Source organism: Pseudoalteromonas sp. XI10 (assembly GCF_001469895.1).
Lineage (GTDB): Bacteria > Pseudomonadota > Gammaproteobacteria > Enterobacterales > Alteromonadaceae > Pseudoalteromonas.
In genome coordinates, this window is the sequence record NZ_LOPY01000061.1 from 57,672 (window position 1) to 115,342 (window position 57,671).

Sequence of the window (57,671 nt, forward strand, 5' to 3'; positions counted from 1 at the left end):
AACCAACGACTTCAGCATCAACAAAGCCGTTAATGGTTTCAATTTTACATTGACTGCCAACAGGTGCTCTAAGCCCTTTTGCTTCTAGCGTTAAACCAACGACACGCGTCAGAATACCAGCAACAGCTGGTTTTGGGGCCTTGATATTTTTTTCATAGCGCTGTAAACGTTCGCTTAGAGTCATTGATTGAGCACTCATAATGAGCCTAAAAAGTATTAGATACCACTGCTATGCAAAAAGTTTTCCAACGTTTCTTTGACGCGGGTTTTTATTGTCATGTCGAGGGATGATTGCGGGGTTTTAATTTCGCAGCCACCACGTTCTAAAGTCGGCTCTGCAACTAACTGCCAATGGTTATCTGCGATAGTTTGTTCGCCATAACTTTCGGTAATTAAAGTAATATCATCAGGGTGTAAGTGAATACGTACTTTCGCTTGCTCTTCACCTAACGCATCAATAGCTTGCTTCAAAGCATGCAAAATGACTTCAGGTGAGGTTTTAATTTCTTGGTAAACTAAAACTTCAGTTAACATCACAGCTAACTGCACTAACTGCTTTTCGGCACTTTCATCGACTTTAGATAATGGTTGAGAAAGGCTATCAAGTAGGCCTCTTAACTTGGTCAGCTGCTCTTCTAAAATTGGCTTTATTTCTTCTTGGCCTTGCTCCTTACCAAGCTCAACACCTTCTTTAAAGCCAGCTTCTTTTCCCTCATGTGCGCCTTTTTCAAAACCATCTATATAGCCTTGCTCATGACCTTGCTTTAGCCCTTCTTCATAGGCATCTTGACGGATCTTTTCAAGCTCAGCCATGGTCAATGACGGAATTTCAGGCTCTTCTGGCTGCTCTTCGGCCTGCTGCTTTTGCTGCTCTTTGCGATATAAGTCAGCTAAAGGCGTGCCATACGCCGTTGAACGTCCGGCAAGTTTTGTTGTATCTTGCGTCACTTCAGGAATTGGCCAGTTTTCCAATAATTCATCGGCAGCTTCACTGGCATGCACTGGATGTCCTGTATGAAATGAAGACTTACTCATGGCTTACAGGAACTCCTCACCACCACCGCCACCAAGCATAATTTCGCCTGAGTCAGCTAAACGACGTGCCGTAGAAAGAATTTCTTTCTGCGCTGCTTCTACTTCACTAATACGAACAGGGCCCATTGCCTCAAGATCATCAGCGAGTAATTCAGCAGCACGTTTTGACATATTGCCCAAAATCTTCTCTTTTAATGCTTCGTCAGTACCTTTAATTGCTTTCATTAATACATCTTGCTGTACTTCACGAAGGATCGCTTGAATACCACGGTCTTCAACATCCATTAAGTTCTCAAAGACAAACATAAGGTCTTGGATTTGCTGTGACATCTCTTCATCGTGTTCACGGATTGAATCCATTAACTGACCTTCAACATTGGTATCTAGGTAGTTCATGATATCAGCAGCCGCTTTCAAGCCACCCATTTTCGCAGCTTGCGCACCGGCTTGACCTGCGAACTGTTTCTCCATGATTTCATTCAACTCTTGCAATGCTGCTGGTTGAACTTCTTCAAGGTTAGCAATACGCATGGTTAAATCTAAGCGCACTTTTTCTGGGAATTGCGACAAAATTTCCGCTGATTGCTCTGGTTCTAAATACGATAAAACAATGGTTTGAATTTGCGGGTGCTCGTTGCGAATGATATTCGCCACTTGCTTTGAATCCATCCACTTCAATGAATCAAGACCTTTCGCCCCTGAGCCCATAACAATTTGGTCAATAAGGCTGGCTGCCTTGTCTTCACCAAGCGCTGCTGTAAGGGCTTTTTTGATAAAGTCTTCAGACTGGAAGCCAATGGTACTGAAGCTTTGAATTTGCTCAATAAACAAATTATGGACTGCGCTAATTTTCGCTTGCGATAAATCATCTAGCGCAGCCATTGCCATACCCACTTTTTGCACTTGCTTTGGCTCTAAGTGCTTAAGGATTTGCGCAGCATCTTCTTCTGATAAGCTCAGCAATAAGATTGCCGCCTTATCCACACCGTCTAGTTTATCAACATCAAACGCCGGTGGTAGTTGTTTTTGTTCTTGATCAGTCATCTTCTGTTAACCACGCTTTCACTACTTGAGAAGACAGTTCTGGTTCATTTGCAACCAATGCACGAACTGCTTTGAGTAAATCTTCATCGCCATGTAAGTCTGGCAGCTGTAGTGTACCATCACTTGAGAATCCTACAGCAGCAGAGTCAAAGTCTTTATTTAGCATATCTAGCGTGCTATCACCAATATCTACACCTGCACTTAATGCATCTTCATCATATTCTTCTAGTGTATCGTCTGGGTAAATTAGACGTTTCAGCATAGGTCTTACTACAAAGACAATCAGTACGATGATAACCAGTGCACCTAATGCTAAGCGTAGCATCTTCATGAACCAATCTTGCTCCCAAAGCGGAACTTCAATCGCTTCACCAGCATCTTCTCGAACAAATGGCACTGTAACAACTTCAAGTGCATCACCACGCTGCATATCAAAACCAACACCACCTTGTAATAAGCGACGAATATTTGACAATGCTTCTACAGAGCGAGGAACCATGGTTGTTTCACCGTTTTCACCCACTTGTGGTACATAATCAACGGCAACTGAAACACTGATACGACGAATAACACCGGTTTGCTGACGCTTATGCGAAATTGTTGTATCAAGCTCGTAGTTACGTGTTGCTTCTTTATGCGAACGACTTGGGTTCGTTGCTGAACCTGCTCCACCTTGGCCTGCAATTTCTGGAATATTAGAGTTAACTGGCGGCTGATTCGTTAGCGCACCAGGGATGCCCACTGCAAGACCACCGATGTTGCTTTCTTCGAACGTGGTTTCACTGCGCACAGCGGGTAAGTCTGGGTTATAACGTTTTTGTGTTTCTTCGACTGCACTAAAATCCATGTTTAAATCGACTTGCGCGGTATAGTTACCTAAGCCTACAACTGGAATAAGGATGCTATCGATTTTATTTAAGTACTCTTCTTCACGCTTACGTTCAATCTCATACTCTTTACGAGAGCGAGCAGCAAGTGAGTTTTGTGAACCTGAATTAAGTAAGCGACCATTTTGATCGGTAACAGTAACACGCTCTGGCGATAAACCTTGGACTGCTGAGGCAACAATATCAACTACTGAGTCAACTTCTTCACCGTCAAGTGTACGACCGCGTTTTAAGGTAAGCACTACCGTCGCTGAAGGTTGTTTTTCACGACGAGCAAATACGTTTTCTTTTGGAATAGCTAAAAGTACTTTGGCGCGAGTAACATTTTTTAGCTCTTCGATGGTACGTGCAAGCTGTTGCTCACGACCATGTTTTAAACGTTCACGTTCAAGGCGTTGGCTAACACCAAACCCCATGTCTTGCATGATGATGTCAGTACCTGAGCTTGGCGCTTGCTCTAGGCCTTCACGAGCCATCAATAATTTAATGTTTTGGTATTCACCTTCTTCAACAGAGATGACGTTACCATCAAGTTCGTAATCAATCTTTTGAGCGTCTAAAAAGTCCAGCGTTTGAATAAGCTCTTCCGTTGGCATTTTGCCAAGCGGACGCATATCTGGTTGACGAGCCCAAATAATAATAAAAATTGCGATAGCCAAACAGATTGCCAAAGCGATCACTAAAGTAACCTGGCGTAAAACATCTACACCGTTTAAGGCACTTAGGTAGCCTGACTTTTGCTCTTGTTGATCATCAGTATCGGTTGAGTCGATACCGCCGCCTGCTAAGGCTAGATCAGTTGATTGATTAGATTGCGCCACAATAATTCTCCACTACCTAGTTACACAGGCATGTTCATGATTTCTTTATAAGCTTCAACAAGTTTATTTCGAACTTGCACCGTAGCTTCAAAAGCGACTGATGATTTTTGCGAAGCAATCATTACGTCAGCTAAAGAAACACTGCGGTCGCCCATTTCCATTGCTGTTACTTTTTGCTTAGCGTCTTGTTGTAAGCCATTCACTGTATCAAGTGCATTGGTAAGTAAATCACCAAACTGTGCCGACGATGTTGGCTGAGTTTGTGTTGGTAAATTATTAATTGAGTTACTACGGCCTACTTCTGAAGCCATAGCTTGCATTTCTTGAAATAATGCGCTGTTTTGAACTTTCATAATACTCTCTGACAATGCAGTTTACTTATGCACTGATAAAGCACAAACCGTGCCACAAAATAAAACAAACAAATTCAACAACTTGAACTATTTATTTGGCATGTCAGAGTTTTGACAGCAAACAAGCTCACAAAAATGTGAGCTTGTTTGAGTAACTTTTTGGAAGGAGTTTATGCAGGTAAGGCGATACCCAAGTCTCGCATTTGCGCCAGTTTATAACGTAACGTGCGCGGACTAATACCTAAGGTTTCTGCAACCTCTTTGCGCTTACCATTACAGCGCGCTAAGGTTTCTAAAATAATACGATGCTCTTTGTCTTTCAGCTCGTCTTTGTAATTACCTTGCTCACTCACTTGTGGCACGGTATCTAAATTAACTTCAACAGGCTGTTCTTGATATACCGGTGCGTTGTGTGGCGGCGTAGCGACTGGCTTTATATCAACCGTAAGCAACTCTTCAATAAAGACATCATCTTGATGAATACTATTACCATCGCATAATATCAACGCCCGTTGAATAACGTTATCAAGCTCTCGTACGTTACCTGGCCAAGCATGAGATAGTAGCTTTTGTTTCGCACCCTCACTTAGTTGAGCGATAGGCTCTTTACTTTTCAGGCAATGACGCTCTATTAAATGCTCAGCCAATACAATAATGTCGCCAGGACGCTCGGCTAATGGTTTCCACATTAGCGGGAATACATTTAAGCGATAATATAAATCTTCTCTAAATAGATTTTCGCTCACTGCTTCTTTTAAATCTCGGTTACTTGTAGCAAGCACGCGAACATCAAGCTCTATGGTTTTACGACCGCCTAAGCGCTCTACTTCGCGCTCTTGAAGTACACGCAGTAATTTAGCTTGCAAGCCTAAATCCATCTCAGTAATTTCATCAAGTAAGATGGTACCACCTTGAGCTTGCTCAAATTTACCCGGACAGGCTTGAATAGCGCCGGTAAACGCCCCTTTTTCGTAACCGAATAAGGTTGCTTCAAGCATGTTTTCAGGAATAGCAGCGCAGTTAATAGCCACAAAGGGGGCATCGCTACGATTTGATTTATCGTGGATAAAACGAGCCAAGACTTCTTTACCCGAGCCACTTGGGCCGAGTACCATGACACTGGCATCTGAACGGGCTACTTTGCTCGCGAGCTCCAATAGCTTAATACTTGATGGATCGGCAACGATTGGGCCATCGGTTTCTTTTTCCTTTTCAGGCAAATAACGACTCACCATATTAAGGAGTACTTCTGGAGCAAACGGTTTTGCCATATAATCAATCGCGCCTAAACGCATTGCTTCTACAGCATCATCAATGGTGGCATAGGCTGTCATCATTAATACCGGCAGCTCAGGATAATTAAGTTTAATGCTACGTAATAGGTCAAGGCCACTCATGGCGCCCATTTGCACATCACTAACAACCAATGAATAGCTATTTTGCTTAAGCAAGATCATCGCTTGTTCAGCGCTATCTGCAGCAACGCAATCAATACCCGACATTTCAAGGGTATCAATCAGTGCTTCTCGTAAGCCTGCGTCGTCTTCAACGACTAAAATAGAGTTAGTATTCATATTGCCTCCGCTGACATTGGTTCTGCACTAATTGGCAAGATCAAACTAAAACATGCTCCCCCATGAGCATTATTAGTCACTTCAACCCGTCCTTGGTGCGCATTGGCGACTGAACTTACAACTGCAAGTCCAAGCCCCGTGCCTTGGCTTTTGGTAGTGTAAAAAGGTTCGAATAATTTGTTGGCATGACGTAAATCAACACCTGGGCCATTATCACTGACACTGATACGAACACAGTTTTCGCTAGTTTCGTCACGTTCGGCACTCAGGGTTACCACAGCCTCAGAGCCAATAATTTGAATACTATTGTGGATCAGGTTTTGAATAGCACTCGCCAGAGCAGTTTTATTACCCATAATTTCAATATCTGGCTCAGGCAAGTTCACGCTAAGTTCACTGTTATTTTGTGCAACCATAGCATCAGCACCGGCTTTTACTTCATTAAGTAACTGTTGCATTGAAACGCTTTCGACCACTTGTTGCTCACCACTTTTGGCAAATAACAGCATATCGTTCACTTGGGTTTCTAAATCTTTTAAACGCGACATTAGCTTCGTATGAAAGTTGCCACGCGAGCTTTCTGGCAATCGCTTTGAGCCTAAATTGGCAGCATAAAGCATGGCCGCTGATAACGGTGTTCTGACCTGATGAGCAAGCGAAGCGACCATTTTGCCAAGCGCACTTAAGCGCTGCATATGTGCTACTCGCTTTTGTAAGCGCCTGGTTTCAGTTAAATCTGTCATTAAAATTAACTGCCCTGGCTCTGGAGCAAGCGCAGTAATATCAAGCTTTATTAAACGGCCATCCTTAAGTGATACTTCATGTCCATCGTCTTGCTGTGGTCGAAATGAGCGTTGAATTACGCTAAACCACTTTTCACCTTCAAGGGGTTCACCTAGCATATCAATGGCAATTTGATTGGCTTTTGCGATCATGCCTCGGCCATCTAAAACCACCACACCCGCAGGCATGGTATCAACCAAATGACCTAACCAACTGGCTTGTTGGCGCAACTCGCTCAACTCACCCACATACTCTTCTTGTTGTAAGCATGGGTTATATTGTTTGGCTGTGATAAATTGTGGTTTTAGGACATTTGCTAAGGCCATAATTAATACTCAAAAAATCGTGTCTACCTAGCTAAATGCACAATCCGTACCAAATTTATTTTTGTTTTATTTCAATAAATTAAAGACCAAATAACACTGACAAAAAAATGACAATCGCGAGGGAATAATGCAAAAAGAACACCATTGTCGTTGCCCATGGCTCGATACTAGCAAAGAAGATTATGTGGCTTATCATGACCAAGAATGGGGGGTGCCATTGTATGATGATCACCGCTTATTTGAGTTTATAACCTTAGAGTCAGCACAAGCGGGACTGAGTTGGTATACCATTCTTAAAAAGCGTGATGGCTATCGCAGTGCCTTCAAAAACTTTGTTGTCGAAGAGGTTGCCAAAATGACCGAAGACGACGTCGAACGATTAATGCAGTTTGAAGGTATTATTCGTAATCGCGCTAAAATCAGTGCCACTATCAATAATGCGCAACGTTTTATTGAGATTCAAAAAGAGTTTGGCAGTTTCTCAAATTACCAATGGCAGTTTGTTGGTGGCAAGCCATTGGTAAACAATCTTGATAAATTAGAGGATTACCCTGCTATTACTGAAGCCTCTACAGCATTCGCCAAAGATTTAAAAAAGCGCGGTTTTAAGTTTTTAGGCCCGACTACAGTGTATGCCCACATGCAGGCCTGTGGCATGGTAAATGACCATAGCAATGATTGCTTTAGAAAAGCTGAGATAATTAGTGAATATTAAATAGATAAAACCGAGGAAGACACCTAACGCGGCTTAGTCGCGCGTTAGGTTATATTTTTTCATTTTTTCGACCAGTGTGGTGCGGCGAACACCTAAAATTTCTGCTGCACGTGCAACAACGTAATCATAGCGCTCTAATGCTTGGCTGATTAAGCTGATTTCTAGCTCAGCAAGATACTCTTTGAGCTCAATGCCTTCATCTGGTAGTAAGCCTGAGTCAACCGTTGTTGCTGGTACATCAGGTTCTTCATCATCATAATCACTAAAGCCAGTACTGAAAATATCGTTGAAAGCATCTCGCTCCATCAACTCTTCTGGGTACTCAGGCTCATAAGCCTCAACTTCAATATAACGATATTTAGCTGGCAGGTCTGGCACATCAACCACTTTATCAGGAAACATGATTACCATGCGCTCAACTAAGTTAGCAAGCTCACGAATATTCCCCGGCCACGCATGCTCTTTTAAGCTTTGAATCGCACGCTCAGTAAATTTGGCCGTTGTGCCACTTTGCTCGTTCACACGACGCATTAGCTCTTTTAAAAGTAGAGGAATGTCCTCGGCACGTTCACTAAGCGAAGGATTTTCAATTGGAAACACGTTTAAACGATAAAAAAGGTCTTCACGGAAGTCACCCTGTTCAATCATCTCTTCAAGGTTACGATGAGTCGCAGCAATAATGCGTACATCCGCTTGAATAGGCTTAGTACCCCCTACTCGCTCATAGCTACGCTCTTGCAACACACGCAGTAGTTTAACCTGCATTTGCAAAGGCATATCACCAATTTCATCTAGAAACAGCGTGCCGCCTTGCGCTAGTTCAAAACGCCCTTTTCGTGCAGAAATAGCGCCCGTAAAAGCACCCTTTTCATGGCCAAATAGCTCACTTTCAAGAAGCTCGCCTGGGATAGCACCACAGTTTACCGGCACAAATGGCCCGGTATTGCGTTTAGAGAGTAAATGAACGTTGCGTGCAACAACTTCTTTACCTGTGCCTGACTCACCTAAGATCAACACATTTGCATCGGTTTTTGCTACTTGCTCAATTAAAAAGCGCACATCTTTTACGGCTTCGGTTTCACCGACTAAACCATCAAACGATTTGTTAGATTTAGCTTGTTTATGGTCACCCGGTAGCATGCGCTGATATTGCTGACAATCATGCAATAGCTGAGTAGTAACATCATGGTTAAAAGGCTCACAAATTAAACCAACTACATTAGCAATGCTTAGTAACGGTTTGAGTGTTTCACCAATTAATAAAAACGGAATGGCAGGAAACTGTTTGATCACAGCCTCGTGATTTAGCTGCTGTAAAGCACCAAGAATGACCATGCATTCTTGCTGTTGATGTTTTTCACAAAAAGACTGTAATGAAGTCTCATCAACTAATTGTGCAGTTTCACCTATGAAGGTAAGTGCTGCATGTAAACCTATCGCACGATTATTATTATTGTCTAAAATTAAGATCATTATTGGCGAACCACAGTTACCACGAGGTTAGTTAATTTCTAAATTGTAAGCGAGTTTAGGAGGGATGCAAGCGCTAAGCGGCAATTTATTGACATCAACGCCAAAAAATAGTCACTTAGCACTAAAATTTAATACTAAAGAATTAAAGTAAACCTAATATAGATTCGGCAGAACGATTTGCCTGACCACGTAAGGCAATCGATGCTTGCGATATAATATCATTAGCTACTTGATCAGACACAGCTTTTGCATAGTCAGTATCTTCTATTCGGCTTTGGCTTGCAGCAAGATTCTCTCGCTGGTTGCCTAAACCTTTTATCGTACTCGTTAAGGTGTTTTGAAAAGCGCCTAGCTCAGCTCTTTGGGTGTTAATTTCTTCAGCTGCTTGGTCGCTAATATCAATCGCAGCTTGAGCTCCTGCTTGGGTTGAAATATCGATTCCTGCAATAACTGAAGCAATACTGCCATCAGATAGCGTCACTGATTGTGTGGTGTTGGCATCAGGACCAACTTGAAACGACACTTGCTCACCATCAAATAAAGGTTTACCACCGAATGTGGCATTTTCGAATGTTTCTGAAATTTGCGTTTGCAATTGCGACACTTCTTCTTGAAGTGCTGCTCTATCACTGTCTGTGAGCGCACCATTACCCGCTTGAATAGACAGCTCTCGAATGCGAGAAACGGCATCATTTACACCAGATAGATTTGACTCTGTAACTTGCGAGTAAGAAATGCCGTCGTAAGCATTGTTAATTGCTTGACTGTAGCCATCTTGCTGCGATGTTAATCGATCAATAATTTGCAGTGCAGCGGCATCATCTGCCGCTGAGTTTACTTTTTTACCTGATGCTAGTTGCTCAGTAAGCTTATTACCCGTTTGCTGAGTTTGGTTTAAAAACCCGGTATTGGGTGATTGAATTTTCATGGCGGCCTCCGACAAACAGATTGCTTAAATTATAGCTTAATTTGCCAAATTTTGTACTTTGTACCATGGTTTAGATAAATTAACTTGGCATCTGACTTGCTAGTGTATTAGTTAATAGTTAAATTACTGAGAATTGTGTCAAAATTCTCACTTTGCGTATCAAACGCCAATGAAAAATAACTCGGGTAACACTATGTTCGACAATAAAACAATTTTAATTACCGGTGGTACCGGTTCATTCGGTAAAAAATACGTCAAAACGCTTCTAGAACGCTATAAGCCAAAAAAGATCATTATCTTTTCGCGTGACGAACTCAAACAGTTTGAAATGCAGCAAGAGTTTGACCAACCGTGTATGAGGTATTTTATTGGTGATGTACGCGATAAAGAAAGGCTTCGCCGTGCTATGCGCGGCGTGAACTATGTGATTCACGCAGCAGCATTAAAACAAGTTCCAGCCGCTGAATACAACCCAATGGAGTGCATCAAAACTAATATCAATGGCGCAGAGAATGTAATTGACGCCGCCCTTGATAATAACGTAGAAAAAGTCATTGCACTGTCGACTGATAAAGCCGCGAATCCAATCAACTTATATGGTGCGACAAAACTTGCATCAGACAAGTTATTTGTTGCTGCTAATAATATTGCTGGCGGCCATAAAACAACTTTTTCAGTAGTAAGATACGGTAACGTAGTGTGTTCGCGTGGCTCTGTTGTGCCTATTTTCCAAAAGTTTATCGACCAAGGCCGCGACCATATACCAATTACTCATGAAGAAATGACTCGCTTTTGGATTAGCCTGCAACAAGGTGTTGATTTTGTTTTAACTAACTTTGAGCGTATGTTAGGCGGCGAAATTTTCGTTCCGAAGATCCCTTCAATTCGTATTACTGACCTTGCTAAAGCAATGGCACCTGACTTACCAATTAAGGTTATAGGTATTCGCCCAGGTGAAAAGTTACATGAGGTCATGTGCCCGGCCGACTTATGCTTTGAAACGTACGAATATAGCGACCACTTTGTTATCGCTCCGGGTATAAAATTCAGTAGTCGTAGCAATGATTTTACTGTGAATGCTATTGGTGAAAAAGGCAAAAAAGTTACCCAAGGTTTCGAGTATAACTCGCTTGATAACCCTGAATATATGAGTATTGAAGAAATTAAAAACTTCAATGTTCAAGCATTATTGTAAAATTTATTATGACGAATAAGGTAATTCCTTACGGCAAACAAAGTATTTCGCAAGAAGACATCAATGCCGTAATTGATGTATTAAAGTCTGACTGGTTAACACAGGGCCCTGCTGTTCCAGCATTTGAAAGTGCCATTGCAGAATATTGTGATGCTCACTATGCCTGTGCCACTAACAGTGCGACTTCAGCGTTACATATTGCTTGCCTTGCTTTAGGCGTAGGTAAAGGTGACATTGTATGGACGTCGCCAATCTCCTTTGTCGCATCGAGTAACTGCGCCCTGTATTGTGGCGCAGACATCGATTTTGTTGATATCGACCTTGAAACAGGCAATATGTCTGTTGCAGCGCTTCAAGAAAAGCTAACGTTAGCCAAACAAAGCCAGCAACTTCCTAAAGTCGTGATCCCTGTTCATTTAGCTGGTCAGTCATGCGATATGTCAGCAATCAATGCACTTGCCAAAGAGTATGGTTTTAAGGTTATTGAAGATGCCTCGCATGCTATTGGCGCGAAGTACAAAGATAAGCCTGTTGGCAGCTGTATTTATTCAGATATTACTGTGTTTAGCTTTCATCCAGTCAAGATAATTACATCTGCTGAAGGGGGGATGGCGGTTACCAACTGTGCTGAGCTCAACAAAAAAATGAGCCGCTTGCGAAGCCATGGTATTACTAATATTCCTGAAGAAATGACCGAGCTAAGTCACGGCCCTTGGTATTATCAACAGTTAGAGCTTGGTTTTAATTATAGAATGACTGATATGCAAGCCGCTTTAGGACTGAGTCAGTTAAAGCAGCTAGACAACTTTGTATCAGTGAGAAACGACATTGCAACAACATATAACCATGCGTTTGCAAATTCAGCGCTAGCTCATTTAACACTATCGGATGATTGTTACTCTAGCTACCATTTATATATTGTTCGTTTAACCCAATGTAACGTAGAAAAACACAAGTCAGTCATTACAGGTATGCGCGAGCAAGGAGTTATTGCTCACTTGCATTATATACCGATCCATTTACAGCCTTATTATCAAGCTTTAGGCTTTTCGGAAGGTGATTATCCAAATGCAGAAACTTACTACAAACAGGCTGTTACTATTCCTCTGCACCCAACTATGACAGCAGATGAGCAGCAATTCGTTATCGATACATTGATTGGTTTAGTATGAAGCTTGCTCTAGGTACAGTGCAATTTGGCTTGAATTACGGTGTGAGTAACCGTTCAGGGAAAACTAAGACCGATGAAGTTAAGCGGATCTTAAAGCTAGCAAAAAGTGCTTCGTTAAATACGATTGATACTGCTGCAGCCTACGGTGATGCTGAAGCTGTTTTAGGCAATTGCGCTATTGATGATTTCAACATCGTGAGTAAAGTAAAACCTTTACCTAATTCATGTAATGAAGAAGAGTGGGTTCACTCTTGCCTTGAGCATACACTTACCGACTTACATTTAAACGCTATTTATGGGCTACTTTTACATAACGCTGACGATTTAAAGAAATACCCAAGCCTTTTAAATGTTTTATACAATCTTAAAGCTGACAATAAAGTAGCCAAAGTAGGCTTATCGGTTTACTCACCTAACCAGATTAGCGAACCTATTTTAGAGCAAATTGATTTAATCCAGCTACCTGCAAATATATTTGATCAACGTTTTTTAACAGCAGATTTATTGAAAAAGTTTAAAAAAAATAAAGTTGAAGTTCACACTCGTTCAGCTTTTTTGCAAGGCTTACTATTGATGTCTGAAGGTGAGTGGCCTGAATATTTTAACCCAATAAAACAGTCCCTTGAGATTTTTCATCATATGGCTAAGCGTTTAAACATGACACCTTTAGCACTGGCTATTAACTACGTTGTTGGTATTGAATCAATTGATAAAGTTGTCATAGGTGTTAACAGCGAAGCCCAGCTGGAAGAGATTTTACAAGCGTTAGACAGCAAGTTAGAACCAAATGTATTTTTTAACGAACTTGCTATCGAAGACGAAAGTTTTATAAATCCTGCCAAATGGCAGCTCAGTTAGTAAAAATCACTGTAGTGAAGCGCTTGCTTTGTAGAGTTTTTGATTAGCTCTGCAGTCTTATTTGGGCCGACATTAAACAAACTATCAATCGCGCTTAAATGCGACTCAAAACTACCATTTCTTTGAATGTATTCAGGGTGCTCAAAGTTTTGATAGTAAACATCTATATTATTTTTTACCAGTTGCCCACCAGGCGTAAATTCTTCAATATAATTTTTTGCTCCCATCGGCGACAAGTAAACGTTACAGTCTAATATGTTACATAAGGAAACTAACCGGCTATCTTTTACGCCTTCAACATTAGATATTTTTGAAGATATGTAAGTTGGCGTGCTAATACCGATATAATCCATTAGAGCCTTAATAAGAGCTATATTAAACTGAGCTACAGTATTTAAGTTATCTTTTTCAAACACCGATGAAAGGATTGGGAATAGCTCTTCAAAATAGTCAGTTTTATTATAGTTTTCATAAATACTTTTTAAGTGCTTTTTCTTCCAAACTGTTTCTTTTACAAATGAGGTGTTTTCAATAGTGGCCGCTGATCTCCCATTCGGTGTTGATACATGACAACTAAGCATCAAGGGTTGATTTTTAGCCTTTATTCTATTTCTGATATGCCAATCACTTTTCTCTAATTTTACATCATCAAGAAACACAAACTTATCTGCGCTTTGTATCAATGCAAAGTAACCTAGCCATGGTAAATAAGTCGGCTGCATTACACTTAAAATCATACACTGAAGCCCTCTTTGTATAGGCTCAAAGTAAACTCGTAAGGATACCCACCAATTTTTGTGACATAGTCATGCTTTAAATTCACAAAGGGAGTCATTTCTTGCTTGCACATGTCAAAAATAACCATGGGATCTATATAAAATAAAGTAGGATCTTCATACTCTACATAAGTTGATAACGCATTAAAAATAATGGACTTTTCACATGCAGCAAAACTTTTAGTAAGAGCGCTTTTCATAAACGAAAAATTATCAGTTGTTTTGTTATTAAAAACACCACTGATTAAAACGTGATCATAGCCAAGTGGCATAGCATCACTGTAGATATCAAACAGTTTAAATTTAGACTTTCTATCGTCCGAAAATTTTTTTTCGGCAGAATGAATAAACTCCGGGACAAAGTCTAAACCCAAATAATCCCCTGTAAATCCATTATCACGGAAAAATGCCAACATATCTCCAAGTCCACAACCTAGATCAACAACCCGGCTTTTGTTTGATATTTGCTCAAGAAAAATTTTAAACCTAACATTTTGAGCTTCTTTAGAAACATGCTGAACAGATTGGTGACTATTCCCAAATTTAGCATATAAACCTTGATAATAACTTTTTAGGCTTTCACTCTTACCTGTAGTCATTTATAAATCTCACCATGTTAGTTAATTGAGTTTTAGGCGTAGCAGGCTGAACAAACAAATTTACAATTTTATTTCCGATTTCTTCCGCATTCGGGTAATAACCTTGAGTTTGCAGAAGGCCTAAAGAGCGGTAGTGGCTAGTGAACAATATGTTTTGTTGCTTGGCTGCATTTAAAAATCGCTCTCTATTTTCAATAAATAAAGGGTATCGCCAATACGTTATTTCAGGATTGTACTTAAGCCTTTTAAATTTTTCATTAGAAACAGTTTGCTCTATAAAAGCAATGTTCGACTTTCTGATGGCTGTTAATTTATCTAGCTTTTTTAAACCTTCTAATACATGAGTTATTTGGATAAGATCAGAAAATTGAGCCATTTTATTATCATCTAAGAAGTCTCTAGCCCTGTCAGCAAAAGTCTGACAATTTGTCATTAATGCTCCACCATAGTTTTGGCTAATAGGCTTATCATAGCCAAAACTAATTACTGAGAAATCACCAAAGCTCCCTATTGGACGGCCTTTAAATTTGCCGCCATACGCAAGGCAAGCATCTTCAATTAAAATGACACCTTTTCGCTTAGCATAATCAGTAATTTCATCAATTGCGCAAAAGTGGCCATACCCATGAACAGCAAGAATGGCCGAAATATCATCATCCATTACTGATTCAATTTGTTCAACTTCCATAGAAAGAGAGCTTAGTGAAACATCAGCTAGCACAACTGAATAACCAGCCATTTGAATAGAGAATAAAACAATGGGACAACAACTTGCAGGCATGACTACCTTACTACCTTGCTCTAAACCTGCGCATTTAAGAGCTGTGATAATTGCAAAACTGCCTGAGCGGGTTAAGATGGCATGATTTCGAACAAAGTAACCCGCTAACTCTTTTTCTAACTCGTCTAAACCCAAATTCTAATATCCTTTCGGTATGTAGCAAGCACGAAGGTTTCTGGCTGAGTCAATACTTCTACTTTTGTTGTATATGCTGCTAAATCATCGATTAATTTTTTAAAGTTATAAAAGCGCCACTGCGAATAACGGTGTATCAGAGGTATCGTTTTTTCATATTCTAAGTCACTATTTCCTTTAATTTCTGACTCAAAGTTCGCATCAAGAATATCTCCTAATAGAATCAAGCCGCCAGGCTTTGTCACTCGAATCATTTCTAATATCACTTCTAGAGCATAGTCATATGAAGGAAAGTAGTGAAAAATGCTGTAGCAAAGCACTCTATCAAAATAATTATTCTTGAATCTTAAACTATTTGCTTCTGACTGAGTGAATGCTCCATCTGGCAACAACATTTTTGCTTTGTCTACCATAGATTCAGAGTAATCAACCCCCACTAATTCGTTAAAATTATTAGCTATCTTAGAGAGCAACAAACCATTACCACAGCCTACATCCAAAACATTACCTTTAGAGGCTGAGTTTAACTCTAGCTTACTTAATACATCTGCACTCAGTGCAAGCCAAGCACTATCTTCGAATGGGCGTCCAACCTGTTCTTTGAAGTCAGCACTTGCATTTGCTATTGAATCCCATTCAGCTTGTTTCGATTCAAATTCGTTCATTTCAAACCTTCATAATTTCAAGTGCTAAGTTTCGCGTTGAATAAGTATTATAAGTTTCAACAAATGAATTTACTTGTTTTGTTTTTTGCTTGATGAAACTGGTTATCCCTTGATTTAACTTATCAACACTTGCATCTTCAGCCAGACCTAAATCGTAAGTTAAATTATTTTTGGCTAATTCTAAAGTATCTTGATGTTGTTCGCGTGTTTGCGAAATAGAACAATTAGGTATTAAACAAAATCCAGCTTCATATTTAGTTAACCCTCCACCACTAATGATTAAATCACTATCAGCAAAGTAACTCGAAATATCTTCAGTAAACCCTACTATTTCTACCTTATTATTTTCAACATTGAGTTGCGGCTTTTCTTTATCTATAAGAGTAAAGTCGATACCAGTAAAAACTTGGTCCAAAGCCGCAATAACTTTTACACCAACACCAAAAGCGTCGTAACCCCCTATAAAAATAAGCACTTTTTCAATTTCATTTTTATATGGTAATGCTAATTTTTCTTCCCTTAAGGCAACTAGCTCGGGTGAAAATGAAAAATAATTCACACCTAAGCAGCTAGGATTAGTAGTTTGATAAAATGAATCAGCATTCAAACGAAAATTAATAAGAAGGTTAACAAAATCAAAGTTGTATTGATTAAAGTCATCAATAACACATAACTTAAAACCAGCACGCTTTAAATTGAGCAGATGTTGTTGAGAAAAATCGTAGCTATCACAAATAATAGTTGTGTTTTCAGCATCGCGCAGTTCCTTTAGTACTTTAAAAGAGTAAAAACAAATTTTTTGCTCAGCAAATAAGTCGTAGTTACCATAAAAATAAACTTTAGGGCTGTTCGATAGAACACTTATTTGTCTGGCAATGTTTAGACTCCTTGATAAATGCCCTAAACCAGTACTTTTCGATGCGTTGCAATAAAAAATATACTTAGCTTTAGTTCGCATAGTTATTGATATCTTCATATGCAAACCTAAGAACGTCATGTAAAAGCCAACAACGCCCGCTAAATCTACCAGAAACAAGTATATTACTGTATGCAGACGTTAGAGTCTGATAATTAACTTCAGTCGCTTCTGCAAATTCCTTTGTAGGTACAGGGAAAGTATTTTCAATTTGCTGGACAAAGCCACTTTTTATAGAAGCATCTTCAGCAACCAACCCCATATTCCTTAGATCTTCTACACCTTCATTTAAAGTAAACTCAGCTTCACTTTTATCTCTAAGCACCTCAGCAGATACAGAGTGAGTTTTCTCTGTTCGTAAATTATCATAAAGAGTGATTCTAAAAATTTCAGAGCTTGGATCCCAGTTCCATAAATAGTGAGATTTATTATTATTGAGGGGTTTATCAAATGTTGCATGCAAGATATAAGCAGTTCGGAACGTAGGCCGATAGCTATGAATAGGTAATTCTCCCGCATGTAATGCAAAAACAGGAGGTGCGCTCCAAAAAACAAGTTCAGTGTTAATTACATCACTGTTACTTAGTTCTACAGAGTCGATTTTACCATTTGATTCAAATATTTTTTTTACTTGAGTGTTAGTGATAATTTCAACGCCTAAAGCCTGTGCTTTATTCACGAGCTCTGATATCCATAACTGAACTCCATCAGTATTTGGATAAAAGTAATATGGCATCGAAAAATTATTTTCTTTTAAATATGTGTCATATTCACTACTTTTATGAAAGCCTAACTTTTTATCTATTTCAGGATGTTGTTTTAATATTCTCGTTAAGTTTTCATCAAATGCTTTTATCCTATTAGCACCAAAGTAGTTGATACTAGTGCTCGTGGATAAACGTTTTTTATCGACATCCTTTCCGTACAACTTATTGATAACTGGCATCGCCAAGTTTTCATAAAACGTTGGCCCTAGAGTTTCTTCCAAATATGTTTCTATATCCATTGCAGAACTTGGCAGAACAGAAGATAAAAACTCACCAATACCTATGTGATAAACATCTTTATTTAACTTTCTGGCATCAATAGTTTGTGTTTCTAAGTCCCAAGAACCAGCGAAATAGTTTCCTGTTTCAAGGCGTTGAAATTGATGCCACTGTATTTCATTATTCTCAAAGTTAAAGAGAATATCATCAACCTCCTGTATTCCAGTTGTAACTGGAATATGAGTTCCCTGGTCATAAATATTACCTTTGTCATCTTTGACTGAACTTAGCAAACCTCCGACTGCAGTACCTTGCTCAACCAACAAAACTCGATCATATCTTTTTTTTAGTAATATACTCGCGGTGAGGCCACAGACGCCACCACCTACAACAATACATGTTTTCATAACTAATCACCGATATTATCTAGTACATCAAAGCTTACACGGTCACCAATTTCGACTTTTCTACTAATTTGTTTACCAATAACTTGATCGTAATATTTAGTATGAAGCCCAAACCCTGGCCTAACTGACTTTATGTCATTAGCAGTAATAACATCACCTTCGTCAAGTGGTTTAGCAAAGTACAAAGAACGTCGAGCTAAAATATTTTTTTGTGCTGACTCAGTTATTGAATAATCAACATTACCAAGCGCCTTCTCAGCATCTCTTACAGCACATACCAATTGACTAAATTCATTTTTATCTAACGAGAAAAAGGCATCTACTGAATCATCACTTTTATCTAAAATGAAGTGCTTTTCGATGATTTTAGCCCCAAGAGTTACACTCACAACAGGAGAGATTATCCCTTGTGTATGATCAGAAAGTCCTGCAAGGCAATTAAAGCGATCCTTTATATCTGCAATTGTCGCTAAATTACACTCATCTAAAGGCGTAGGGTAAGCTGTAGTACACTTTAAGATTGCGAGCTCTTTACAACCATTCTTCCTCAGCACTTCAACTGCAAGTTCAATATCTTCAAGATTTGCTATTCCTGTTGATAAAATTACTGGCTTTCCAGTTTTTGCGACATATTGTAAAAGAGGGATATCTGTAATTTCTGGAGAGGCTATTTTATAAACAGGTGCACCTAATTCTTCTAGAAGATCAACTGCAGAAAAGTCAAAGGGTGAAGAAAAAATATCAATATTACAACGCTTTGCTTCAGCAAATAACTCTTTATGCCACTCCCAAGGCGTATATGCTTTTTGATATAAAGAATGCAATGAAACATGCGATTGCCATGGATTATCGCTAGGTAAGCAGAAATCAGGTTTATCGCAATCAAGAGTGATTGTATCTGCTGTATAGGTCTGCAGCTTAATAGCATCTGCGCCAGATTGTTTGGCTTCTCTTATTATTTCTTTTGCTTTTTCTAAACTTCCGCCGTGGTTCGCCGACATTTCAGCAATAATATAACAAGGACTAGTGGAATCTATTTTTTTTCCATTAATTTTCATATTATTCTCTATCTTGTTGTTCGTTTTTAAGGGAAATTAGAAGCCCCTCATTACGAACTATTTGAGCATTGATGGCTTTCACTTCAGGGTGGCTGTCTAGAAATGCTTTTATCTGTTGATAGGTTACATTTAGAGTATCATCATTCGCATCAGCAATCGCATTTATAACTTGCCAATCTTCTGGTGTATCTAAAGTAAACCGATAATGACTATCATCAGTGTCATTATTCAATTCAGTAACTCGATATTGCTGTTCTTTATTTTCATAGAGATGCAAGGTGACATGTTCTAATTCAGATGGCCTCAGTGCTTCTAAAACAAGCCCTTTTAACGCCTTTGTTTCTACAACTTCACAGTCAACGCCTTCTGCAAACATTTCACTTAAAAAACCATACTGAGCATTTTCATCTATTACTTTAGTACACAACCGCTCACAAATATCAGCATCAACAAAAGGCGTATCACCTGTAATACGAATTACGAATTCACAGGGGTAAAGCTCGGTCGCGAGCTGAAACCTTTGTAATACGTTCTCTTCTGGTCCTCTAAAGTATTTAATCCCATGCTCTTTAGCAACAAGGCATAATTCATCGTTCTCTTGATTAGTCGATGTAAGTAAAACAGTATCATCAATACAAGAAGCCTTTTTTAGCCGCTCAACAACTTGAACGATCACAGGCCTACCATTAATATTTTTAAGAACCTTGTTTGGTAGTCTCGAAGACCCCATTCGAGCTTGTATGAATGCTATTACTTTAGCCATCTAATTTAACCTTTGAAAACCACTATGGCAAACAGGCCCATCTATTAAGCTGGCAATATCTTGGTTACTATCAAGTGCACCTTGCAATAGGTTAAAAACTTCAGAGATAGCAGAAATATACTTTTCACATATCTCTTCACTATGGGCAATGGAAAGATAAATTACATTACTGGCTAAGAAGCCTCTTTTTAGCATCTCTTGAGTGAACAAAGTTTTAAGTGCTAATGCTTGATCTGTCGGAAAAATAAATATCGGCACGCTATCAATACCAATAATTTTTAAATCAAAACCAGCTTTAGCTGATGCATCTAATATTTGTTTTTTGAGTTTTTTACCAATTTCATTAAGCTTAAGAGGTACATTGTCACGTTTAAAAATTTCCAATGTTTTAAGCGCAGCAACAAAACCAACTCTTTCAGTCCAGTAAGAGCTACTAATAAAAGATTGCTGTGCAGCATCCATTACTTCTGAGCGACCTATAATTGCCCCAATAGGGTGCCCGTTACCTAGCGCTTTACCTAGTACACAAATATCTGGTTCTACCTCAGTTAAGAGGTGTGATGCGCCTGTATTTAATCTAAATCCTGAAGAAATTTCGTCGAAAACAACCACTATATTATTTTCACGTGCAATTGCTTTAACTTCTTTTAAAAATTCAACATTTGGTTGGCCATGCCTGAACACTTCCATCATCACAACACCTAATCTATCACGATGCTTTTCGACAATAGCTTTGAAACCTTCAATATCACCTTCTTTAAAAGGAATAGCAGTGTTGTGTAATTGCTTTGGCACACCTGCAGGTTTTAGTCCTGGTAATAGTTGCTCATCTAAATTTTCACTATCACTAATATTTGTAGCTAAATACCAATCATGCCAACCATGGTAACCACAAAATGCCACGGTTTCTTTCTTACTAAAAGCACGAGCGATTCGAATTGCTAAAGTACAAGATTCACCACCAGTACGTGTGAAGCGAACAGCTCCTGACCAAGGATGCAGGTCAATCAATTGTCTTGCTAGTTCAACTTCTTCAAAACAGTTTAAACTACTCATCGAACCATCTTGAATAGCAGAAATAACAGCGTCATTAATCTCATCGTTAGCATAGCCAAGAGAGCTAGTTCCAATTCCCATAATAGAAAAATCGTAGTAATGATTGTTGTCTAAATCCCAAACTTCACAACCTTTTGATTTTTTATAGTAAGCAGGCCATTGCTCCGGGAGAAACATTTCAGCGCGCTTTGATAATAGCTGATTACCTCCAGGGATAATTTTTTTTGCTTGTTGCCAAAGCTTTGCACCAGAGTTATTTTTTAAGGTCATGAAATACCCCTAGAAGAATATGATTAGATAATATCGATTTGTTTAGGAATATTATAGAGATAATAAATTCCCATATATAGGTTATCGGCAAGGTATCTACAAAATAAAGTAGTAATTTATGAAAGCAACCAACGCATGTAAATACCTTGATCTTTCTTATCAAAAGTACGAAAACCTAATTTTTCATAACTCTTGATCGCGGGAATATTGTTAGCATCAACACCTAAAATGATTTCACTAATAGATAGCTGTTCCATCAAGCAGCGTGCAGTTGCAGTTATGACTTCAGCTGCAACTCCTTTACCTCGCCAAGCTGGCTCACCGATTAGTATCCCCATTGTGGCTTGTCCACTTTTTTGGTCTATTGGCTCGTATTTAATATTACCGATATGATTGCCCTCAAAAAATATCCCCCAAAGAATACAATCAGAAGCCGTATTTTTTGAGTTTATATACTCTCTTAATGAGCTTATTGAGGAAGATGAGTAAGCAATGTATTGCTTACTCATCTTGTCTTCAAACCAACTTAAGTAGCGTTCAGATGCATCTGATTCATTTAACAATCTCAAATTGAAGCGGTTGGTAGAGATTGATGTATTCATTAAACTGAAGGCTTAGAGTAGTCGAAGCTATAGTCACTCAATACATTCCATCTTGTTCTGTATTGATTAGGGGCTTCAAGAATGAAGTCTTTCCACAGTTCCTTGGCTTCTTGATAATAAGGGATAATTTCTTTGTCATCACCGAAGTTGTAAAGTAATGAAATTAATACCGAAGTTACATACAAAGACTCACCTTCTAAAAGAAGGTAAAGGTGAGTAAAGCGAGGGTGGTTTTTAAATGAAAATAAGTAACGCAGGCTCTTTAATAATTGTTGTAATGCATCTGCTCGATTATTAATTTCAGAGTCTAAGATTTCAGCCATAACATTACATAACTGTTCAAACTCATCGAAGTCTAGGAACTCTTCTAGATTAATATTCTGCTCTAGTGATTTGAACGGCTCTGCTTTGATAAAACTTATAACCTCATGCTTACTGACGTTCGTAGACTCAATAAAGATGTCTTCTGATAATAATGGCATACTTCCTTTTATGGCAGTACCATCACTACAGTTATAGCAATTTAAACCTGTTCCTAACTTTGACTCTAAAAAACGCTCCATTTGAACTTTACCGGTGTGCATAAAGTGATCAGTAATGACTTCACCACCAAAATTACCAGGAACGACCAACTCTCCACCCATTTTTAATGGAGCATGAATCGTTTTACCTTCTCCAGAATAGTAATAACTCCCTTTTGAATGGTGATGGTTAGGATCTTTATAACCATTATCTGCACCAAAAAGATAAATGTTCTTAAACTCCATGCTGCCAAAAAAGCTTAACGCAGTGTTACCAACAAGCGGGTTACTAAACCCTATCGTTGTTGTTATGCGGTTATTTTTTAAATATTCAGTAATATGAAACAACGATGTACCAGCTTCGTTCCCTTTTAAAGCTACGCCACACCAACCAAAAAGGTCCAAAACACCTGGGTACATTACATTTAAAACAAGTAAGTTTATTTCTTGTCGAGTTTGTTCAGGCACAAATGCGACTAAAAAGTCTTCTGTTGCTTTTGTTCTTTCAAGAGCAACGTGAAAATCAGGAACAATACCGTGATTTAGTAAAGAAGTGGTCGCTGAATTACATGCAACAACAATGACATCTTTTTGATATTTTTTTATCACCTCAATGTCTTTATCAAGAGAAGGCCCGTTCGCAACTATAAAGATAGGAAATTGATTAAAATCAGGTGATATTTTATTTTCTGGCTTTAATAAGTTAACAGGCTTGTGACTGTTTTCAACGGTATGAGCAATACTTAACAAAGCATCATCAAAAAAGCCCCACCCCATAAAAAACTGATGAAAGTTTCCTTTAAATTCAGCTATGAGTCTATTAACAGCTTCTGAGGGATAATGTTGAAAGAAAAGTGCAGAGGCAACACTAAACGCACCTATCTGGTTTGCTCTATCATGTAACGCTTCGTACATTTCACTTTCAGATACTCCAATAGCAAAATACAGAAAGCTGCCTGAGTCATCGACTTTTTGGAGAAATGACTGCCAATCAAAGGTGAATAAACTTGCGAAAAAATAGTCTTCATTTGGCTCAAAAATACTGATGTAATCAGCAATAAACTTGTCAAAAAAGTTATTTAGATAATAGCCTAAGCCAACACCAAATATAATTGCGCTAGGCACTCGCTCATCAACAGCCTTATTTTCTCCTAAATTTTGGCTAGCATTGTTGTAAACTCGTCCTATAGATTTCATTAAATCAATATGAACAAAGTTTGTTTCATTCTTTAAAAACTCAACTCGGCTATGATCGACTTTTCCCATAATAGGATTTTTAAACATTTGCTCAATTTGGGATTTGGACTGTGCTAAAGGATCTTCACCGTAAAGTGGTACACCAGTGTCATAATCAACAAAGTTAGCAGTACCATTTTCATTAAGAAATAAATTAAACTTCTCTGAAGGTTGATGTGATAAGAATTTCGTTGCGATCTCTGGAAAATACTTTTTGAAGGCATTTATATTATTTTCAAATCTTTTATTTGCTTCTTCTGCAAAAAGTGCATCTCTTTTATCTTTTTCTGAAATGCCTTTTAGCTGCGCTTCAATTTCTTCAATTTGTTGCTGTTGAGATGGTTCAGACATTTTGGTACTTCTTCAAGTTTTTCTGATTTTTTTGGAACTGAGCTAACTGCTTAACAGTTGATTTTTTTTTAGCAATAACTTGCTCGATTAGTGCTTTATGTTGCTCTACTACATTTAAAATATCTTCATCACTTTTGAAGTGCTCTCTATCTATAGAGTTAGAAAATAAAGTTTTTATCTCTTCATCTATCTTAAGTGATTTTTCAACCTCGTTTGATTCAATTGCAGAAGCAAAATCAGAGAACAACTTTTCAAAATCAGCCGACATTGGCATCAACACCATTTTCGTTTAATGTTTGTTCTCTTATATCATGTGGGATTGCGTCCCAAGCTGACTTGATCTCTTTTAGCAAGTTAGAAACTTCTATCACTATTTCAGGATCATTTTTAATACTTGCATCTAGTAAACGGTCAATCATATAAGAATACAATGCATAAAGATTTTCAGTGACTTCACCGCCAACTTCAAAATCTAAACACCCTCTTAATGCCTCTAAAATAGCTGACGCTTTTGATAAATGCTCACTTTTAGCTTCAAGGTGCTTTTTTTCAATAGCCACTTTCGCAAGCACCATTTTTTCAATGGCACCAGCCATTAACATTTGAATGATTTCGTAACGGTCAGCACCAGCTACTCGGGTTTTAAGAGCCTCTTTTTGATAATTCTTAACTTTAGCGTTGTACATACTTTCTACCTTTTTATCGCTGAAAATTAACTGCTAGACTTAGTGAAACCAGGTAAACTAGCAAGTTGCGAACTCAGATAAGTTTGCGTTGATTGCATTTGCGCAAGCAAAACATCTAACCCTGAATATTGCTGCCTTAATCGAGTTTCGAGCTCTTCCATTCTATATTGGTGATTTAAAACATCATCTTCTAGCTCATCTAATTGGCCATTCAAGCTTTCTTCACGCTGCTTTATGATACCATCAGAGTCTACGTAATTATTAAGTAAGGCCTCGAACTGTTTAGCAACGCCGTTTTCACCTGCAAAAGCTTTGCCAATGTTGTCAAAGTTATCATCCATCGCTTCATTTAAACTACGAACTAAGCTCGACTTTTCAAGGTAACCTTCTTTATCAACACCTAAACCTATATCAAAAATACTGGTAAATGGGCCTGCATCAGACAAATTAGTTGAGAGTGTATTTACTAATTGTGAACTTAAAGACCTGATTGTAGCATCGCTATTTAAAGGTTTACCTACTCTTGATTGAAAACCTAGTTGGCCTACTACATTGTTGTAATTTGCAATTAACTCATCAACCAGTGTAGTTATACTCTCCCTGTCATACTCGACAGACAATTTGGCAGTTTCACCGTCAACACTTTGGCGTTTAGCCGTAATTGTCATATCTTGAACAGCATCTTTGAATGTGTTGGTGTCATTGGTGATAGTGATACCATCAACCTTTATTGTCGCGTCTTTGGCTTCATTACCAGAAGCGATAGCTATCCCGCCAGCACTAACACCATCGTTTGCTAAAGTAGAAACATTATCTAGCTCAGCATTGTCGTTAGTAATAACTAGATCATTACCAGTGCCTGTTACATTCGAAGTAAAAACAAGCTTAGACTCTGTGCCTGTATTAATAATATTAGCAGTAACACCAAAGTTAAGATCAGAATCGTTAATAGCATCACGTAAGTCAGCAAGAGTTGCACCAGCATCAAGTGTTATATCAAAGCTCTTATCACCAGCAGCAAAAGATAAAGTACCGCCAGAAGCTGTGACAACATCATCTGTTGAGGTAAATAGACCATCATTGGAAGTTGCGCGACTACCCTGTGCAAGCTCAACAACTTCTATGTTGAAGTCCCCTGGGGTAATATCTGAAGTTGGAGTTACCGAGATTAAATCACCATCATCACTAGTAGGCTGCTTGATGTTAGCAATTCGTTTATCAAAGTTATCAGGGTCAGCAAGCTTCTCGACTGTATCTTGCAGTTTCGATAACGCTGATTTCACTTCACCTAAAGCCGATAACTCAACCTGAAGCGATTCTTCTTTTTTAACAAAAGCATTCATTTTTGGAGTATTTTCAGCTGATAGTGTCGCACTGATGATGCTTTCTAGATCAAGACCAGAGCCTACTCCTGCAGATGTAATTGATGCCATTATAATACTCCTAAATGCTAACTTTATGCGGTTCTATCGAACAACAAACCTCTATTGCTTAATTTATCGGCAAACTCTTCTAAAGCTTTAGCCACTTCGCGAAACTCTTCGGTTGGAATTTCTCGAATTACCTCATCATTTTCTTTATCAAGAACTTTGATAATAGGCGGTTCCCCCATCTCATCAAATTCAAAAATTAAATTTGTTGATGTGACTGGGATATAGCTATTAAGCTTTTCTAAGTTTTGTTTTACTTCAGCAATTAGATCGTTTTTATCTCTCTGCTCATTTTGTTTAGAAACTTGCTCAATATCCACAGGCTCTCTACCAGCAATTTCTGTGCCTTTACTTGCTTTAATATCATCAATTTCAGCTTTTAAATTTGCAGAATTTCCACTAGTAGTAAGGTTATCATTAGACCTTTGCGTTGAATTAAGATCTATCATAGTAATACCTCTTAATATCTTACTTATTAAGTATAAGCCACTTCAGAGTAAATTTCCTAGCAACCCAAAGTGGCTTATAAAACAAATATTAGCCTAGTAGTGAAAGCGCTACTTGAGGACGTTGATTTGCTTGGCTAAGAATTGAGCTACTTGCTTGTTGCAAGATTTGCATCTTAGTTAAATTAGCTGTTTCAGTTGCGAAATCTGTATCTTGTATACGCGAACGTGCAGCAGATAAGTTTTCAGCAATATTTGATTGGTTACGAATAGTAGATTGGAAACGGTTTTGAACCGCACCAAGCTCCGCACGCTTTTTATCAACTACTGCAATAAGTGAATCCATACCAGCTAAAGTCACTTGTGCGTTTACTTGGCTTGATACACTTATTGCTGTCGCGATGTATGCTGCAGCAAATGTATCTGTCGTTAATGCTGCACCACCAATATCTGACGCACCTTCAGCTAGGCCAGATAAACGGTCACCAGTTACTGCACTTGCAATACCCGCAATACCAGAAAGAGTGAAGCCAGCATTCGCAGAAAGAGAACCAGTTGCAGAACCACCAACGTTTTGCATACTAAAGCCGATTGTTTGAACTGCATCAGCACCGACTTGGAAATTAGCATCAAAAGAACCGTCAAGAAGGTTTTGACCACCGAAAGTAGTATCTTCGGCGACACGATTCACTTCAGACATTAATGAACGAATCTCTTCTTGAAGGGCTAAACGGTCTTCATCAGTATTCGAACCATTAGATGCTTGTTGAGCAAGAGTTCTCACTCGTTGGAACATCGAAGTAACTTCGTCAAGTGCACCTTCTGCAGTTTGTGCTAAAGAGATACCGTCATTCGCATTTCGGTTACCTTGATTTAAACCATTAACTTGACCAGTTAAACGGTTAGAAATTTGCATACCTGCCGCATCGTCTTTTGCGCTGTTAATGCGTAAACCTGACGAAAGGCGCTGAAATGAAGTGTCTAAAGAGTTGCCAGATTTCATTAGCTGGCGCTGTGCGTTCAAAGAACTCACATTAGTATTTACATAGATAGCCATAATAGCCTCCGCTTTATCATTTTATAGCTAAACAGCGGGATACCCCTACCCTGCTATTTAACCGACTTAGAGTCCTAGATTTATAGTTCTCTAAATCAGTTATCGTCTGATAAAGCGAAAGCTTTAGCTTTATTTGTAAATTTTTTAACTAATTTTTAAATTTTATCCTTGTAATAAGCTTAGAGCCGCTTGAGGTCGTTGATTTGCTTGACCTAAAATTGTTTGGCTTGCTTGTTGTAAAATTTGGTTCTTAGTTAATGCAGCCGTTTCTGCAGCGAAATCAGCATCTTTAATTCGTGATTTTGCAGCTGATAAGTTTTCCGAGATGTTCGCCTGGTTTCGAATCGTAGATTGAAAACGGTTTTGCACAGCACCTAACTCTGCACGCTTTTTATCTACAACAGCGATTAGCGCGTCCATTCCAGCAAAAACCAATTGAGCATTTACTTGAGTTGAAACAGAAACTGAAGAGGCTCTAAAAACAGCGTCAAAGCTATCAGTCGCTAATGCTGCACCACCAATATCTGATGCACCTTCAGCTAAAGCTGAAAGTTGCTGCCCTCCAACGGCACTTGCAATACCTGCAATACCTGAAAGAGTGAAGCCTCCATCAGCTGATAAACTATTTATTGCAGCAGTTCCACCTACACTTTGCATACTAAAGCCAATGGTTTGAACTGCATCCGCACCAATTTGGAAACTAGCTGAATAACTACCATCTAATAAGTTTTGACCACCAAATGTTGTATCTGTAGCTATGCGATTTACTTCATCTGATAATTGACGGATCTCTTCTTGGATTGCTAAGCGGTCTTCATCAGTATTCGAGCCGTTTGCAGCCTGTTGAGATAGTGTTCTAATACGTTGGAATGTTGATGTAATTTCATCCATCGCACCTTCAGCAGTTTGCGCAAGTGAAATACCATCATTAGCATTTCGATTTCCCTGATTAAGACCTAGAATTTGCGATTGTAAACGGTCAGATATTTGTAAACCGGCAGCATCATCAGCTGCACTATTAATACGTAGACCTGATGATAAACGTTTAAATGAATTATCTAGATCTGTACCTGTTCTATCCAACTGTCTTTGTGCATTTAATGCACTAACATTAGTATTTACATATAAAGCCATAATAAACTCTCTTCTTATCTGTCAAAGTAAAGTCACTTTTAAAAAGTGAATTTGACAAAGTGACCCTTATAGCGGCAAATCTAAGTCGCCTGGGGCAAAATACTGCCACTTTGCTTATTAGTTAATTAACTTGAAGTAAACAGAGCAATTAATAGGCCAACAATTAATTTAGTTTAAAAAAGGAATGAAAAAAGGCTCCATGTAGGAGCCTTAAGAGAGATAAGTTTAAGAGTGGGTTTAATAACACAAATTATGGCATAATCTGTGCTTTATATTTTATGTTCTTACAAATGTTAGAACACTACTGTCAGGATTTTGAGCGCCTCCGCTTTATAATCCTATCTTAGCGCCTTTGTTAATACCCCATTAGACAAAGGCGCTTTTCTTTTAAGTCAAAGTTTTGACTTCACCTTAACTTAAATCCCTCAACTATTAACCTAGTAGGCTTAACGCCGCTTGAGGTCGTTGGTTAGCTTGACTCAAGATTGTTTGGCTAGCTTGTTGTAAGATTTGCATCTTAGTTAAGTTAGCTGTTTCTTGAGCAAAGTCAGTGTCTTTGATACGTGACTTAGCTGCACTTAAGTTTTCAGAGATATTCGATTGGTTACGAATAGTAGATTGGAAACGGTTTTGTACCGCACCAAGCTCAGCACGTTTTTTATCAACTACTGCGATAAGCGCGTCCATACCTGCTAAAGTCACTTGCGCATTTACTTGGCTTGATACACTTATAGCTGTTGCAATATAAGCAGCAGCAAATGTATCTGTTGCTAATGCTGCACCACCAATATCTGATGCACCTTCAGCTAGTCCAGATAAACGGTCGCCAGTTACTGCACTTGCGATACCCGCAATGCCTGAAAGAGTAAAACCACCATTTGCAGACATAGAACCCGTAGCTGAACCGCCTACATTTTGCATACTGAAACCAATTGTTTGTACAGCATCTGCACCCACTTGGAACTCTGCATCGTATGAACCGTCAAGTAGATTTTGACCACCAAAAGTTGTATCTTCAGCAACACGATTCACCTCAGACATCAGTGAACGAATCTCTTCTTGAATCGCTAAGCGGTCTTCATCGGTATTTGAACCATTTGCTGCTTGTTGAGAAAGCGTACGTACACGTTGGAACATTGCTGTTACTTCGTCTAGCGCACCTTCAGCTGTTTGCGCTAAAGAGATACCGTCGTTCGCATTACGGTTACCTTGGTTAAGACCGTTAATTTGCGATGTTAAACGGTCAGAAATTTGTAGACCAGCCGCATCGTCAGCTGCGCTGTTGATACGAAGACCTGATGATAAACGCTTGAATGATGTATCAAGTGAGTTGCCAGAATTCATTAATTGTCTTTGAGCGTTTAATGAACTAACATTTGTATTTACATAAAGTGCCATGATATTTCTCCCGAAGTAAACTTATCATTTACTCTCAAACTTACTCTAATTAAGCGGTAACTGTCATTTGTTACTCTGCTTGGTTAATTAAGTTATCGGTCCGCTCAAAAAATCCTTTAGTGAATTTTTAAACAATTTTTAAATTTTCACTTAACATGCTATTTTTAAAAGAAAAATAATTTAAAATTTTAGCTAAACATGGCTTCTGGTTACCTTTAAAGCCGCTATCACGATGTGTTAACGAGGGTAAAAACACAATAAAGAGTGAGCTAAAAGCGCTTTTAAAGTAGGAAACTTAAGGCAGATTTTATAGGTTAAGCTCTTAAAATGAGCTTAACCTATAAAAATTATAAGTAATCAAATAATGATAGGTTAGCCAAACGGCCAAATGTTGCTTGGGCAGCTTGCAGTGATGTTTCTTGTTTGGTGAGTTCAGTAATCGCTTCAGCCATATCAAGCTCAACAAGCTCAGCTTTTGCTGCTTTATTACTGGTATCTAAATCACTATTAGACTGTTCGATTTTCTTGGCCGTATTTAAGCGACCACCTAAGCCAGCCTGAATAAGAGAAACCTGATTTTTGGCATTATCGAGTTGTACAATGGCATCCGCTAAAACTTGATCAAACTCTGCTTGAGTTAAATCAGGATTGGTTAGTCCTTGTATCAGATCATCCAAGGTATTTAACGCATTCTCTTTTTGTGGCGCTTCAAGGTCAACATCAACTTGGCCATTTGCAACAGGTGAAACAGAAATTGACATCCCTTGATACTGAATTTTTCCATCTTCAAAATTACCACTATCAATAGTTACACCTGCTTGCTGCACAACAAATGTATTAGGTGTGCCTGTGGTAGTAATAAAGCTTAGTGTATTGGCATTTGCCGCTGCAGCAGGATCAGCGTTGAAGTTAGCCTGATGGAATTTATCGAAATCAGCTTGCTCAGTAACATAAATTTTTGAGCTTGTGATACCGCCTGACACAGTGCCGTCGTTTGATGCCACATTTAGTCGAGCATTTACTTTTTCGAATGTATCAAAACCATTGTCACTTGATTTGATTTCTACACCTTCAGCTACTTTGATCTTGTGTTGCCCCTGATCGCCACCATATTCATAGCGTCCAGAAGTACTATTAAAGGTGTAAGACGGAGTATTATCTTGGTAACCAGAAAAGATAAATTTACCGTCTTCAGTCTTTGCATTCATCAAATCAAGTACCGTACTTTGCAATGCTTTAACTTCTTCAGCAATACCTTCACGGTCGATATCACTATAGGCACCGTTACCAGCTTGAATAGATAAAGTATAAGCAGACTCAAGTGCGCCTTTAATATTTTGCAGCACACTTTCTTCTGTCGTTAGGCGACTATTCAGCATAGTAATGTTTTTTGTGAACTGTTCATTACCCTGAATGCGATCGTTATAAAGTAACGCGCGAGCCGTTGCGGAAGGATCGTCAGCAGCAGTTAATACACGCTTTTGGGTATTAACCTGCTCTTGCGCTTTGTTTACATTTTGCTGTGAGTTAAGAATAGAATTAAGGTTATTCTTATACATCATGTTATTTGAAATACGCATAATTACCTCGCCGCACTTAATAAGGTGTCAAAAATAGTACGTGCTGTTGAAAGGACCTGGGCTGATGCTGCATATGATTGCTGAAAGCGCAGTAAATTTGCCGCTTCTTCATCAAGGTTTACACCTGATAGTGATTCATACCAAGCTTCAGACTGATCAGCCAATGCTGTAAAGGCCGCACCATTCGTTTGGGCTTGACTAGTCACTACACCAATATCAGTGACAATACCTGAATAGGCTTGATTAAACGTTTTATGATTATCGGCTGTACTACTTGCTTCAACATTTTGACGCACTAGCTCACCATTTTGTAAATCGGCCAATAGCAAACCATTACGGTTATCATCAAAACCACCAGTGTTAAACTCTACTGTGAAGGTGTCACCTGTTGCAGGTGATCCTTCAATATTAAAGTCAAAGCCGTAGGTATCGTAAGGCGCTCCTGCTTGAGCAAGAATATTCTCAGCAGGTGGTGTAATGGTAAACGTCGATGTACCGTTACCATCTGTAATTTGATACTCGTTAGCATTCGCCGTTTTCACTAACGTTATATCGCCATTCGCCAAACTCGGTGGGGGACCCACGGTAATACCTGTTGAGTTGTCAATATCGGACACTGTGCCAGCAGAAATACTTGCATCACTGGTATTATTGATATCGTTCGCAGTTCGAATAGGTGATGCTAACGCTAAATCTTCAGGACGTTCAGTTGCAAGCTCTAAGCTAGTTGCAGCCTGAGAGTTCAACTTAACCATAAATTGGTCACCAGTATTTGCAGCACCTGATACGTTGAGTTGTAAACCAAACGCTTCACCACCTGTAATAGTTGATGAGTCAATCACACCGGCAGTCACATTTGCTGTAGATGCGGTGCCAATGGGTTCACCTTTATTATCGATTGCCTGAATCTCAACAGTGGTTGCGCTTGTATAGGTCACAATAAAATCACTTGCTGGCAATTCGCTGCCTTTACCAGGTTCAAGGGTTGCCGTCATTGTTGATGTGCCCGTATTGGCTTGATAACCAAACGCATCTACCGTTGGAATAGCAAAAATATCGCCGCCAATTTCACCATTGGCGTCCATACCTAAGCTATTTTGTTGGTTAAAGGCATCAGCTAATGCTAAGCCCATTTGACCAAGTTGGTTTTGCGCTGGCACTAAAATATCGTCACGAAATGCCAGTAAGCCACCAATTTTGCCTTTCAATTTACTCACATCAACTTCAAGCGGCACGGCTTTGCCACCGTTTACATCAAGTTTTAATTCTTTAAAGTTCGGATCAGGATCGCCACTGAATGAAAACAGGTTAAATGTGCCACTTTGCATGACAAGTGCTTGACCAGAGCCTAAATACACTTGTTTCTCGCCGTTATTACCATCGAGTGTTTCAATATCAATCAGCTCAGATAAGTCACGAATTGCTTTATCACGTTCATTATATAAACCACTTGATACTGACTCACGATCAGTACCATGAACCGAAGCAATCTTGGTATTTAAATCACTGATATTTTGGATCAGGTTATTTGCTTCATCTGAAAAGATTTCTAGCTGCTCATTTACTACTGCTTTTTGGTCAACCACAATGCTCGATAATCTGTCCATTTGATCAATCAAATTTTGTGCATCCGTCATGACCAGTGAACGAGCTACTGTTGATGACGGTTGATTTAAGCTTTCTTGAACATTGTTAAAAAACGAATTGACGCTCGTTGATAAGCTGTTTGACTCTTCTGAAAACAAGCTATCTACACGGCTTGCTTCAGTTACAAACTGATCAAAAAACGCTTTATTAGAGGTATCTCTATTTAATTGCTTTTGTGCAAATTCATTTAGTAAGCGATACGTTTCACCACGGCCGACTTGGTTATCGATCATGGTTGTGAACTCAGTACGCTCACGCACATAGCCCTCGGTATTAACGTTGGCGATGTTTTTACTGGTGGTTTGTAAAAGCTCAGAGTTAGCTCTTACACCGGCATTTGCTATGTCATATAAGCTAAATGACATGAGGGTCTACTCCTTAACGTACCAATGAAGCAGCGACGCTTTGAAGCTCAACGCGCTTCAATACCTGCTTAATTTTATCGGCATAATTTGGATCAGTTGCATAGCCTGCTTTTTGTAACGAATCTAAAAAGGCTGCAGGTTCTGCGGTATTATTAAGTGCTTCTTGATAACGTGGGTTTTCATTTAAAAAATCCACAAAGTCGTTCACACTATCTTTAATCGATTGATAAGAGCGAAAACTTGCTTGCTTTTTAACTGGCACACCTTGTTCAAACTCAAGCGTGACTTTGCTTGCTTTATCACCTTGCCAGCTCCTATCCGATTTAATATTGAATAAGTTGTTACTACTTGTGCCATCAGCTTTACTGATGATGTGTTTACCCCAGCCCGTTTCAAGTGCTGCTTGAGCAACCATCACAGCTGGGTTTAAGCCAATTTTCTCAGCCGCATTTTTAGCGTGCTCCCAAACAGAGCTAATGAAAGACTCAGCATCTTCAAAGCGGTTTTCTGATTGCTCGTTCGCTGATGTATCCTCGACAGCTTGTGGTTTAGCCTTAGCCTCAGTAGTGCTATCAAGGACACCGCTTGCGCGTTTATCACTATCAAAGTCAGCCGTCGTTCTAAGTACAGAACCTGGTGTAAACTCTTTACCGTCTGGCGAGAGCTGCTGAACAATCAAGTCAGCTAGACCCAACGAGCCATTTGATGAAAGCTCAACCGACATTTGTTGGTCATGCATCTCTTCAAAAAATTTAACGCCGCTTGAATTAAATGGGCTGTCTTTATCTTCAAACGCTTCATTTGCTTTACGCATACTTTTAAGCAGCATCTGAGTGAAGATAGATTCAAATTGTGCCGCCGCTTTTTTCAGCGCCTCTTTTGACGCATCGCTAGAGGCATCACTTTTTAAGGCATTTTGACGTAATGAGTCTAAGTTGCCTAAATCAAAAAAGTTTTGCTTGTCGAGATGATTAGTATCCATCAGCTTTTTGACACAATAGTTAATAATGAAAATTAAAATGCAAAAATTGCGCCAATAAAAAACTTTATAAATGAATGGCTAATAACTGATACAGGAATGGAGTAATTTCAGAGCCAAGATTTTGGCTGATGTTTATACACTGAACGATTTAAGAATTACTAAAACAAAAAACGCGCTCGAAAGCGCGTTTTAATTTAAATGATAACCAGTTGCCCGTTTATCGCCCCCGCTTCTTTTAAAGCTTCAAGGATTGCCATTAAGTCACCCGGTGCAGCCCCAACTTCATTGATTGCACGCACAAGATCATCAAGATTAACACCTGGATTAAATACAAAAGCACGTGAGTCATCTTCGTTCACATCAATAATGCTTTGATTGGTAACCGTGGTTTCACCATCACTTAAAGCATTTGGCTGAGACACATTTTGCTGCTCAGCAATGGTGACTGTTAAACCACCATGAGTAATAGCTGCAGGCTGTAGCTTCACGTTTTTGCCAATCACTATTGTGCCTGTGCGCGAGTTAACAATAATTTTTGCTGCTGTGTCTGCTGGCTTAAACTCTAAGTTTTCAAGTGTCGACAAATAAGCAACACGTTGAGATGCATCACGCGGTGCTAACACTCGTACTGAAGCTGCATCGATTGCCTGAGCGCTGTCAGGACCCACTAAATCATTAATTGTTTGCTCTAAGCGTTTAGCCGTTGTGAAATCAGGACGATTTAAATTAAAGGTAATGTAGTCACCTTGCATAAACGGGCTCTTAATAGCACGCTCTACAATGGCACCGTTTGGAATACGGCCCACTGTGGGTGTGTTAATAATTACACGGCTACCGTCTGCCCCTTCAGCACCTAGACCTCCTACAACTAAGCTGCCTTGTGCAATTGCATAGGTATTGCCATCAACCCCTTTCAGGAAGGTTTGTAATAAGGTACCGCCACGTAAACTACCCGCACTACCGATAGACGAAACCGTAATATCAATGGTTTGACCGGGTTTTCTGAATGCCGGTAACTCTGCATGCACAGCCACAGCTGCAACATTTTTAATTTTAGGTTTTAAGCTATCAGGTAAGGTAATACCAAAACCATTCAGCATGGCTTTAAAGCTTTGTTGAGTAAATCGGCTTTGTTCACCTGTGCCAGGCAAACCGACAACCAAACCATAACCCACTAATTGGTTTGCGCGCACGCCCTCAACCATAGATACATCTTTGACTCGCTCAGCCTGTGCAGAAAACTGCAGGCTAATTAAGCAAAGAGCGATGATGTATTTAAACCCATTCATGACTTTATTCCTCTAAAATGGGAAAAGCGAACTACTAAAGAAACGAGACAGCCAACCTGCACTTTGCGTTTCTTGAATTTGCCCTTTACCTGAGTATTGAATTCGCGCATTAGCAATACGGTTTGATGTGACCGTGTTATCTGCTTGAACATCTTCAGGACGAACTAAGCCTTCAAGGCGAATAAATTCTTCACCGGTATTCAAAGTGAGCCATTTTTCACCACGAATAACCAAGTTTCCATTAGGTAAAACACGCATCACATTGACAGAAATATCACCAAATAAGCTATTTGATTGGTTAGACTTTGAATCACCTTTAAACGATGCACCAGAACCAATACCAAACTGAATGCTATCACCACCAATATTCACCGGATTGCCACCAAGCCCAATAACAGGGTCTAAACTAGCGTCCGTTTCTTTATCGGTTTCGGTTTTAGCGGCTTTGGTGGCTTGCGTTGATTCTTGTAATTTAACCGTGATGATATCACCAGCGCGCAATGCCTTTTTATCTGAGTACAAGTCATCTGCTGAATAACTATCAAACAACGAACCCGTTGGTACCATTGGCTCTGTTGTTGGCTCCGGATACATAGGCGCATAGTAAGGGTCATCCTGAACCACATGATGATTTTGCGTTGTCATACAACCACCCAGCATTAATGCTGCCGATGTGACTAAGATAATGTTACGCATGCTGCCTCCTACCCATTAAAGCTGTTGATTGATGTAACTAAGCATTTCATCAACCGCTGAAATCACTTTTGAATTCATTTCATAAATTCGTTGCGTTTCGATCAAGTTAACAAGCTCTTCTGTTACATTCACATTAGACGTTTCTAGTGAACCTTGAACCACAGTACCTAAACCATCGATACCTGGGTTCCCTTGCACAGGAGCGCCACTCACAGCGGTTTCGGTATACAAGTTTTGCCCCATAGGCTCAAGACCTGATGGATTAATAAAGTCACTAATTGTTAGCTGACCAATTACCACATTCTCTGCTTGACCTGAAATACGTACCGACACTTCACCGTCTTGCGAAACAGTAATTGATTGTGCATCGTCTGGTACGTTCATTTCTGGCTGTAATGGAAAACCTGCGCCCGAGGTCACAATACGGCCATCTTCGTCAGTGGTGAATTGACCATTACGTGAATAGGCAATGTTGCCATCTGGTAATTGCACTTCAAAAAAGCCTGGGCCTGAGATCATCCAGTCCAATGAATTTTCTGTGGTAAGCATGTTACCTTGTGAAAAGTTCTTTTGGTTAGCTACCACTTTGGCACCTGCACCAAGCATTAAACCCGATGGCATTTCAGTGTCTTGAGATGAACGACCACCTGGTTGATTGATGTTTTGATATAGTAAATCTTCAAATACGGCGCGGCTTTTTTTATAGCCTACCGTGCTGGCATTCGCGAGATTATTTGAGATCACCGAAATATCGGTTTGTTGGGCGTCAAGCCCGGTTTTACTGATCCATAATGCAGGATTCATAACTCTACCCTCTCAGTCATCTTAAACAATGCGTAACAGCTGATCTTGACGCTCATCGAGCTCTTCGGCTGTTTTCATCAATTTAACTTGTAATTCAAATTGGCGTTGATTGCTGATCATATCGACCATTTCATGCACTGGGTTTACGTTCGACATTTCAAGCGTTCCCGACAGTACTTTTACGTTTGGTGAAATATCACAAAAACCACAAAGGTCATTGATCAACATGTCTTCTTTTGGTCGAAATAAACCGTCATTACCTTTTTCAAGCTGAGTGTTATCAGCCTCAATCACTTTTAAGCGATCAACCACTTCCAAAAAGTTTGCTGGCGCTCCTTGTGGGCGAACCTGAATAGCACCGTCTTCACTAAACTCAACTTTCTCGATAGGTAATGGCAAAATGATTGGACCACCTTCGCCAATTACTTGACGGCCATGGCTAGTGATCAACGCGCCATCTGGAGTAATGTTTAATGTGCCAGTTTTGGTGTACGCCTCATTGCCTGATGCATCTTGTACACTCAACCAACCACGGTCACTCATCGCGATATCAAGCTCGCGGCCAGTTTCAACAAAACCACCCGATTCCATATTAGATCCAGGGCGTTCTTGCATTGCAAACACCCTAGATGGCAGACCTTCACCGAAGGCTTGCATAGAGCGAGCTTGTGCAAAATCAGCTTTAAAGCCAGTGGTGTTAGCATTAGCAAGGTTGTTGGCCTTGAGTTCAAGACCTCGCAAACTTTGCTTAGCACCCGACATGGCAATGTAGACCATTTTGTCCATAACATTGACTCACTAAAAATACGATAACTAAGAAATGCAATAAAAGTGCCAAAGTAAAATTGACGTTAAAATAGAAGAGAAAAATGAATAATTAGAATGAAAAAAGGCTGCCAATAGAGGGAGCAGCCTTCGTGTCGGATTAAGCTTAGAACCGTTAAAATTAACGGATCTGTAGGATGTTTTGCTGTAGTGTTGAGTTAACCTCAAGCGCACGTGAATTTGCTTGGAAGTTACGCTGCGCACTAATCAAGTCAACAAGTTCGTTAGTTAGGTTTACGTTTGATTGTTCAAGCGCAGATGAGTTAATTGAACCCAAGGTACCTGAACCTGGTTCGCCAGCAATAGGCTCACCTGACGTTAAACTCTTCTTCCAAGAAGTATCACCCACTTGTTGTAACCCCTGTGAGTTCGAAAAGCGTACCATGGCAACTTGACCTAAGAATGAAGTGTCACCATTACTGTATGAAGCAACAATTTTACCGTCAGAACCGATATCGATACCTGATAGACGACCTACAGTCGCACCATCTTGTTCAAGTGCTTTTACTTCAAAGTTACTAGCATATTGAGTAGGTACTTTGTTCGCTGTTGCCGCTTCATCACGCCAGTTCATCGTTACATCATCAGGGAAACTAGCACCATTAGATAGTAAGTCAGATAAACCTGTCGCAGCGCCTGCGCCATTTGGTAAAGTTAATGGGTTAAATGATGCATCAGTATTAGCAACACCATCCGTGTTAAGTGGTAAACCACTTGAATCAAATTGGAATGTAGTTAGTGGTGTATAAGGCGTTGTTGTTTGCTCTACACCACTTGCATCAAATGGTTTTTCATCCAGTGTGGCGTATACTTGCCACTCATTGTCATTACCTGTCACAGCTGCATCAGTTTTAACGAAGAAGAACTGTAAAATATGTGGCTCACCTAATGAATCATACACAGTTGTTGATGTTGAACTATTATATGTAGCACTTGATTCAGGATCAAACGGTGTCACTGTTGGCGCAGAGGCACGTGAATCTAGGTTAAATGATGAATAAACATTCGTGGTTGCACGCGGTGAACCTGACGCATCAGGAATTTGTAACGCCGAAGATGTACTTAAGCTTACAGAAGTGGTATCACCGGTTGCTTCATCAACAGGGAAACCTTGTAAGTAGTTACCGCTTGCATCAACAATGAAGTTATCCTGGTTTAATTTAAACGCACCTGCACGAGTATATGTGAAGTCTTGCGCACCTAGGTCATTTGCCATTGCAAAATAACCTTCACCAGTGATCGCTAAGTCAAGAGAGTTATTTGTGAAAGATAACGAACCTTGGTGGAATTGCTGTGCCACCATTGTCGTTCTTACACCGTCACCATTTTTTGTTTTACCAGAACTAAATACTGATGATGCGTATACATCAGCGAACTCTGCACGAGACTCTTTAAAGCCCGTAGTATTAACGTTAGCAATATTATTTGCTGTAACGTCTAAATCTTTTTGCGCGGCTGCTAAGCCTGTTAATGCAATATTGAAGCTCATAACTCACCTCTAACCTATCTCTTAGCCTAAGCTAACCCAAACCTTTTTTACTTATGCGATTTCAGCTATATCAGTTAGCCTAACCGCACCCTCTTTTGTATTTACGATAATGCCGCTTGCGCCATTAATATTGACACTTTCAATATTCTTAAAGGTCGCCATAGGCATACTGCTGTAGTCTCCATTGACAAAGCCTTCAGCACTGATGTCATACTCACCTTCTGGGAGTACATTGCCATCGTTATCTTTGCCATCCCACTCAAAACGAAGTGCACCCGCTGATTGCGAACCAAGTTCCATGGTGCGTACTAACTGACCCGATGAATCCGTGATCCTCAACGTTAAAGATTCAACAGCAGTCTCTGCAACCACAGAGCCTTTTGCGAGATTTTCACCGTCAAAATCAATGGTGTCAGACTCAAGTAACGCTTGCTTACCAACGAGCGTTGAAGCCTGTAACGCAGAGTTAGATGTCATTGATGCAGTCAGTGATTCAAACTTCTCATTTAAGTTTGAAATACCCTCAGCCATAGTGAAATTCGTCATCTGCGCAATCATTTGATCGTTGTCAGCTGGCTTGCTTGGGTCTTGAAACGACAACTGTTGTGTTAAAAGTGAGAAGAAGTCTTCTTGCGTTAAAGTATCATCTTTCTCTTCTGTTTTATTTTGATTGTCTTGCCAACGTAAATTATCTAAATACGTGGATGACGCACTGCTGATGTCGTTACTCATAACTTATCCTCGGTTACCGCTGCCCAAGCAACAGTGTTTTACTTAACATTTGCTTAGCTGCATCAGCAACTTGCACATTTGTTTGGTAAGAGCGAGAGGCTGAAATCATATTTGCCATTTCTTCTACAACATTAACGTTAGGTTTGTAGATATAACCATTTTCATCCGCACTTGGGTGGTTCGGGTTATATTCAATTTGCAGAGGTTTATCGCTCTCTACAACACCTAATACTTTAACGCCAACAGAAGAGCCCTGAGGATTGCTTTGTGATGATGACGCTTTAGTCAGCTCTGCAGCAAAAACAGGATGGCGCGCTCGGTATGTCTGATCTTGGCTAGAACTAATCGTATTCGCATTCGAGATATTACTGGCTGTGGTATTTAAGCGAACATTTTGCGCACTCATACCGGTTGCTGAAATATCAAAAACATTATACAAACTCATGATTAAGCTCCTTGACTACCGAGGGCTTTTTTAAGGCCTTTAATTTTACTACTCATAAATTGCAGGCTTGCCTGATACTCTAATGAGTTCTGTACATACAAGTTTCGTTCCACTTGTATATCGACTGAGTTACCATCACCTGTATCTGCTTGATTTGGCGTACGAAACATTTCTGCACTGCCAACAAAACGACTGCCCCCGGCAATATGTTTAGCATCGGTTCTTACCATGCTATTGCCGCCTTGTTGGTTGCTTTTTGCCGCTTTTAATGCCGAGGCAAAATCGATATCTTTCGCTTTATAGCCCGGCGTATCAGCATTAGCGATATTTGTCGCTAATAACTCAGCGCGTTGTGAACGGATCAACATCGCATGAGGATGAACACCAAATGCTTTATCAAAACTGATAGCCATAACCATCTCCAAAAAATTGACTCTGTAGTGGTTAATGCAAAAGCTAAGCCAAAAATTTAGGAGTGATTTAATTTATATAAGAGACTGAAAAATCGATAAATTTAGCAACCTAAGGACTAGGTTGCTAAGGAAAGTTTACTTTTTTTGATAGATAATACCTGGGTTACAACGAACCATGTCAAAGCTATCACTTAAGCCGGCCATTGATTCTGACGCACCTAAAAACAGGTAACCTTTCGGGTTTAATGCTTGAGCAAATTGCGAAATGATTTTAGCTTTTACTTCTGGTGAAAAGTAAATCAACACATTACGGCAAAATATAATGTCAAACTTGCCCATTAGGGCATATGAATCGAGTAAGTTTAAATGTCTAAAGCTGACCATTTTACGGATAGGGTCAACTACCTGAGCCATTCCATTACCGCTGTCCTTGAAGAACTTTTGACGACGCTCCATCGACAAGCCACGAGCAAGTGCTAGCGAGTCATATTCAGCATTCTTACACATATCAAGCATAGTATTAGAAATGTCAGTGCCAATAATTTGCGCACCCATCTTCAATACACCTGGATTTTTTGACTGGAATTCGGCAACCGACATGGCAATAGAGTATGGCTCTTGTCCTGATGAACTTGCCGCTGACCATATTTTTAGTGGCCTACGTACATCTTTAAGTTCAGGAAAGAGTTTCGTTTTCAATAACTCAAACGGATATTGGTCACGAAACCAAAGCGTTTCATTGGTCGTCATCGCATCAACCACAGCGGCACGAAGCTGCCTCTCATGAGGACTCAGTGTTTTACTTACCAACTGTGATAAAGACTCAACATTAAAACGAGCCATAAGTGGCGCAAGGCGGCTTTTAACTAAATAAAGTTTATTATCGCCTAGCACAATGCCACATTGCTGCTCTAAAAAAGAGCGGAATTGATCGTATTCGCTTTGTTGTAAATGCTTATTTTCCAAAGTAATACCACCTATAAATAATTAATCACAATGAACCCACTTTTTCACAGCTGTCGCTAATTCATCTGGGTTAAATTTTGCAATAAAATCATCGGCACCCACTTTTTCGATCATTGCTTGGTTAAACACCCCACTTAACGAGGTATGCAAGATCACATGCAGAGGTGATAATTTTGGGTCTGCCTTAATTTCAGCGGTTAGTGTATAACCGTCCATTTCTGGCATTTCTACATCAGATATTAAGAGGCCAACGCGTTCGGTAATATCATTTTGACAATCAAGTTTAGCAATCTCACGTAGGCGTAATAATGCTTCTTTACCGTTTTTAGCAAGCTCAGTCTGAACCCCAAGCGGCTCGAGTGCACGCTTGACTTGATTTCGAGCTACCGCAGAGTCGTCAGCAATAAAGACAATACGCTCACCTAAATCACGCTGAATTTCGCCTTCGCCAACTACTTCAGCGCTCACTTCAGTGTTAACCGGGCAAATTTCATTCAAGATTTTTTCTACATCGAGAATTTCAACTAACTCGTTTTCAATTTCAGTGACTGCAGTTAGGTAAGAATAACGTCCGGCTCCCGAAGGCGGCGGCATTATTTTTTCCCAGTTCATATTAACGATGCGTTCAACACCACCAACTAAAAACCCTTGCACTGAACGGTTGTACTCAGCAATGATGATAAAACTGTCTTTAATATTCTCAATTGCAGGGCCACCTACAGCCATCGATAAATCAATAACAGAGATAGTTTGACCACGGATATGCGCAACACCGCGAATGTACGCATTTGATTTAGGCATGTTAGTAAGTGGTGGACATTGCAGAACCTCTCTTACTTTAAACACGTTAATACCAAAGCGTTGTCGCCCTCTGAGTTTGAATAATAGTAATTCAAGGCGGTTTTGCCCAACCAACTGAGTACGCTGGTTAACTGAGTCTAAAATGCCTGCCATTTCAATCTCCTAAAGATAAACAATCAGAGCTGGAACAATAATTGCCTTCTTTGTGTTAAAGCTACATAAGGTTACAAAGCGTCTGTTTTTTGACGCAAAATATTTATACCTTGTTTTCAACCATAAGCATAGTCGAAACAATATGAGTTTGTTAAAAAAAAGCCGAAGATACAGTGTTTTTTATTTTCTTACTAGCCTGTTGTTTACAACACAACTACAGGCAGAAGTTTATAATACCGAGCAACTTCAACAAATCGCCATCGATTTTGTTAGCGAGCAGCTCCCTGATCTGGACACCACACCTCAAATTAGTGCTTTACCATTAGATAGTCGCATTCCTGAGAGGTTATGTGAGTCACCAATTAACAAAGAGTTACCAACAGAGCCTCCTTTTAATCGGCAGGTAACTGTACAACTTAAGTGCCAAGACTTAAATAGTTGGACTCAATACGTTCACGTGCGCATTATTGAGCTCGAACCTGTGGTTGTTGTTACCACTAATTTAGCCCGCGGAGAGGTCATTCGCCCTGAACATTTACGCCTAGAAATGAAACCTAAGCAATTTGTTAGAACGCAATATGTTCAAGATGAGGCTATACTTATTGGCAGTCGCAGCAAGCGTAACTTGCGTGATGGTAGTCCGATTGTAATGAGCCAAGTGTGTATGGTTTGTAAAGGCGATAATGTAACTATCTATGCTTCATTACGCGGCTTAAGAATTAAAACCACCGGAATTGCTCTAGAAGATGGCACGTTAGACGAATTAGTACGTGTAAAAAACAAAAAATCAGGTAAAGTATTAAATGCACGTGTGGATGGGGTCGAGTCTGTACAAGTAAATATTTAATTTTTTATATTTATGCTAAAGTATCCGCTGTGCCCGCCGATATAAAGGCATATGTTGGGTAATGTATAGGTCAAAATTATGGTAAGCAATGTCAATAATGGTCAACAACAGCCTTCTGTGTTGACAAATACCAAGCAAAAAAAGCTTGATTTACAAAAAGATAATGCTAATGCAGCCGCTGCAAAATCGGCCGCACCAAAAGCAAGTGCAGATTCTGTGAGCTTAACTCCTCAAGCTAAACAGCTAAAATCTTTGCAAGAAAAAGCAGAGCAATCATCTGGCTTTGATAGCAATAAAGTGGCTGAGCTGAAAAAAGCAATCAGTGAAGGTAAATACCAAATTGATGCTGAAAAGCTAGCAAAGAACATCGCTGCATTCGAGTTTGATGTCTATGGCTGATCATAATCATTTAATAGCTAGCAAATTAACACAACAAGTTTCGTGCTTGGAGTCTATTGCTGCGCTGTTAGATGATGAGTTGACAGCCATTGCTGCAAAGCGTGGTGATGGATTAAAGAGTATTGCCCAACAAAAAATCTCTTTGCTCCAACAAATTCAAACCATTGATAAAGAAGTGCAAAAGCTTGTTGCGCACAACGAATCGCAAGATGGCGAAGTAAGTGCACTTATTAAGCAAGTAAATACTCTCCTAGCAAGCTGCAAGAAGAAAAATGATGTAAACGCTCACGCGGCCCATCAAGCACAGTTGAGTGTTAAGCAACTTAAAGATATTTTAATCGGTGCACCATCATCGATGACCTACGACCAAGGCGGCAGCGTGATTCAAGGCGATAAGAAAATCGTTCACAACTTGAAAGCCTAAATACTATTTCATTAAAAAAGCGCGATAACTAATGTTATCGCGCTTTTTTAATGCTTGCAGAATTTGCTGGACTTATGCGGCAAGCCAATAGGTTACAACTAGACTAAGTTGCACCTAATAATATGTTACTTTTTTCACTTGGCGCGGTTTTACTTCGCCGATGTATAAATCGTGCACTCGCTTCATATCAAGCTGTAATTCAGTTGCGTAGGTATCCCCTACTGCATAGGTTTTAATAACCTGTGCACCTTTGATCACACCTTGTACTTGGCTTTGTAATTGATCATTATGAGCAATGCTGTTTTGCACTGTAGTGCCTGCGGAAATTCTTTGCCCGTAAACTTGCTCAGCAAGCTCCCGGTAAGCTTCAAGCTTTGAGGCTTTAATCGCAAGTAGAGTACGCTGCGATTCATTGCTACCTGGTTGAGCACTAATTGGCGCATAACCCACGGCTTTTAGCACTGGGTAGCTATCTGGCTCAATGTAAGTGTATTCTACATGTTTATCAAAAATACTACTGCAGCCGGTTAATGCTGCGCAGGCAACCAGCCCACCGAATAGAAGTGCTCGCATAATTTGCTTCCGCTTAAAACTCTTTGGCTACAAATATGCACGTTTAATGCCACTGTGGTACAGTCCTTGCTCATTTAGGTTATTCATTGGTTTTAATGCTAGGTGTCAGCATGAAAAATAAAACAATAGCCAGCTTAAAAAGCCTTGGCTTAGCCTTTACAATTTTGTTTTCTAACAATAGCTTAGCGCAGTGGTTTGAATCTACAGGCCATGCCGTTGTAAAAAATGGCGATACTAGCCAAGCCAAATCTGCCGCCATTAAAGACGCCATAACTCAGGCCTTAGTGTTTTCTGGCGCTCGAGTAAGCTCTGTACAGACCCTAGTTGACGGGGTTTTGACGCAAGATCAGCTGAAAATAAGCAGCCATGGTGAAATCCAGAAAATAGAATTGATCAGCGAAGACCGCCATAACGACACCTATGCCATAACTCTTCGCCTCGATATTTTTGCTCAAGCAGAAGAATGCCCTGCAAACCAATACACCAAATTTATTGCCGTGACACAAAGCCAGCTCGCCAATCGCGAGCAAGCGCGTATGGGCCAAATTTTTGACGTAAACAAAGCCATTAGTGAACACTTATATGCCAACTTAAGTAATACGCAAATGGCAGCTAAACCGACAGCCTATTACAATATGCCGTTGCGAGTAGATCATTTTTTCACTCAGCAATACGATTACAGTAATGCACTACTTGAAGAGATCACTAGCCGCAGTAACTCGCAATATGTATTACTGAGCCGTATTCGTGATTTATCGGTTAACCATAAGATCAACAACGATTATGCATTTTGGCAAGATGATAGTTTCAAGCGTGCATACAAAGTAGATTACGTCTTATTTGATGGCACCACTTACGAAAAGCTCTGGCAAAAAAGCTACCAAACAGAAGGTATTTGGCCGTATAAAAAGACTGAGATCATCGATGTATATAGCGACCGATTTTGGGCAACTGACTATGGCCAAGCTATTAGCGATATAAACCAAACCCTAACCTATGACTTGCAAGCAGCTATGGCTTGCTTACCCACGCAAGGTAAAATACTGCATATAGAAAACGGCAGGCTAATCATCAACTTGGGTAAGGCGCATGGGCTTGAGCAAGGGCAAATTTTAAATATTGCCCATCATAATTACCTAACGGATGCACAGGGTAATAAGCTCCCGCACAAAATCACCACACTTAACCAGGTAAAAGTGACTCAGCTTTATCAGCAATCAGCGGTTGCCATGAGTATAGATAAGCAACCACTGCCTAACATTCAAATTAACGATATTGTTGAATTAGCTGCTAGCGAGTAAATGAGCTTGTAGGCCTTCATGAGCATTTAGCCAGTTAGCTAATTGCTCAACACCTGCTATGTGCGGGTAGTGCTTACGAGTTGCAATGACAACTTGGCGCTGCTGATTAGGTGTTATAGCTAAGTACTTCACTCCTTCACGTGGTGTACATGCAAGCTTAGGAACAAAGGTTACCCCGTCATTCATTGCCACCAGCGCGAGTAAGGTTTCGATACTGTTACCTTTATATTGATTCGAGACTTCAACCCCTGCTGAAAAACAAAATTGCTCAGCTTGCTCTTTAAAGCAATGCCCTTCGTTTAACATTAATAAGTCACATTCATGTAATTGAGCTAAGGCAACTTCACTATGTTGTGCTAAAGCGTGTTGCTCAGAAACTGCAACTAAGAAGTCTTCTTTATAAAGCGGTGACACATGATAAGGCGCTAAATCAGCCACATCAGCAACAATTGCAATATCAATCTCACCATTATCAAGAGCCACCAGCGTTTGCGCTGTTTGCATTTCTATAAATGAAAACTGGGTTTCACTAAAGGCCTGCTTCATTGAAGTTAAGAGTGTTGGCAGCAAATAAGGTGCAATGGTAGGAATAATACCTACATTGATTTTACCCTTTAGTGGGTCATGTGAGCTGGCGGCTATTTCTTTAAGCACTTGGGTTTGATCTAGGATCAGTGTGATCTGCTTAAGAAGTTGTTCACCCTGCACAGTCAACGTGACCTGTTTAGTTGAGCGGTCAAAAATAACAACTCCCAGCTCTTGTTCAAGCTTTTTAACTTGCCCGCTTAATGTCGGTTGGCTGACATAGCAAGCATCAGCTGCTTTTCTGAAGTGCTTATATTGCGCAACCGCTTTTACGTATTCAAAGTCTTTTAAATTCATATCACACCACCAATAGCTTTTACCTATCATACTAATACAAACAAACGATTGGAGCTATCATAAATTAAATCGCATAATGGCACTCAACAAATCAAGAGGAATCAAAACAATGTTAAACAATATTGAAGGCCAAAAAGTACCAAACGTTACATTCGCAACACGTGTAGACGAGCAGTGGAAATCAATGACCACTGACGAAATTTTTAAAGGTAAAACAGTTGTGCTATTTGCATTACCAGGTGCATTTACACCAACATGTTCATCAACTCACTTGCCACGTTATAACGAGCTTGCAGCTGTATTTAAACAAAACGGTGTTGATGACATTGTATGTATTTCTGTAAACGATACCTTCGTAATGAATGCATGGGCACAAAACCAAGAAGCGCAAAATATCACTCTATTACCAGACGGTAATGGCGAATTTACCGACGGCATGGGTATGCTAGTCGATAAAAACGACTTAGGTTTTGGTAAGCGCAGTTGGCGTTATTCTATGCTGGTAAAGGACGGCGTTATCGAAAAAATGTTTATCGAGCCACAAAAGCCTGGCGACCCGTTTGAAGTATCTGATGCAGATACCATGCTCGAATACATTAACCCAGCACAGGTAAAACCAGAATCAGTGAGCATTATCACCAAGCCTAATTGCCCGTTCTGTACAAAAGCTAAAGCGTTACTAGACGCAAAAGGTTATGTGTACGAAGAAATTGTATTAGGTCAACACGCTTCACTAACTAGTTTAAAAGCGATTTCTGGTCGTGAGACAGTGCCGCAAGTATTCATAGGCGGTGAGCACATTGGTGGCTCTGACGATTTAGAAAAACACTTTGCATAATTTTCAAGTTGGGGCTGCTAATTGCAGCCCTTTATTATTTTAAAACCACAACACATTGATTAAATTATAAATTATATAACTGGTCTGCTCTCGCCATCACCCGTATTTATATTCAAAATACCAACATCTTAGTTACCAATTTGTTACATAAAGCAAAGAATGAATCTAAAATGTCTGCAGCTACATTTACTTAAACCGTAACGAAATTAAGATGATTTAATTGGAATATACAATGAAAAAACTAACACAAGGATTGCTCCTTTCCTTGCTATGTTTCGGTGGCCAAGCTCATGCTGCGTCAACTGGTACTATCGATTTACTCACCCACCCTGTTGGCATTATATGCCTTATTATTTTTATCTTTGCTTATGTGCTCGTCATACTCGAAGAAAAAATTCACTTACGCAAATCAAAACCCGTATTGGTTGCAGCCGGGATTATTTGGACCCTTATTGCTTGGCAGTACAGTGCACAAAACTTATCTGATCTTAGCACCGACGCATTTCGTCACGCCTTGTTAGAATTTTCGGAGTTAATGCTATTTTTGCTCGTTGCGATGACCTACATCAACGCCCTAGAAGAGCGTCGTTTATTTGATGGCCTAAGAAGTTGGCTGGTTGCGAGGGGCTTTAGCTACAAACAATTATTTTGGATAAGCGGTGTACTGGCATTTTGTATTTCACCTGTAGCCGATAACTTAACTACCGCCCTACTTTTATGTGCAGTGGTAATGAAGGTAGCAGCAAATGATAACCGCTTCATTGCTATGTCGTGCGTCAATATTGTAATAGCCGCAAATGCCGGTGGCGCATTCAGCCCATTTGGTGACATCACGACACTGATGGTTTGGCAAGCCGATGTTGTTGCCTTTACCGAGTTCTTTGTTTTATTTCTACCGGCTTTAGTCAGCTATATTATTCCTGCATTTGTTATGTCTTTATTTATCAATAACCGTCACCCGGATACGGCCGATGAAGATATTGAACTTAAACGCGGTGCGCTTCGCATATTGTGCTTATTCTTACTGACAATACTCACCGCCGTGGTGCTAAAAACCGCCTTTGGTTTACCGCCGGTTGTGGGCATGATGATGGGCCTTGGTTATTTACAATTTTTTGGTTACTTCTTACGCGTGACACTCCCCGGCTCTCTTGCCAGAAAGCGCGCCATGGCAGAGCGTGAAGGTGATAAAGAGCGCTTATCTCGCTTAGGTAATGTTGTTCCTTTTGATGTATTTAGCCGTGTATCGAGAGCCGAATGGGACACGCTCTTGTTCTTCTATGGCATCGTTATTTGTGTTGGAGGCTTAGGGTTTATCGGCTACTTAGCGCTGCTTTCTGACTTACTTTATAACAACTGGTCTGCTACCGGTGCGAACATTATTCTTGGTTTAATGTCAGCGGTAGTCGATAACATTCCAGTGATGTTTGCAGTATTACAAATGATGCCTGATATGTCGCACGGTCAATGGCTGCTTATTACGCTAACAGCAGGAATTGGTGGCAGCCTGTTATCAATTGGCTCTGCGGCAGGAGTTGCACTAATGGGTCAAGCGCGAGGGATATACACCTTTAATAGCCACTTAAAATGGTCGCCGGTCATTTTACTAGGTTACTTTGCTGGAGTATTAACTCATTTATATCTCAATACAGCCTACTTCGGCTAAACCTTAATAAAGTAAAAACCCTTATCACTTTGAGGGTTTTTACTTTAAATATTCCACAATGAGCAGTTTATAAACAGACATGTCGTAATAAGCTGTGTTTTTGTCGTAAAAAGTCAAGATTAAGGCAGGCGCTTTACTTTAGTCTAATAATTCACAAATAAGGTGAATTGAGGACACACATATGAGCCAAATGAATTCTGTTGCCATGCAAAATGGCAAGCTGCATGTAAAACAAATTGATATTCCTACACCTGGACCCGGCCAAGTACTGGTAAAAAGCCTAGCTTGCGGTATTTGCGGTTCTGATATTCATATAACCCGCCACACCAGCGATGTATTCGATATCTATAAAAACCTTGGCATCATGGCTAAAGATGCAGGCGATGACCAAGAAGTGTTATTAGGCCATGAATACGCGGCAGAAATCGTTAGCTACGGCCCAAATACTAAAGGCGAATTAGCTAAAGGCACCCGCGTAACCTCAGTGCCTATTTTACTTTCTGCTGGCGGCGCTGGCGTAGGTGTAACCCCTGGACTATATGGTGCCTATTCTGAATACTTTATTGTTGATGAAGCCTTACTATTACCTATCCCTGATGCTGTTCCATCAGAAGCGGCAGCCATTACAGAGCCACTTGCTGTTGGGCTGCACGCAGTAAACCGCGCACAAATGCATAATGATGATGTTGCCATTGTGGTTGGCTGTGGTCCAATTGGCCTTGCTGCAATTGCCGCATTAAAGCTTCAAGGCGTAAAACACATCATTGCCTCTGATCCACAAGAGAGCAAAAAACAAATTGCCCTTGAATTTGGCGCCACAGAATATGTTAACCCTTTGGTTGATGATGAAGTTGCTACAGCCGCAGCACTTGCGGGTAACAACAAGGTCGTTATTTTTGAATGTGCCGGTGTAAGCCGCTTATTGAACGACTACATTTTACGTGCACCAGCAAAAGCAAAAATCATTGTAACTGGTGTACATACCGCGCCACTCAACGTTAACTTTGCCTATGCCACAGTGAAAGAGTTAGACCTTATTTTCTCTTATTACTACCAGCCAGAAGAGTTTGCACAATCACTTGAGAACATTGCGTCAGGCAAAATTGCATGGCAAAAAATGCGTACTGGTAAAGTAGGCATAGACGGCGTACAAGGTGCATTTGATACCTTATTTAAACCAAACGACCATATCAAAATCATCATTGAACCATGGCGTACAGGTGAGCTTGAAAAAGTAACTGGTTAATTTAATTGGGGGTTGCTGAGATAACTTGGTAGCCCCTACAGGAATCGAACCTGTAACTGCCCCTTAGGAGTGTGAGGAAAGCAGAACTCCCCATATATCCCCATGTACAACCAAGCACAAAAATAAAACTTAAACAGCTGATTTTTAAAAGATAAAATTAAAGTCATTTTTATACCATTGTTCTTTGCTGTTCTTTGTAGCACAATGAGCTTGCTACAAATATGCTACACAGGGAAAGCAGCAATGGCTATAAAAGCTAAAATTACAGCATCGAGTATTAAAGGACTAACACCAGAAGACAAGCGTCTAAATGATACTGAAATTTCAGGTTTCCACGTACGTATTACCCCTAAAGGTTTAATATCTTATTACCTTTTTTATAGACTCCATGGCAAACAAGTAAATTATAAGCTGGGTGTTCATGGTCAAATCACTCCCGCTCAAGCCAGAGATCTTGCTAAAGATAAATTAGCCGAGGTTACAAAAGGCATCGATGTTCAAGCTGTTAAAAAGCAAGAACGCATCAACACAGAGCAAGCTAAGCTTTCAACGCTAGAGAAGTTTCTAGAAGAGAAATATTACCCTTGGCTTAAGTCACGAAACCCAAAAACGATTCAAAAAACCATCAAAGCATTTGAGTCATCATTTAAACAATTCATGGATTATCAGATTAAGGATATTACAGCGTGGGAAGTTGAGAAATGGCGAAACAAACGCCTTGATAGCGGAATAAAACCTGCCACAACTAACCGCCAGATAAACTTAATTAAGGGCTGTTTAAGCCGTGCTGTTGAATGGGGGTTAATTGAGAGCCACGATTTACATAAAGTTAAAGCGCTAACCGTTGATAACTCAAAAGTACGTTACCTATCTAAAGATGAAGAGAAACGTTTAAGAGTTGCTTTAGATGAACTTAATATTGATTACCTGAAAGCTTTGGTTTTGCTTGCTAGAAATACAGGTATGCGTAAAGGTGAGCTACTTTCGCTAAAATGGGCAGACATCAATTTAACAAATAAAGTCCTCACTGTTGATTTTCAAAATGCTAAATCGGGGAATTCTCGCCACATTCCACTAAACACAGAAGCCTTCAACACGCTTACTCACTGGAAAAACTTATCTGATGATATAGGTCACGTATTCAAAGATGGTAATCAGCAACCGCTAAACGATTTTAGATACGACTGGGCTAACCTACTTGAGAAAGCAAATATCACTAACTTCAGGTTTCATGACTTACGCCACCACTTTGCAAGCATGCTTGTAATGGCGAGTGTAGACTTAAATACTGTGCGAGAGCTATTAGGCCATAGTGACTTAAAAATGACGCTAAGATATGCACACTTAGCGCCAGAGCATAAAGCCGCTGCGGTTAATTTAATTGGGTAGTTTTTAATTTACTATTTGATAAAGTGTTCTAAGGGGGAACAGCCAAAGTGTGGAATAAACACTTTCAATTCAGAAGTGCCTTTCATTCTTCCCATAAAGCAGTTGTAATCAGCAACACCTAATAGTAAGTTACTAATATAAAAATAATTTAATTTTTAATTACAGACATAACTAAGCATCATATAACTGTAAATTCTTAAAGGGATTTCATGAAAAATACATTTAAAGGCTTTCATAATGTGCCACAAGATCAACTTGAACAGCTGTGGAAAAACGATAAAACTCTTTTTGTATTTGACGCAAACGTCTTATTAAACTTATATGGATATGCCAAGCAAACAAGAGATGACTTTTTTAAGATCTTAGAATCTATTAATGAAAAAGTTTGGATTCCTTATCATGCGGGATTAGAGTACCAAAACAGAAGACTTGCGGTTATTCGCAATGAAAAAACTGTATTTAATGAAATAGAAGATTACTTAGTAAAGATTGAAAAGGTTTTTACAAACGATTTCACAAAACTTGCATTACAGCGTCGCTTTCCAAAACTTTCTGAAAACACCGAAAAGTTAAAAAAAGATATCAGTAAAAACATTTCAAACTATAGAAAATCTGTATCGCACTGGGATAGTGAACAACCATGTGTTCGTTCCCATGATGAGATCAGGGAGAGATTAAATGACCTCTTTGAAAATAAGGTTGGAGAAAAACCTGTAAACCAAGAATGGCTTAATAATCTTTACAACGAAGGAGCCGAACGTTTTAAAAATAAAGTTCCGCCAGGTTTTAAAGATACCGATAAAGCGAACAAAGACAATAACACACACTTTTTTTATGATGGTTTAAACTATGAGCGTCAATATGGCGACTTAATAGTGTGGAAACAAATAATAGAAAAAGCAAAAGGTGACAACGTTGAAAATATTATCTTTATTACTGATGATGCTAAAGATGATTGGTGGTACACAATAAACTCTAATGGAAAAAAGAATGTAGGGCCATTAGCGCAACTACAGGCAGAAATATATTCTGAGTCTAAAATTAGCTCTTTTCAAATGTATAGCACATCTTCCTTCATGAAGGATGGTGAATCGTTTATGGCAGTTGAAGTTGAGGATAGTTCAATTGAAGATGCCAGCACACCACATTCAGAAGTCATAGAAATTGCTATGCCCAAATGGTACTTAGATGCTGAGAAATTTAAATATGAAGATTGTAACCTAATAAACAATAAAATCTCAATTAGCAACTTAAGAAACTACATCAAAAGCCAAGACTTAGAATTGAGAACCAACAGATTTGATGACCATATAATTTCAGATTATCTGAAAAATATTAAGCAAGTTGAAGAGAATGAAGAGCGTAAACGCAATACCATAGAAAAACTTCTTAGTAATTTTGATGAGAATGAAGAGTATAAACGCAATATCATAGAAAAACTTCTTAGTAATTTTGATGAGACTGATGGTAAAAATAAAAACGATGATAGTGATTAAAAAAAGATTATATACAAGCTATGAAGTTTAAGCTCTAAACGTCCATAAAAATAGAATTTGTTAAAGGTCAAAGCATTGTTATGAATTCTAACAATGCTCATCTACATTTCTGGCCTTTAACTTTTTAAATATATAAATCATCAGTAAAGTTAGCAAAAAAATCCCAACGATATAACTAAATAGTGCCAACCTGCTCGTCAAAAGCTTGAGTTCATCATGTAAAGGTTTTTTTTGATCATTTAGCATTTCCGAATATTCAAAGGTTCTAATGTCTCTTTTTAGATCAAAGACCATATACTCATATGCGTTATTAGTAGCTACTCTTTTGATATGTTTCTTTTGCGGACTTGTTTCCATTATTGAAAGGTATTCAGCTTTAGCTTTTTGACAGTACCATTCGACGTTTTCACCATGTTTGCTGATTGACTCTATACACATCTGTACTAGTTCAATACCATCTTGAAGTCTATTTTTGCTAAAAAAACTCTCTCTTTGTAAACTATTTTTTTCTAATTCCTTAACTGAGTTGTCAATTAAATGATTAAGATAAACTGTAAAGGAAAGTGAAATACTTCCTAGTAAAAAGAAAAATACGAAAAACCGCCTCCATGCAGACTTACTTGCCCATAAAAGTGGTTTTTTGGCAATTGGGGCAACAACATCATACTCTGACTTTATGGCTTGAAAAATTCCCATTACAACTCCATTTAAATAATAATTCTATTATAATAGCAGCCTGAATTTGATATAAAATAAATATATTAGAAGTAGTTAGAAAAGGATTTCACTGTGAAGAAGTACTACAGACTATCAGAGCTAGAAAAAGCTTTTGCCATATCGATTGATGACGCACATTATCTCAATTCAGAAACTGATGTTTCATTTTGTGTTTTCTGCCCAACATCTGATGTAATTTTAGGTGGCTACAGACAAGGGAAATTCGTAGGCTTTGGTTGCGCTTCATATTCAGGGTTAATTTCATTAGATAAAGCACAGCAAACTGAGCTATTTGAAAATAAAAAAGTAAACTTAAAAGGCTCTGTGATTCTTCAAAAAGATAAAATTTCACGGTATACACCAGATTACCCTTTCACTGTTAAAGTGCCGAATCCAGTTATCATTGAATGGCTATCAGCACCTTATGATGATATTCCTTTCCAACAATTACCATATATTTTTATGCCTGAGCAACGTAAGAGTATGTCTAAGCAAATCATAAAGACGTTTTATGAACTTGGTGCTAAAAATGAGGAATCTCTTTCAACGTTGCCTGAAAAGTTCGACCCAAGGAAGCCATTGGTAGACGAACTATTTAAATCATCAAAGACATTTAAATTTGATGATATTTGTATAACGTCTAGCGAGCTAGAAAAAGCAAAAGCTTATTTGTTTAAAACTCCTGAGCATGACGCAACATTAAATATGCGTCCAATCGATATATTGCTTACAAACATAATTGCTCAGTTTCCAATACTAAAGCCAAGCCAAATTTGGGAAAAGTTAAAAAGTGACATCACTAATGACCCACGCTCATTTGATACTGACGAAATCATTGATGAAATAGGCGAAGATACTATGTATTGGTATGACTCACGTGCTGAGTTACAACAAATGAAGAAGAAGAGTTTTTATAACTTAATTAAAAAATTAAAAATAAATTAAAAGTCATAACTCCTAGAAGGACTCCTAGGAGTTCACTCACCTCTTAAAGTCCTCCATGAACTTAAACGTACATGGAGGCAATCATGCCAACAACAGAAAACAAACGCGCATTTTCAGAAATAGAAACCGCTGAATACATCGGTATGAGTCGCTCTTTCCTTCGCCAATCACGTATGGAAGGAAATAGAACAAATCGCACACCCGCACCACCGTTTATCAAAATTGGTCGTGCTGTTCGTTACTTAAAAGAAGACTTAGATAATTGGCTAAATAGCTTTAGCCGTTTGGAACATTTAGGCCAAGATCCGCATGGTGCTGATCATGCCTAAGCTATCTAAAGAGCAAAAGCGACTTTTAGTTTGGTTAGCTCAACCAAATAATCATTTAGAAATTTGTCGTCAACAAGGCCATTCACTAAATCAAGTGAACGGCCTAAAAACCTATACAGATGAATTTGGCAACCCTTACAAGTTTGATATTCGTACCCTCAATAAACTTATTAGCGAAGCCCTAGTATCCAGCGAAATAATTTACCCATTCGGACTTAAGCACGAGCAATATGCTTTAACAAAACTTGGCTTTGAGTTTGTTGAAAAATACCTAAATCAGTTCAATGAAAACATTTAAAGAAAAGAAGATAGCAAAAGCTATCTTAGACCAAGATACAATACTCGCCCCATACATAGCGAAAGTAGATAAATATGATGCAGCCTTTATCATAAAAAGGCTTTCGCCTTTTTCAAACCTGATTAAAAGCACTATTCTATTTCAGGCATTTAATAAGCCAACTCCTGTCGAACGCAACAGGCATATTCTGGCAACAACAAAAACCTTGTTTGCTCTTTTACCAGCGAAACTGGCTCACTTGTTTTTTTGCTCTGACGACGAAATTAGTTTAAAAGCTAAAAAGTATGCAAGTTATTGCCGCCAGATTGCCATTAGCCCAGAAAAGGTTAATTTCATTCACTACCAAGCATTACACGCACAGCGAAATGAGAGCGAATTCAAGCGAACGAGTTCACTGTCATTTCGTACTGTTAATAGTGCAAATAGCGAAACTAATAGCGAAAATTTCGCTGGTATTAGCCCTACTACCAACGAATTCGATAGCGAATTCGCTCTAGCAAAGCAAAAGTCTCTATATGAGTACTTATCAAATTTCGCTATGAACATCGGCGTTTCGCCTATTTCTACCGAAAACAATATCGAATTCGCTGGTAGTATTAAGCGCTATTCAGATAATCGTTGGTGGCTTCGCCGTATTCGAAAACTGATAAACCAAGCAAACGAAAAAGCAGCGATACACTTAAACTTCGTAAACAGCA

At 39.4% G+C, this 57,671-nt stretch carries 60 protein-coding genes (2 of these 60 cut by a window edge); 17 read left to right on the forward strand and 43 right to left on the reverse strand.

All coding sequences use genetic code 11. The annotated features are described in order from the left end of the window. From fliI to AUR67_RS18890, 7 genes are all read right to left on the reverse strand, one after another. Positions 1 to 199 carry the 5' end (the start) of a flagellar protein export ATPase FliI gene (gene fliI, locus AUR67_RS18860; RefSeq protein ID WP_055197963.1) on the reverse strand. It extends 1,136 nt beyond the left edge of the window, so only the first 199 of its 1,335 coding nucleotides appear in the window; it begins with the start codon at positions 197 to 199; the stop codon falls past the left edge of the window. Between the two features lie 17 nt (positions 200 to 216). Beyond that, positions 217 to 1,035, reverse strand: coding sequence for a flagellar assembly protein FliH (gene fliH, locus AUR67_RS18865; RefSeq protein WP_058586391.1), 819 nt, complete (start codon positions 1,033 to 1,035; stop codon positions 217 to 219). 3 nt (positions 1,036 to 1,038) lie between these two features. After that, on the reverse strand, positions 1,039 to 2,079 hold the full coding sequence (fliG, locus tag AUR67_RS18870) for a flagellar motor switch protein FliG (protein ID WP_054553274.1): 1,041 nt from the start codon (positions 2,077 to 2,079) through the stop codon (positions 1,039 to 1,041). Continuing rightward, positions 2,072 to 3,787, reverse strand: a complete 1,716-nt coding sequence (gene fliF / locus AUR67_RS18875) for a flagellar basal-body MS-ring/collar protein FliF (RefSeq protein WP_058586392.1) — start codon at positions 3,785 to 3,787, stop codon at positions 2,072 to 2,074. Before fliF ends, fliG begins: the two co-directional genes overlap by 8 nt. A gap of 20 nt (positions 3,788 to 3,807) precedes the next feature. After that, positions 3,808 to 4,140: a flagellar hook-basal body complex protein FliE gene (gene fliE, locus AUR67_RS18880; protein WP_054562183.1), complete on the reverse strand. Its 333-nt coding sequence runs from the start codon at positions 4,138 to 4,140 to the stop codon at positions 3,808 to 3,810. A gap of 170 nt (positions 4,141 to 4,310) precedes the next feature. Continuing rightward, positions 4,311 to 5,714 (reverse strand): sigma-54-dependent transcriptional regulator, encoded by a 1,404-nt coding sequence (locus tag AUR67_RS18885; RefSeq protein WP_054562184.1) that lies wholly within the window; start codon positions 5,712 to 5,714, stop codon positions 4,311 to 4,313. After that, a complete protein-coding gene (locus AUR67_RS18890) occupies positions 5,711 to 6,823 on the reverse strand; it encodes a sensor histidine kinase (protein ID WP_058586393.1) in 1,113 nt (370 codons plus the stop codon). The genes AUR67_RS18885 and AUR67_RS18890 overlap by 4 nt, the downstream gene beginning before the upstream one ends. 127 nt (positions 6,824 to 6,950) lie before the next feature. On the opposite strand from AUR67_RS18890, the gene AUR67_RS18895 reads away from it, so the two are divergent. Continuing rightward, complete coding sequence (locus tag AUR67_RS18895) at positions 6,951 to 7,538, forward strand: DNA-3-methyladenine glycosylase I (protein ID WP_058586394.1); 588 nt, start codon at positions 6,951 to 6,953, stop codon at positions 7,536 to 7,538. A 33-nt stretch (positions 7,539 to 7,571) separates the two neighbouring features. Here AUR67_RS18895 and AUR67_RS18900 read toward each other — a convergent pair whose 3' ends face one another. Together AUR67_RS18900 and AUR67_RS18905 are read right to left on the reverse strand one after the other, a co-directional pair. Continuing rightward, positions 7,572 to 9,011 carry a sigma-54 dependent transcriptional regulator gene (locus AUR67_RS18900; protein WP_058586395.1) on the reverse strand — a complete coding sequence of 480 codons (1,440 nt, stop codon included), beginning with the start codon at positions 9,009 to 9,011 and terminating at the stop codon, positions 7,572 to 7,574. 142 nt (positions 9,012 to 9,153) lie between these two features. Beyond that, positions 9,154 to 9,939, reverse strand: a complete 786-nt coding sequence (locus AUR67_RS18905) for a flagellin (protein ID WP_058586396.1) — start codon at positions 9,937 to 9,939, stop codon at positions 9,154 to 9,156. Between the two features lie 193 nt (positions 9,940 to 10,132). On the opposite strand from AUR67_RS18905, the gene pseB reads away from it, so the two are divergent. The 3 genes from pseB to AUR67_RS18920 are packed head-to-tail and all read left to right on the forward strand — an operon-like array spanning position 10,133 to position 13,163. Then, positions 10,133 to 11,134, forward strand: coding sequence for a UDP-N-acetylglucosamine 4,6-dehydratase (inverting) (gene pseB / locus AUR67_RS18910; protein WP_058586397.1), 1,002 nt, complete (start codon positions 10,133 to 10,135; stop codon positions 11,132 to 11,134). Between the two features lie 8 nt (positions 11,135 to 11,142). Then, positions 11,143 to 12,306 (forward strand): UDP-4-amino-4,6-dideoxy-N-acetyl-beta-L-altrosamine transaminase, encoded by a 1,164-nt coding sequence (gene pseC / locus AUR67_RS18915; RefSeq protein ID WP_058586398.1) that lies wholly within the window; start codon positions 11,143 to 11,145, stop codon positions 12,304 to 12,306. Beyond that, entirely contained in the window at positions 12,303 to 13,163 is an 861-nt protein-coding gene (locus AUR67_RS18920) for an aldo/keto reductase (RefSeq protein WP_058586399.1), read from the forward strand. Before pseC ends, AUR67_RS18920 begins: the two co-directional genes overlap by 4 nt. On the opposite strand, the gene AUR67_RS18925 is transcribed toward AUR67_RS18920, so the two are convergent. The 31 genes from AUR67_RS18925 to AUR67_RS19075 all read right to left on the reverse strand — a co-directional run bounded on the left by AUR67_RS18925 (position 13,160) and on the right by AUR67_RS19075 (position 43,623). Continuing rightward, the gene (locus AUR67_RS18925; protein ID WP_058586400.1) at positions 13,160 to 13,900 is read right to left on the reverse strand and encodes a WbqC family protein; all 741 of its coding nucleotides are present in this window, start codon (positions 13,898 to 13,900) and stop codon (positions 13,160 to 13,162) included. The two genes, AUR67_RS18920 and AUR67_RS18925, sit on opposite strands and share 4 nt — an antisense overlap. Next, positions 13,897 to 14,538, reverse strand: a complete 642-nt coding sequence (locus tag AUR67_RS18930) for a class I SAM-dependent methyltransferase (protein WP_152996549.1) — start codon at positions 14,536 to 14,538, stop codon at positions 13,897 to 13,899. Before AUR67_RS18930 ends, AUR67_RS18925 begins: the two co-directional genes overlap by 4 nt. Beyond that, complete coding sequence (locus AUR67_RS18935; protein ID WP_058586401.1) at positions 14,525 to 15,454, reverse strand: DegT/DnrJ/EryC1/StrS family aminotransferase; 930 nt, start codon at positions 15,452 to 15,454, stop codon at positions 14,525 to 14,527. Before AUR67_RS18935 ends, AUR67_RS18930 begins: the two co-directional genes overlap by 14 nt. Beyond that, positions 15,445 to 16,119, reverse strand: coding sequence for a class I SAM-dependent methyltransferase (locus tag AUR67_RS18940; protein WP_058586402.1), 675 nt, complete (start codon positions 16,117 to 16,119; stop codon positions 15,445 to 15,447). Before AUR67_RS18940 ends, AUR67_RS18935 begins: the two co-directional genes overlap by 10 nt. A 1-nt stretch (position 16,120) precedes the next feature. Then, positions 16,121 to 17,095: a glycosyl transferase gene (locus AUR67_RS18945; protein ID WP_152996550.1), complete on the reverse strand. Its 975-nt coding sequence runs from the start codon at positions 17,093 to 17,095 to the stop codon at positions 16,121 to 16,123. Next, a complete protein-coding gene (locus AUR67_RS18950; RefSeq protein WP_058586404.1) occupies positions 17,067 to 18,428 on the reverse strand; it encodes an NAD(P)-binding protein in 1,362 nt (453 codons plus the stop codon). The genes AUR67_RS18945 and AUR67_RS18950 overlap by 29 nt, the downstream gene beginning before the upstream one ends. A gap of 2 nt (positions 18,429 to 18,430) precedes the next feature. After that, on the reverse strand, positions 18,431 to 19,486 hold the full coding sequence (gene pseI / locus AUR67_RS18955) for a pseudaminic acid synthase (protein ID WP_058586405.1): 1,056 nt from the start codon (positions 19,484 to 19,486) through the stop codon (positions 18,431 to 18,433). 1 nt (position 19,487) lies between these two features. After that, complete coding sequence (locus tag AUR67_RS18960) at positions 19,488 to 20,249, reverse strand: cytidylyltransferase domain-containing protein (protein ID WP_058586406.1); 762 nt, start codon at positions 20,247 to 20,249, stop codon at positions 19,488 to 19,490. After that, positions 20,250 to 21,575, reverse strand: a complete 1,326-nt coding sequence (locus AUR67_RS18965; RefSeq protein WP_058586407.1) for an aminotransferase class III-fold pyridoxal phosphate-dependent enzyme — start codon at positions 21,573 to 21,575, stop codon at positions 20,250 to 20,252. It lies immediately after the preceding gene. Positions 21,576 to 21,691: 116 nt separating this feature from the next. After that, positions 21,692 to 22,177: a GNAT family N-acetyltransferase gene (locus AUR67_RS18970; protein WP_058586408.1), complete on the reverse strand. Its 486-nt coding sequence runs from the start codon at positions 22,175 to 22,177 to the stop codon at positions 21,692 to 21,694. Beyond that, complete coding sequence (locus tag AUR67_RS18975) at positions 22,177 to 24,285, reverse strand: 6-hydroxymethylpterin diphosphokinase MptE-like protein (protein WP_058586409.1); 2,109 nt, start codon at positions 24,283 to 24,285, stop codon at positions 22,177 to 22,179. The genes AUR67_RS18970 and AUR67_RS18975 overlap by 1 nt, the downstream gene beginning before the upstream one ends. Next, positions 24,278 to 24,553 (reverse strand): hypothetical protein, encoded by a 276-nt coding sequence (locus tag AUR67_RS18980; RefSeq protein WP_058586410.1) that lies wholly within the window; start codon positions 24,551 to 24,553, stop codon positions 24,278 to 24,280. The genes AUR67_RS18975 and AUR67_RS18980 overlap by 8 nt, the downstream gene beginning before the upstream one ends. Continuing rightward, the gene (fliS, locus tag AUR67_RS18985) at positions 24,543 to 24,971 is read right to left on the reverse strand and encodes a flagellar export chaperone FliS (RefSeq protein ID WP_058586411.1); all 429 of its coding nucleotides are present in this window, start codon (positions 24,969 to 24,971) and stop codon (positions 24,543 to 24,545) included. The genes AUR67_RS18980 and fliS overlap by 11 nt, the downstream gene beginning before the upstream one ends. A 26-nt stretch (positions 24,972 to 24,997) precedes the next feature. Beyond that, entirely contained in the window at positions 24,998 to 26,404 is a 1,407-nt protein-coding gene (gene fliD / locus AUR67_RS18990; RefSeq protein ID WP_058586412.1) for a flagellar filament capping protein FliD, read from the reverse strand. Positions 26,405 to 26,427: 23 nt separating this feature from the next. Continuing rightward, positions 26,428 to 26,850, reverse strand: a complete 423-nt coding sequence (locus tag AUR67_RS18995) for a flagellar protein FlaG (protein WP_058586413.1) — start codon at positions 26,848 to 26,850, stop codon at positions 26,428 to 26,430. A gap of 88 nt (positions 26,851 to 26,938) precedes the next feature. Continuing rightward, the gene (locus AUR67_RS19000; protein ID WP_058586414.1) at positions 26,939 to 27,904 is read right to left on the reverse strand and encodes a flagellin; all 966 of its coding nucleotides are present in this window, start codon (positions 27,902 to 27,904) and stop codon (positions 26,939 to 26,941) included. Between the two features lie 162 nt (positions 27,905 to 28,066). After that, entirely contained in the window at positions 28,067 to 29,038 is a 972-nt protein-coding gene (locus tag AUR67_RS19005; protein ID WP_058586415.1) for a flagellin, read from the reverse strand. A gap of 432 nt (positions 29,039 to 29,470) precedes the next feature. Then, positions 29,471 to 30,436 (reverse strand): flagellin, encoded by a 966-nt coding sequence (locus tag AUR67_RS19010; protein ID WP_058586416.1) that lies wholly within the window; start codon positions 30,434 to 30,436, stop codon positions 29,471 to 29,473. A 347-nt stretch (positions 30,437 to 30,783) separates the two neighbouring features. Beyond that, positions 30,784 to 32,016, reverse strand: coding sequence for a flagellar hook-associated protein FlgL (gene flgL, locus AUR67_RS19015; protein WP_058586417.1), 1,233 nt, complete (start codon positions 32,014 to 32,016; stop codon positions 30,784 to 30,786). 2 nt (positions 32,017 to 32,018) lie between these two features. Then, positions 32,019 to 34,028 carry a flagellar hook-associated protein FlgK gene (gene flgK / locus AUR67_RS19020; protein ID WP_058586418.1) on the reverse strand — a complete coding sequence of 670 codons (2,010 nt, stop codon included), beginning with the start codon at positions 34,026 to 34,028 and terminating at the stop codon, positions 32,019 to 32,021. Between the two features lie 13 nt (positions 34,029 to 34,041). Beyond that, entirely contained in the window at positions 34,042 to 35,010 is a 969-nt protein-coding gene (flgJ, locus tag AUR67_RS19025) for a flagellar assembly peptidoglycan hydrolase FlgJ (protein ID WP_058586419.1), read from the reverse strand. Between the two features lie 194 nt (positions 35,011 to 35,204). Next, complete coding sequence (locus AUR67_RS19030; RefSeq protein ID WP_054562215.1) at positions 35,205 to 36,299, reverse strand: flagellar basal body P-ring protein FlgI; 1,095 nt, start codon at positions 36,297 to 36,299, stop codon at positions 35,205 to 35,207. 12 nt (positions 36,300 to 36,311) lie between these two features. Beyond that, positions 36,312 to 36,995 carry a flagellar basal body L-ring protein FlgH gene (flgH, locus tag AUR67_RS19035; RefSeq protein ID WP_054562216.1) on the reverse strand — a complete coding sequence of 228 codons (684 nt, stop codon included), beginning with the start codon at positions 36,993 to 36,995 and terminating at the stop codon, positions 36,312 to 36,314. Positions 36,996 to 37,010: 15 nt separating this feature from the next. After that, on the reverse strand, positions 37,011 to 37,799 hold the full coding sequence (gene flgG / locus AUR67_RS19040; protein ID WP_054553306.1) for a flagellar basal-body rod protein FlgG: 789 nt from the start codon (positions 37,797 to 37,799) through the stop codon (positions 37,011 to 37,013). Positions 37,800 to 37,820: 21 nt separating this feature from the next. After that, positions 37,821 to 38,585, reverse strand: a complete 765-nt coding sequence (locus AUR67_RS19045) for a flagellar basal body rod protein FlgF (RefSeq protein ID WP_058586420.1) — start codon at positions 38,583 to 38,585, stop codon at positions 37,821 to 37,823. Between the two features lie 160 nt (positions 38,586 to 38,745). After that, positions 38,746 to 40,113 carry a flagellar hook protein FlgE gene (gene flgE / locus AUR67_RS19050; RefSeq protein WP_058586421.1) on the reverse strand — a complete coding sequence of 456 codons (1,368 nt, stop codon included), beginning with the start codon at positions 40,111 to 40,113 and terminating at the stop codon, positions 38,746 to 38,748. Between the two features lie 51 nt (positions 40,114 to 40,164). Continuing rightward, on the reverse strand, positions 40,165 to 40,845 hold the full coding sequence (locus tag AUR67_RS19055; RefSeq protein ID WP_058586422.1) for a flagellar hook assembly protein FlgD: 681 nt from the start codon (positions 40,843 to 40,845) through the stop codon (positions 40,165 to 40,167). A 13-nt stretch (positions 40,846 to 40,858) separates the two neighbouring features. Further along, positions 40,859 to 41,290 (reverse strand): flagellar basal body rod protein FlgC, encoded by a 432-nt coding sequence (gene flgC / locus AUR67_RS19060; protein ID WP_058586423.1) that lies wholly within the window; start codon positions 41,288 to 41,290, stop codon positions 40,859 to 40,861. Between the two features lie 2 nt (positions 41,291 to 41,292). Then, on the reverse strand, positions 41,293 to 41,703 hold the full coding sequence (gene flgB / locus AUR67_RS19065) for a flagellar basal body rod protein FlgB (RefSeq protein ID WP_054562220.1): 411 nt from the start codon (positions 41,701 to 41,703) through the stop codon (positions 41,293 to 41,295). Positions 41,704 to 41,838: 135 nt separating this feature from the next. After that, positions 41,839 to 42,669, reverse strand: a complete 831-nt coding sequence (locus AUR67_RS19070) for a CheR family methyltransferase (RefSeq protein WP_054562221.1) — start codon at positions 42,667 to 42,669, stop codon at positions 41,839 to 41,841. A gap of 21 nt (positions 42,670 to 42,690) precedes the next feature. Further along, complete coding sequence (locus tag AUR67_RS19075; RefSeq protein WP_058586424.1) at positions 42,691 to 43,623, reverse strand: chemotaxis protein; 933 nt, start codon at positions 43,621 to 43,623, stop codon at positions 42,691 to 42,693. A gap of 142 nt (positions 43,624 to 43,765) precedes the next feature. Here AUR67_RS19075 and flgA point away from each other — a divergent pair, with 142 nt between their 5' ends. From flgA to flgN, 3 genes are all read left to right on the forward strand, one after another. Further along, complete coding sequence (gene flgA / locus AUR67_RS19080; RefSeq protein WP_058586425.1) at positions 43,766 to 44,470, forward strand: flagellar basal body P-ring formation chaperone FlgA; 705 nt, start codon at positions 43,766 to 43,768, stop codon at positions 44,468 to 44,470. A 78-nt stretch (positions 44,471 to 44,548) separates the two neighbouring features. After that, on the forward strand, positions 44,549 to 44,869 hold the full coding sequence (gene flgM, locus AUR67_RS19085) for a flagellar biosynthesis anti-sigma factor FlgM (protein WP_054553314.1): 321 nt from the start codon (positions 44,549 to 44,551) through the stop codon (positions 44,867 to 44,869). After that, positions 44,862 to 45,293 carry a flagellar protein FlgN gene (gene flgN / locus AUR67_RS19090; protein WP_058586426.1) on the forward strand — a complete coding sequence of 144 codons (432 nt, stop codon included), beginning with the start codon at positions 44,862 to 44,864 and terminating at the stop codon, positions 45,291 to 45,293. Before flgM ends, flgN begins: the two co-directional genes overlap by 8 nt. Before the next feature lie 114 nt (positions 45,294 to 45,407). Here the strand turns inward: flgN and AUR67_RS19095 are convergent, their stop codons facing one another. Next, on the reverse strand, positions 45,408 to 45,866 hold the full coding sequence (locus tag AUR67_RS19095) for an LPP20 family lipoprotein (RefSeq protein ID WP_054562225.1): 459 nt from the start codon (positions 45,864 to 45,866) through the stop codon (positions 45,408 to 45,410). A gap of 110 nt (positions 45,867 to 45,976) precedes the next feature. Here AUR67_RS19095 and AUR67_RS19100 point away from each other — a divergent pair, with 110 nt between their 5' ends. Continuing rightward, a complete protein-coding gene (locus tag AUR67_RS19100; protein ID WP_058586427.1) occupies positions 45,977 to 47,167 on the forward strand; it encodes a flagellar assembly protein FlgT in 1,191 nt (396 codons plus the stop codon). Here the strand turns inward: AUR67_RS19100 and AUR67_RS19105 are convergent. Continuing rightward, complete coding sequence (locus AUR67_RS19105) at positions 47,150 to 48,049, reverse strand: LysR substrate-binding domain-containing protein (protein WP_058586428.1); 900 nt, start codon at positions 48,047 to 48,049, stop codon at positions 47,150 to 47,152. The two genes, AUR67_RS19100 and AUR67_RS19105, sit on opposite strands and share 18 nt — an antisense overlap. Before the next feature lie 109 nt (positions 48,050 to 48,158). Here AUR67_RS19105 and AUR67_RS19110 point away from each other — a divergent pair, with 109 nt between their 5' ends. The 5 genes from AUR67_RS19110 (at position 48,159) to AUR67_RS19130 (ending at position 54,684) form a co-directional block, all read left to right on the forward strand. After that, a complete protein-coding gene (locus AUR67_RS19110; protein ID WP_058586429.1) occupies positions 48,159 to 48,887 on the forward strand; it encodes a glutathione peroxidase in 729 nt (242 codons plus the stop codon). Between the two features lie 232 nt (positions 48,888 to 49,119). Continuing rightward, entirely contained in the window at positions 49,120 to 50,553 is a 1,434-nt protein-coding gene (nhaD, locus tag AUR67_RS19115) for a sodium:proton antiporter NhaD (protein ID WP_082665671.1), read from the forward strand. Between the two features lie 181 nt (positions 50,554 to 50,734). Further along, positions 50,735 to 51,799 (forward strand): zinc-binding dehydrogenase, encoded by a 1,065-nt coding sequence (locus tag AUR67_RS19120; RefSeq protein WP_058586430.1) that lies wholly within the window; start codon positions 50,735 to 50,737, stop codon positions 51,797 to 51,799. Positions 51,800 to 52,042: 243 nt separating this feature from the next. After that, a complete protein-coding gene (locus AUR67_RS19125; RefSeq protein ID WP_058586431.1) occupies positions 52,043 to 53,188 on the forward strand; it encodes a site-specific integrase in 1,146 nt (381 codons plus the stop codon). 209 nt (positions 53,189 to 53,397) lie between these two features. Continuing rightward, a complete protein-coding gene (locus AUR67_RS19130) occupies positions 53,398 to 54,684 on the forward strand; it encodes a PIN-like domain-containing protein (protein WP_058586432.1) in 1,287 nt (428 codons plus the stop codon). An 87-nt stretch (positions 54,685 to 54,771) separates the two neighbouring features. On the opposite strand, the gene AUR67_RS19135 is transcribed toward AUR67_RS19130, so the two are convergent. Next, on the reverse strand, positions 54,772 to 55,380 hold the full coding sequence (locus AUR67_RS19135; RefSeq protein ID WP_058586433.1) for a hypothetical protein: 609 nt from the start codon (positions 55,378 to 55,380) through the stop codon (positions 54,772 to 54,774). 93 nt (positions 55,381 to 55,473) lie between these two features. Between AUR67_RS19135 and AUR67_RS19140 the strand changes: the two genes are divergently transcribed. From AUR67_RS19140 to AUR67_RS19155, 4 genes are all read left to right on the forward strand, one after another. Further along, positions 55,474 to 56,346, forward strand: a complete 873-nt coding sequence (locus AUR67_RS19140) for a hypothetical protein (RefSeq protein WP_058586434.1) — start codon at positions 55,474 to 55,476, stop codon at positions 56,344 to 56,346. A gap of 83 nt (positions 56,347 to 56,429) precedes the next feature. Then, positions 56,430 to 56,675, forward strand: coding sequence for a helix-turn-helix transcriptional regulator (locus tag AUR67_RS19145; RefSeq protein WP_058586435.1), 246 nt, complete (start codon positions 56,430 to 56,432; stop codon positions 56,673 to 56,675). After that, the gene (locus AUR67_RS19150; protein WP_058586436.1) at positions 56,668 to 56,973 is read left to right on the forward strand and encodes a hypothetical protein; all 306 of its coding nucleotides are present in this window, start codon (positions 56,668 to 56,670) and stop codon (positions 56,971 to 56,973) included. Before AUR67_RS19145 ends, AUR67_RS19150 begins: the two co-directional genes overlap by 8 nt. Further along, positions 56,960 to 57,671, forward strand: the beginning of a protein-coding gene (locus AUR67_RS19155) for a replication endonuclease (RefSeq protein WP_058586437.1). The gene runs 1,055 nt beyond the window's last position; the window shows 712 of its 1,767 coding nt (coding positions 1-712); it begins with the start codon at positions 56,960 to 56,962; its stop codon lies beyond the right edge, outside the window. Before AUR67_RS19150 ends, AUR67_RS19155 begins: the two co-directional genes overlap by 14 nt.

Coding starts and splice junctions, on each gene's coding strand:
- fliH (WP_058586391.1), bottom strand. CDS start 1,035: ATGAGTAAGTCTTCATTTCATACAGGACATCCAGTGCATGCCAGTGAA.
- fliG (WP_054553274.1), bottom strand. CDS start 2,079: ATGACTGATCAAGAACAAAAACAACTACCACCGGCGTTTGATGTTGAT.
- fliE (WP_054562183.1), bottom strand. CDS start 4,140: ATGAAAGTTCAAAACAGCGCATTATTTCAAGAAATGCAAGCTATGGCT.
- AUR67_RS18885 (WP_054562184.1), bottom strand. CDS start 5,714: ATGAATACTAACTCTATTTTAGTCGTTGAAGACGACGCAGGCTTACGA.
- AUR67_RS18890 (WP_058586393.1), bottom strand. CDS start 6,823: ATGGCCTTAGCAAATGTCCTAAAACCACAATTTATCACAGCCAAACAA.
- AUR67_RS18895 (WP_058586394.1), top strand. CDS start 6,951: ATGCAAAAAGAACACCATTGTCGTTGCCCATGGCTCGATACTAGCAAA.
- AUR67_RS18900 (WP_058586395.1), bottom strand. CDS start 9,011: ATGATCTTAATTTTAGACAATAATAATAATCGTGCGATAGGTTTACAT.
- AUR67_RS18905 (WP_058586396.1), bottom strand. CDS start 9,939: ATGAAAATTCAATCACCCAATACCGGGTTTTTAAACCAAACTCAGCAA.
- pseB (WP_058586397.1), top strand. CDS start 10,133: ATGTTCGACAATAAAACAATTTTAATTACCGGTGGTACCGGTTCATTC.
- pseC (WP_058586398.1), top strand. CDS start 11,143: ATGACGAATAAGGTAATTCCTTACGGCAAACAAAGTATTTCGCAAGAA.
- AUR67_RS18920 (WP_058586399.1), top strand. CDS start 12,303: ATGAAGCTTGCTCTAGGTACAGTGCAATTTGGCTTGAATTACGGTGTG.
- AUR67_RS18925 (WP_058586400.1), bottom strand. CDS start 13,900: ATGATTTTAAGTGTAATGCAGCCGACTTATTTACCATGGCTAGGTTAC.
- AUR67_RS18930 (WP_152996549.1), bottom strand. CDS start 14,538: ATGACTACAGGTAAGAGTGAAAGCCTAAAAAGTTATTATCAAGGTTTA.
- AUR67_RS18940 (WP_058586402.1), bottom strand. CDS start 16,119: ATGAACGAATTTGAATCGAAACAAGCTGAATGGGATTCAATAGCAAAT.
- AUR67_RS18945 (WP_152996550.1), bottom strand. CDS start 17,095: ATGAAGATATCAATAACTATGCGAACTAAAGCTAAGTATATTTTTTAT.
- AUR67_RS18950 (WP_058586404.1), bottom strand. CDS start 18,428: ATGAAAACATGTATTGTTGTAGGTGGTGGCGTCTGTGGCCTCACCGCG.
- pseI (WP_058586405.1), bottom strand. CDS start 19,486: ATGAAAATTAATGGAAAAAAAATAGATTCCACTAGTCCTTGTTATATT.
- AUR67_RS18960 (WP_058586406.1), bottom strand. CDS start 20,249: ATGGCTAAAGTAATAGCATTCATACAAGCTCGAATGGGGTCTTCGAGA.
- AUR67_RS18965 (WP_058586407.1), bottom strand. CDS start 21,575: ATGACCTTAAAAAATAACTCTGGTGCAAAGCTTTGGCAACAAGCAAAA.
- AUR67_RS18970 (WP_058586408.1), bottom strand. CDS start 22,177: ATGAATACATCAATCTCTACCAACCGCTTCAATTTGAGATTGTTAAAT.
- AUR67_RS18975 (WP_058586409.1), bottom strand. CDS start 24,285: ATGTCTGAACCATCTCAACAGCAACAAATTGAAGAAATTGAAGCGCAG.
- AUR67_RS18980 (WP_058586410.1), bottom strand. CDS start 24,553: ATGTCGGCTGATTTTGAAAAGTTGTTCTCTGATTTTGCTTCTGCAATT.
- fliS (WP_058586411.1), bottom strand. CDS start 24,971: ATGTACAACGCTAAAGTTAAGAATTATCAAAAAGAGGCTCTTAAAACC.
- fliD (WP_058586412.1), bottom strand. CDS start 26,404: ATGGCATCAATTACATCTGCAGGAGTAGGCTCTGGTCTTGATCTAGAA.
- AUR67_RS18995 (WP_058586413.1), bottom strand. CDS start 26,850: ATGATAGATCTTAATTCAACGCAAAGGTCTAATGATAACCTTACTACT.
- AUR67_RS19000 (WP_058586414.1), bottom strand. CDS start 27,904: ATGGCTATCTATGTAAATACTAATGTGAGTTCTTTGAACGCACAGCGC.
- AUR67_RS19005 (WP_058586415.1), bottom strand. CDS start 29,038: ATGGCTTTATATGTAAATACTAATGTTAGTGCATTAAATGCACAAAGA.
- AUR67_RS19010 (WP_058586416.1), bottom strand. CDS start 30,436: ATGGCACTTTATGTAAATACAAATGTTAGTTCATTAAACGCTCAAAGA.
- flgL (WP_058586417.1), bottom strand. CDS start 32,016: ATGCGTATTTCAAATAACATGATGTATAAGAATAACCTTAATTCTATT.
- flgK (WP_058586418.1), bottom strand. CDS start 34,028: ATGTCATTTAGCTTATATGACATAGCAAATGCCGGTGTAAGAGCTAAC.
- flgJ (WP_058586419.1), bottom strand. CDS start 35,010: ATGGATACTAATCATCTCGACAAGCAAAACTTTTTTGATTTAGGCAAC.
- AUR67_RS19030 (WP_054562215.1), bottom strand. CDS start 36,299: ATGAATGGGTTTAAATACATCATCGCTCTTTGCTTAATTAGCCTGCAG.
- flgH (WP_054562216.1), bottom strand. CDS start 36,995: ATGCGTAACATTATCTTAGTCACATCGGCAGCATTAATGCTGGGTGGT.
- flgG (WP_054553306.1), bottom strand. CDS start 37,799: ATGAATCCTGCATTATGGATCAGTAAAACCGGGCTTGACGCCCAACAA.
- AUR67_RS19045 (WP_058586420.1), bottom strand. CDS start 38,585: ATGGACAAAATGGTCTACATTGCCATGTCGGGTGCTAAGCAAAGTTTG.
- flgE (WP_058586421.1), bottom strand. CDS start 40,113: ATGAGCTTCAATATTGCATTAACAGGCTTAGCAGCCGCGCAAAAAGAT.
- AUR67_RS19055 (WP_058586422.1), bottom strand. CDS start 40,845: ATGAGTAACGACATCAGCAGTGCGTCATCCACGTATTTAGATAATTTA.
- flgC (WP_058586423.1), bottom strand. CDS start 41,290: ATGAGTTTGTATAATGTTTTTGATATTTCAGCAACCGGTATGAGTGCG.
- flgB (WP_054562220.1), bottom strand. CDS start 41,703: ATGGCTATCAGTTTTGATAAAGCATTTGGTGTTCATCCTCATGCGATG.
- AUR67_RS19075 (WP_058586424.1), bottom strand. CDS start 43,623: ATGGCAGGCATTTTAGACTCAGTTAACCAGCGTACTCAGTTGGTTGGG.
- flgA (WP_058586425.1), top strand. CDS start 43,766: ATGAGTTTGTTAAAAAAAAGCCGAAGATACAGTGTTTTTTATTTTCTT.
- flgM (WP_054553314.1), top strand. CDS start 44,549: ATGGTAAGCAATGTCAATAATGGTCAACAACAGCCTTCTGTGTTGACA.
- flgN (WP_058586426.1), top strand. CDS start 44,862: ATGGCTGATCATAATCATTTAATAGCTAGCAAATTAACACAACAAGTT.
- AUR67_RS19095 (WP_054562225.1), bottom strand. CDS start 45,866: ATGCGAGCACTTCTATTCGGTGGGCTGGTTGCCTGCGCAGCATTAACC.
- AUR67_RS19100 (WP_058586427.1), top strand. CDS start 45,977: ATGAAAAATAAAACAATAGCCAGCTTAAAAAGCCTTGGCTTAGCCTTT.
- AUR67_RS19105 (WP_058586428.1), bottom strand. CDS start 48,049: ATGAATTTAAAAGACTTTGAATACGTAAAAGCGGTTGCGCAATATAAG.
- AUR67_RS19110 (WP_058586429.1), top strand. CDS start 48,159: ATGTTAAACAATATTGAAGGCCAAAAAGTACCAAACGTTACATTCGCA.
- nhaD (WP_082665671.1), top strand. CDS start 49,120: ATGAAAAAACTAACACAAGGATTGCTCCTTTCCTTGCTATGTTTCGGT.
- AUR67_RS19120 (WP_058586430.1), top strand. CDS start 50,735: ATGAGCCAAATGAATTCTGTTGCCATGCAAAATGGCAAGCTGCATGTA.
- AUR67_RS19125 (WP_058586431.1), top strand. CDS start 52,043: ATGGCTATAAAAGCTAAAATTACAGCATCGAGTATTAAAGGACTAACA.
- AUR67_RS19130 (WP_058586432.1), top strand. CDS start 53,398: ATGAAAAATACATTTAAAGGCTTTCATAATGTGCCACAAGATCAACTT.
- AUR67_RS19135 (WP_058586433.1), bottom strand. CDS start 55,380: ATGGGAATTTTTCAAGCCATAAAGTCAGAGTATGATGTTGTTGCCCCA.
- AUR67_RS19145 (WP_058586435.1), top strand. CDS start 56,430: ATGCCAACAACAGAAAACAAACGCGCATTTTCAGAAATAGAAACCGCT.
- AUR67_RS19150 (WP_058586436.1), top strand. CDS start 56,668: ATGCCTAAGCTATCTAAAGAGCAAAAGCGACTTTTAGTTTGGTTAGCT.